This is a genomic window from Pseudodesulfovibrio karagichevae (genome assembly GCF_041414475.1).
GTDB lineage: Bacteria > Desulfobacterota > Desulfovibrionia > Desulfovibrionales > Desulfovibrionaceae > Pseudodesulfovibrio > Pseudodesulfovibrio karagichevae.
Genome location: NZ_JBGLYH010000032.1, coordinates 1 through 44,628, shown reverse-complemented (window position 1 = coordinate 44,628; position 44,628 = coordinate 1). Strand labels below are relative to the sequence as shown.

The 44,628-nt window shown below is 65.9% G+C and carries 41 protein-coding genes; 17 read left to right on the top strand and 24 right to left on the bottom strand.

Annotation, left to right across the window (positions count from 1 at the left end):
* Window positions 1-168: 168 nt before the first annotated feature.
* Window positions 169-1,266: a redox-regulated ATPase YchF gene (gene ychF / locus AB6M95_RS11860; RefSeq protein WP_371386966.1), complete on the top strand. Its 1,098-nt coding sequence runs from the start codon at window positions 169-171 to the stop codon at window positions 1,264-1,266.
* 504 nt (window positions 1,267-1,770) lie between these two features.
* Here the strand turns inward: ychF and AB6M95_RS11855 are convergent.
* From AB6M95_RS11855 to AB6M95_RS11805, 11 genes are all read right to left on the bottom strand, one after another.
* A complete protein-coding gene (locus AB6M95_RS11855) occupies window positions 1,771-3,036 on the bottom strand; it encodes a class II fructose-bisphosphate aldolase (protein WP_371386965.1) in 1,266 nt (421 codons plus the stop codon).
* A gap of 155 nt (window positions 3,037-3,191) precedes the next feature.
* Window positions 3,192-3,503: a phage regulatory CII family protein gene (locus AB6M95_RS11850; RefSeq protein WP_371386964.1), complete on the bottom strand. Its 312-nt coding sequence runs from the start codon at window positions 3,501-3,503 to the stop codon at window positions 3,192-3,194.
* Between the two features lie 205 nt (window positions 3,504-3,708).
* Window positions 3,709-5,643 carry a SpoIIE family protein phosphatase gene (locus AB6M95_RS11845; protein ID WP_371386963.1) on the bottom strand — a complete coding sequence of 645 codons (1,935 nt, stop codon included), beginning with the start codon at window positions 5,641-5,643 and terminating at the stop codon, window positions 3,709-3,711.
* Complete coding sequence (locus AB6M95_RS11840) at window positions 5,640-6,635, bottom strand: ABC transporter substrate-binding protein (RefSeq protein WP_371386962.1); 996 nt, start codon at window positions 6,633-6,635, stop codon at window positions 5,640-5,642. The genes AB6M95_RS11845 and AB6M95_RS11840 overlap by 4 nt, the downstream gene beginning before the upstream one ends.
* A 2-nt stretch (window positions 6,636-6,637) precedes the next feature.
* A complete protein-coding gene (locus AB6M95_RS11835; protein ID WP_371386961.1) occupies window positions 6,638-7,792 on the bottom strand; it encodes a rhodanese-like domain-containing protein in 1,155 nt (384 codons plus the stop codon).
* Window positions 7,789-8,313, bottom strand: a complete 525-nt coding sequence (locus tag AB6M95_RS11830) for a YqiA/YcfP family alpha/beta fold hydrolase (RefSeq protein ID WP_371386960.1) — start codon at window positions 8,311-8,313, stop codon at window positions 7,789-7,791. Before AB6M95_RS11830 ends, AB6M95_RS11835 begins: the two co-directional genes overlap by 4 nt.
* Window positions 8,306-10,327 (bottom strand): ATP-binding protein, encoded by a 2,022-nt coding sequence (locus tag AB6M95_RS11825; protein ID WP_371386959.1) that lies wholly within the window; start codon window positions 10,325-10,327, stop codon window positions 8,306-8,308. The genes AB6M95_RS11830 and AB6M95_RS11825 overlap by 8 nt, the downstream gene beginning before the upstream one ends.
* 156 nt (window positions 10,328-10,483) lie before the next feature.
* Window positions 10,484-10,732, bottom strand: coding sequence for a phage regulatory CII family protein (locus tag AB6M95_RS11820; protein ID WP_071544753.1), 249 nt, complete (start codon window positions 10,730-10,732; stop codon window positions 10,484-10,486).
* Window positions 10,733-11,091: 359 nt separating this feature from the next.
* Entirely contained in the window at window positions 11,092-11,220 is a 129-nt protein-coding gene (locus AB6M95_RS11815) for a hypothetical protein (RefSeq protein WP_371386958.1), read from the bottom strand.
* 36 nt (window positions 11,221-11,256) lie between these two features.
* The gene (locus AB6M95_RS11810) at window positions 11,257-11,880 is read right to left on the bottom strand and encodes a TetR/AcrR family transcriptional regulator (RefSeq protein ID WP_371386957.1); all 624 of its coding nucleotides are present in this window, start codon (window positions 11,878-11,880) and stop codon (window positions 11,257-11,259) included.
* Window positions 11,881-12,051: 171 nt separating this feature from the next.
* Window positions 12,052-13,824 (bottom strand): glutamine--tRNA ligase/YqeY domain fusion protein, encoded by a 1,773-nt coding sequence (locus AB6M95_RS11805; protein WP_371386956.1) that lies wholly within the window; start codon window positions 13,822-13,824, stop codon window positions 12,052-12,054.
* Between the two features lie 178 nt (window positions 13,825-14,002).
* On the opposite strand from AB6M95_RS11805, the gene AB6M95_RS11800 reads away from it, so the two are divergent.
* From AB6M95_RS11800 to AB6M95_RS11785, 4 genes are all read left to right on the top strand, one after another.
* A complete protein-coding gene (locus tag AB6M95_RS11800; RefSeq protein ID WP_371386955.1) occupies window positions 14,003-14,821 on the top strand; it encodes a nitroreductase family protein in 819 nt (272 codons plus the stop codon).
* A gap of 50 nt (window positions 14,822-14,871) precedes the next feature.
* A complete protein-coding gene (locus AB6M95_RS11795) occupies window positions 14,872-15,660 on the top strand; it encodes a substrate-binding periplasmic protein (RefSeq protein ID WP_371386954.1) in 789 nt (262 codons plus the stop codon).
* 43 nt (window positions 15,661-15,703) lie between these two features.
* Window positions 15,704-18,118: an acetate--CoA ligase family protein gene (locus AB6M95_RS11790; RefSeq protein WP_371386953.1), complete on the top strand. Its 2,415-nt coding sequence runs from the start codon at window positions 15,704-15,706 to the stop codon at window positions 18,116-18,118.
* A 122-nt stretch (window positions 18,119-18,240) separates the two neighbouring features.
* Complete coding sequence (locus AB6M95_RS11785) at window positions 18,241-20,283, top strand: methyl-accepting chemotaxis protein (protein ID WP_371386952.1); 2,043 nt, start codon at window positions 18,241-18,243, stop codon at window positions 20,281-20,283.
* Between the two features lie 79 nt (window positions 20,284-20,362).
* On the opposite strand, the gene AB6M95_RS11780 is transcribed toward AB6M95_RS11785, so the two are convergent.
* From AB6M95_RS11780 to AB6M95_RS11750, 7 genes are all read right to left on the bottom strand, one after another.
* Window positions 20,363-21,676 carry a TRAP transporter large permease gene (locus tag AB6M95_RS11780; RefSeq protein ID WP_371386951.1) on the bottom strand — a complete coding sequence of 438 codons (1,314 nt, stop codon included), beginning with the start codon at window positions 21,674-21,676 and terminating at the stop codon, window positions 20,363-20,365.
* 2 nt (window positions 21,677-21,678) lie between these two features.
* On the bottom strand, window positions 21,679-22,164 hold the full coding sequence (locus AB6M95_RS11775) for a TRAP transporter small permease (protein ID WP_371386950.1): 486 nt from the start codon (window positions 22,162-22,164) through the stop codon (window positions 21,679-21,681).
* 59 nt (window positions 22,165-22,223) lie between these two features.
* Window positions 22,224-23,222, bottom strand: a complete 999-nt coding sequence (locus tag AB6M95_RS11770; protein ID WP_371386949.1) for a TRAP transporter substrate-binding protein — start codon at window positions 23,220-23,222, stop codon at window positions 22,224-22,226.
* 175 nt (window positions 23,223-23,397) lie between these two features.
* A complete protein-coding gene (locus AB6M95_RS11765; RefSeq protein WP_371386948.1) occupies window positions 23,398-24,405 on the bottom strand; it encodes a TRAP transporter substrate-binding protein in 1,008 nt (335 codons plus the stop codon).
* Between the two features lie 42 nt (window positions 24,406-24,447).
* On the bottom strand, window positions 24,448-25,041 hold the full coding sequence (locus tag AB6M95_RS11760; RefSeq protein WP_371386947.1) for a TetR/AcrR family transcriptional regulator: 594 nt from the start codon (window positions 25,039-25,041) through the stop codon (window positions 24,448-24,450).
* Between the two features lie 321 nt (window positions 25,042-25,362).
* Window positions 25,363-26,349, bottom strand: coding sequence for an arsenic resistance protein (locus AB6M95_RS11755; protein WP_371386946.1), 987 nt, complete (start codon window positions 26,347-26,349; stop codon window positions 25,363-25,365).
* Window positions 26,350-26,367: 18 nt separating this feature from the next.
* Window positions 26,368-26,586 (bottom strand): hypothetical protein, encoded by a 219-nt coding sequence (locus AB6M95_RS11750; protein WP_371386945.1) that lies wholly within the window; start codon window positions 26,584-26,586, stop codon window positions 26,368-26,370.
* A gap of 102 nt (window positions 26,587-26,688) precedes the next feature.
* Between AB6M95_RS11750 and AB6M95_RS11745 the strand changes: the two genes are divergently transcribed.
* Together AB6M95_RS11745 and AB6M95_RS11740 are read left to right on the top strand one after the other, a co-directional pair.
* Entirely contained in the window at window positions 26,689-27,336 is a 648-nt protein-coding gene (locus AB6M95_RS11745; protein ID WP_371386944.1) for a Crp/Fnr family transcriptional regulator, read from the top strand.
* 681 nt (window positions 27,337-28,017) lie between these two features.
* The gene (locus tag AB6M95_RS11740; RefSeq protein WP_371386943.1) at window positions 28,018-29,751 is read left to right on the top strand and encodes a PAS domain S-box protein; all 1,734 of its coding nucleotides are present in this window, start codon (window positions 28,018-28,020) and stop codon (window positions 29,749-29,751) included.
* Between the two features lie 676 nt (window positions 29,752-30,427).
* Here AB6M95_RS11740 and AB6M95_RS11735 read toward each other — a convergent pair.
* The 6 genes from AB6M95_RS11735 to phnF form a co-directional block, all read right to left on the bottom strand.
* Window positions 30,428-31,537 carry a DEAD/DEAH box helicase gene (locus AB6M95_RS11735; RefSeq protein WP_371386942.1) on the bottom strand — a complete coding sequence of 370 codons (1,110 nt, stop codon included), beginning with the start codon at window positions 31,535-31,537 and terminating at the stop codon, window positions 30,428-30,430.
* 311 nt (window positions 31,538-31,848) lie between these two features.
* Window positions 31,849-32,028: a hypothetical protein gene (locus AB6M95_RS11730; protein ID WP_371386941.1), complete on the bottom strand. Its 180-nt coding sequence runs from the start codon at window positions 32,026-32,028 to the stop codon at window positions 31,849-31,851.
* A 711-nt stretch (window positions 32,029-32,739) separates the two neighbouring features.
* Window positions 32,740-33,309, bottom strand: a complete 570-nt coding sequence (gene phnN, locus AB6M95_RS11725) for a phosphonate metabolism protein/1,5-bisphosphokinase (PRPP-forming) PhnN (protein WP_371386940.1) — start codon at window positions 33,307-33,309, stop codon at window positions 32,740-32,742.
* Complete coding sequence (locus AB6M95_RS11720) at window positions 33,306-34,052, bottom strand: DUF1045 domain-containing protein (RefSeq protein ID WP_371386939.1); 747 nt, start codon at window positions 34,050-34,052, stop codon at window positions 33,306-33,308. Before AB6M95_RS11720 ends, phnN begins: the two co-directional genes overlap by 4 nt.
* Window positions 34,049-34,696 (bottom strand): DapH/DapD/GlmU-related protein, encoded by a 648-nt coding sequence (locus tag AB6M95_RS11715; protein WP_371386938.1) that lies wholly within the window; start codon window positions 34,694-34,696, stop codon window positions 34,049-34,051. The genes AB6M95_RS11720 and AB6M95_RS11715 overlap by 4 nt, the downstream gene beginning before the upstream one ends.
* Before the next feature lie 230 nt (window positions 34,697-34,926).
* The gene (gene phnF / locus AB6M95_RS11710) at window positions 34,927-35,646 is read right to left on the bottom strand and encodes a phosphonate metabolism transcriptional regulator PhnF (protein WP_371386937.1); all 720 of its coding nucleotides are present in this window, start codon (window positions 35,644-35,646) and stop codon (window positions 34,927-34,929) included.
* A gap of 81 nt (window positions 35,647-35,727) precedes the next feature.
* On the opposite strand from phnF, the gene phnG reads away from it, so the two are divergent.
* From phnG to phnE, 10 genes are all read left to right on the top strand, one after another.
* Entirely contained in the window at window positions 35,728-36,207 is a 480-nt protein-coding gene (phnG, locus tag AB6M95_RS11705) for a phosphonate C-P lyase system protein PhnG (protein WP_371386936.1), read from the top strand.
* A gap of 9 nt (window positions 36,208-36,216) precedes the next feature.
* A complete protein-coding gene (gene phnH, locus AB6M95_RS11700) occupies window positions 36,217-36,813 on the top strand; it encodes a phosphonate C-P lyase system protein PhnH (RefSeq protein ID WP_371386935.1) in 597 nt (198 codons plus the stop codon).
* A gap of 1 nt (window position 36,814) precedes the next feature.
* A complete protein-coding gene (locus AB6M95_RS11695; protein WP_371386934.1) occupies window positions 36,815-37,936 on the top strand; it encodes a carbon-phosphorus lyase complex subunit in 1,122 nt (373 codons plus the stop codon).
* Complete coding sequence (locus AB6M95_RS11690) at window positions 37,933-38,922, top strand: alpha-D-ribose 1-methylphosphonate 5-phosphate C-P-lyase PhnJ (RefSeq protein ID WP_371386933.1); 990 nt, start codon at window positions 37,933-37,935, stop codon at window positions 38,920-38,922. Before AB6M95_RS11695 ends, AB6M95_RS11690 begins: the two co-directional genes overlap by 4 nt.
* Window positions 38,919-39,701 (top strand): phosphonate C-P lyase system protein PhnK, encoded by a 783-nt coding sequence (gene phnK, locus AB6M95_RS11685; RefSeq protein ID WP_371386932.1) that lies wholly within the window; start codon window positions 38,919-38,921, stop codon window positions 39,699-39,701. The genes AB6M95_RS11690 and phnK overlap by 4 nt, the downstream gene beginning before the upstream one ends.
* Before the next feature lie 8 nt (window positions 39,702-39,709).
* A complete protein-coding gene (phnL, locus tag AB6M95_RS11680) occupies window positions 39,710-40,417 on the top strand; it encodes a phosphonate C-P lyase system protein PhnL (RefSeq protein WP_371386931.1) in 708 nt (235 codons plus the stop codon).
* Window positions 40,414-41,580 (top strand): alpha-D-ribose 1-methylphosphonate 5-triphosphate diphosphatase, encoded by a 1,167-nt coding sequence (locus AB6M95_RS11675; protein WP_371386930.1) that lies wholly within the window; start codon window positions 40,414-40,416, stop codon window positions 41,578-41,580. The genes phnL and AB6M95_RS11675 overlap by 4 nt, the downstream gene beginning before the upstream one ends.
* A gap of 156 nt (window positions 41,581-41,736) precedes the next feature.
* On the top strand, window positions 41,737-42,558 hold the full coding sequence (gene phnC, locus AB6M95_RS11670) for a phosphonate ABC transporter ATP-binding protein (protein ID WP_371386929.1): 822 nt from the start codon (window positions 41,737-41,739) through the stop codon (window positions 42,556-42,558).
* 74 nt (window positions 42,559-42,632) lie between these two features.
* On the top strand, window positions 42,633-43,517 hold the full coding sequence (gene phnD / locus AB6M95_RS11665; protein ID WP_371386928.1) for a phosphonate ABC transporter substrate-binding protein: 885 nt from the start codon (window positions 42,633-42,635) through the stop codon (window positions 43,515-43,517).
* 2 nt (window positions 43,518-43,519) lie between these two features.
* A complete protein-coding gene (gene phnE, locus AB6M95_RS11660) occupies window positions 43,520-44,623 on the top strand; it encodes a phosphonate ABC transporter, permease protein PhnE (protein ID WP_371386927.1) in 1,104 nt (367 codons plus the stop codon).
* Window positions 44,624-44,628 lie beyond the last annotated feature (5 nt).

The following is a 44,628-nucleotide window of genomic DNA, read 5'->3' as shown; positions in this document are numbered from 1 at the left end:
GGGTCCGGGGGAAGGGGAGAAGGAAAGCCCTTTTCAAAGGGTTTCCTTCTCCCCTTCCCCCGGCCGCCGGAGGCCCCTCCCCCATCCCTTGCCTCAAGGGCTGAAGACGGGTAAGGAGAGGGCCGCGCCGGAGGTTGTGTCCGGCAATCTTTTTTTTCGGGAGTTTCCATGTCGCTGAGTATAGGTATTGTCGGGCTGCCCAATGTGGGCAAGTCCACGTTGTTCAACGCGCTGACCAAGGCCCAGAACGCCGAGAGCGCGAACTATGCGTTTTGCACCATCGAGCCGAACAAGGCGGTGGTGCCGGTGCCGGACGTCCGGCTGGACGAGCTGGCCGTTCTGGTCAAGCCGCAGCGGGTGCTGAATTCCACCGTGGACTTCGTGGACATCGCGGGCCTGGTGGCGGGCGCGAGCAAGGGCGAAGGCTTGGGCAACAAGTTCCTGGCCAACATCCGCGAGACCCAGGCCATCCTGCACGTGGTCCGCTGCTTCGACGATGACGACGTCATCCACGTGGCCAACTCCGTGGATCCGCTGCGGGACATCGAGATCATCGAGACCGAGCTGATCCTGGCCGACGTGCAGGTGCTCGAAAACCGCATCGAGCGCATGGAAAAGATGCTCAAGGGCGACAAGACCCTGGCCCCGAAGATCGACGCCGCCAAGCAGCTCATGGCCCACCTGGACCAGGGACTGCCTGCGGCCACCTTCGAGAGCGATGCCAAGGCCCTGCCCGAACTGCTCAGGGAGCTGCGGCTGATCACCGCCAAGAACGTCATCTACTGCGCCAACGTGGACGAGGACGGGCTGACCGGGGACAACGACTACATCCGCTCCGTGCGCGGCCTGGCCGAGGAGCGCGGCGCGGAGTTCGTCAAGATTTCTGCTCGGATGGAAGAGGAGCTCGTGGGGCTGGAGGACGAGGACTACCGGGAATTCCTGGAATCCTACGGCATCACCGAGTCCGGCCTGGACCAGATCATCCGCACCGGGTTCCACACCCTCGGGCTGATCAGCTATTTCACCGCCGGTGAAAAGGAGGTCCGCGCCTGGACCATCCACAACGGCGACAAGGCCCCGCGTGCGGCGGGCGTCATCCACACCGACTTCGAACGCGGTTTCATCCGCGCCGAGGTCATCTCCTACGACAACTTCGTCAAGCATGGCTCCGAAGCCAAGTGCCGCAGCGAAGGCGTGCTCCGCGTCGAAGGCAAGGAGTACGTCATGAAGGACGGCGACGTGGTCCACTTCCTGTTCAACGTCTAGTTGGACGGGGAGGCGGAAAGGACGGAAAGGTGGGAGGGGAAGCCGCCAGCGGCGGCGATGTCGGGTGACTTCGCCCCCGGCGGCTAAAGGGGCAGGCCCCCCTTTGGAATCCCTGGGTCGCCTTCGGCGAAGGCCGGGTGCCCGGAGAGCTTGTCGGAGCACGGCTCGGCGGTGTCCCAAAGTGTTCGCGCCGGACATCTGCGGCGCGCGGTCAGCTGCCCGGCGCGACCCCTCCGGGACGGTTGCCCACGCCGCCTGAAAGGGCGAGGGTCAGGCCAGGCCGTCAGGGCGGCGTGCTGAAGCTCCAGTAAAAAACGATTTCCCGCGCTCCCTCCGCGAAGCGGCATAAAAAGTTTAGGGAGGAAGAGGGGATGGGGGTCCGGGAGAAGGGGAGAAGGAAACCCTTTTCAAAGGGTTTCCTTCTCCCCTTCCCCCGGCCGCCGGAGGCAAAAAAAAGCGGGCGCTCCGTCAGGAGCGCCCGCTTTTTCATTGTCGTTTGTTCGTCTAGTCGTCGAAGTTGCCGTGGGGGCCCTTGTCGGTGTTGATGGCGGCAGCCTGGGCCTTGATTTTTTCTTCGGTCCACTGGGCGGGGTCTTCGAACTGTTCGGCCTTGGGGCCGAGGTCGTAGGAGCCGGCTTCGAGGATGAGGTCGCAGGCGATGGGCGCGGTGTCCTTGGCGTTGAACACGTTGACCAGCAGGTCGTGGACGAAGTCCTGGACGGCCCCGGCCATGCGGTCGCGCACGGACTCGCTCTGCCCGAGCCAGCGGCGCTCGAAGACGAGGTTGAGTTTCTTGTAGTTGCCGCCCTTGATGCCGTTGGCGTCGGCGTAGGCGACCATCTCGTCCCAGAGGGCGTCTTCCACGCCCTGCCCCGGGACCTTGGCGAACTTGTCGCCGTCCATGATGGCGTTGCCGAAGTCATTGACCTTGACGCCCCAGGAGATCATCTGCAGGGCGGTGGCCACGTTGGCCTTGGTGGTAGCGGTCTTGGCGGCGATTTCGCGCAGGCGCGCGGAGTCGTTGCCCGAGGTGCCGTGCTGTGCGCCGGAGGTGCCGTAGGGCTTCAGCGCCTCGTGGATTTCGGCGGTCAGGTCCACCTGGATGCCTTCGCCCGAGGCCTCGATGCCGTGGGTGGTGCCGTTGTTCAGGGCGATCCAGTCCGGGCACAGGTTGTGGGCGTTGAGGCCCTGAATGAGGTACTTGGCCTCAACCGGGCTGGACAGGCCGAACTCGCCCTTGATCTCGCCGATCTCGGTCTCGTAGCCGGCCCAGGTCGGGATGGTCGAGGACACGGCCAGGTTGCCGAGCAGGTTGAGGTCGTCGGTCATGTGCGAGGCGTCGATGGCGATGGAGGTCACGCCCGAGTCGAACACGGACGGGATTTCGGCCTTGGCCACGGGCACGTCGTCCCATTTCTTCATGAAGTAATGGTCGGCGTGCACGGCGACCGGCACGGTGATGCCGAGCTTGTTGCACAGGTAGTCCACGCGGCGGGCCACGTTCCACAGGGTGGTCGGGCAGTAGGTGGACTCGGAGCGCGCGATCTCGATGATGATGGCGGCGTTGGCCTGTTGGGCGGCCTTGAGCGCGCCTTCGATGACGAAGATGTTCCGGCCGTTGGCCGCGATGGTCATGCAGTGGCCCTTGGCCCGCATGGCCCGGTCCACCACCTTGCCGCTGACGATGAGCGCCTGCGAGTGGGGGAAATTCTTGACGACGTTCGGCGGACGGCCAACGGCGAGTGCTTTTTTGAATGTATCCTGGGACATGCCCTTCCTCCTTGAAGCGTTTGATTGCTTGAGACAGTAAAAACCAATCGATGGGCAAAGTCAAAATGAAAGGGGTCGATGGACGGCCTGATCTTCAAGGATCACTGCCCGGGGCATGGCGTGCACGCTCCGGGCAGTGTGTCGGGCGCGGCCGCTCACATGGTCGCTTCCTGCTCATGGACGCGGTGCGGTTTGATGCCCTGCTTGGAGGCGGGCTGCTGCCCGTCGACCGGGCTGAGCGTGTAGCCCAGCTCACGGGCCATGAATTCGAGGACCGAGATGTTGTGGGTCGCCTTGACGATCTCGAACATGGTTTCGGCCCCCAGTTTGGCGTGGGCGTCAAAGGGATTGAGTTCCCGAAGCAGTGTCGAATACGGCTTCTTGATCACCCGGGACACCTCCTTAGCCGGGATGTGTCCTTCCAGAACGATGTCCTGCATTTTCTTGGTCAGATTCTTCTCGAACATGTTTACCCCCCACATGTTGGATATTCTGCCTAGTAAGGGAAGTTAGCGCGTTTTTTCCTTTTTCGTCAACGGAATTCAAAAGAAGAGCGCAAGAAAAGGACCGAACCCGTTTCCAGGGCGGCATCGGGTGGGAAAAAAGGGGTGTTTTCCCGAGTTCTTGGCAAGAATCATACCCGACGAGGGTGGATTCACTCCCGGGGTGGGATCACGGGGTGCACTTGCCCATGAACTGCATGGCCAGCATGGTGATGTCGTCGGACTGCTCCGCGCCGCGGGCGAAGACGCGGATGGCCTCGCCCACGTCCTTGACCAGCTTGGGGGCGAAGGGCTCGTTCTCGCCGGAGAGCATGGACATGAGGCGGTCCTCGCCGAACAGGGCGCCGTCCGGGTCCATGGCCTCGGTCACGCCGTCGGTGTAGAGGAACAGCAGGTCGCCCGGCTTCAGGGTCATGGTCTTGGTGGAGTACCGCATGTCCTCCATGATGCCCGCCACGGGCTCGCCGAAGGGCGGTATCCACTCGGGCCTGCCGCCGCAGGGCAGGAACACGGGCGGGTTGTGGCCCGCGTTGGCGTAGCGGGTTTCGCCGGTCTCGATGTCCATGATGGCCAGGAACAGGGTCACGAACATGCACGACTCGTTTTCCGAGGACAGGTCCGCGTTGACCCGGGTGAGGATGTCGCCGGGGTCCAGGTCGCGTTCGGACACGACCTTGAGCAGGGTCTTGGTTACGGCCATGAAGAAGGCGGCGGGCACGCCCTTGCCGGACACGTCGCCCACCAGGAAGCAGAAGTGGGTCTCGTCCACGAAGAAGAAGTCGTACAGGTCGCCGCCCACCTCCTTGGCGGGCTCGATGGAGGCGAAGACCTCGAACTCGCGGCGGTCCGGGAAGGCCGGGAAGAGCTTGGGCAGGATGCCCATCTGGATCTCGCGGGCGATGCGCAGTTCGGACTCGATGCGCTCCTTGGCCGCCGTGGTGGAGGTCAGGTCGCGGATGAACTCCTTGAGGGAGGTCTTCATGTACCTGAAGGATTCGGCCAGGTCGCCGACCTCGTCGTTGGCTCGGATTTCGGGCAGCGTCAGGTCCAGGTTGCCCGAGGCGATCTCGCGGGCGGACGCGGACAGTTCGCACAGGGGGCGGGTGATGCGCCGGGCGATGCCCACGGTGACCAGAACCAGGAGCACGAAGCCGACCGCGCCGATGATCAGCATGGACCGGGACAGGTGGTAGACGTCGGCCAGCATCTCGTCGCGGGGGAAGACCACGCCGAGCGTCCAGCCCCCGTACTTGAGCCCGTCGCTGAACATGTAGCTGTCCTTGGGCGAGAGGAGCGTGCCCACCAGCATGAAGGCGGCCTCGCCCGAGAGCATGCGCTGGCCCAGTTCGCGCAGTTCCCTGGAGCCGCGCTCCTCGGCCAGGGAGAAGATGGTCTGGTTCATGACCAGGTTCTTGTCCGGGTGGGTGATGAAGGTGCCGTGCCGGGACAGGAGGAAGGCGAAGCCCGAGTCGTACAGGCGGATGGAGTTGACCAGGTCCTGGAGCCAGCTGAGCGAGACGTCCGCCGTGACCACGCCCGCGAACACGGGCTTGCCGTCCACCGTGCGGTAAAAGGGCACGGAGTACGTGGCCATGGGCACGCCGCCGCCCCCTTCGTCGAAGTACGGCTCGGTCCATGTGCTGCGGCCCAGTTCCTTGGGAATCTGGTACCAGTCCATGTAGAAATAGCGGTACTTGGCGTCGCCGAGCATGGTGAAGCCGATGCGCCCGCCCGAGCGGAAGTAGTAGGGCGCGAAATAGAGCTTGTCGGGTTGCAGGAAGTACGGCTCGAAGGCGATGGCCATGCCGTAGATCTCCGGGTTGTTGGCCAGCACCCGCCGGTTCATGTCGAGGATTTCCCGCTTGGTCAGGGTGGCGTCTTCCAGGGAGAAGGCGACGTTCTCGGCCACCTTCTGCACCCCGGACAGGACCGAGTCGATGCGCCCGGCGGTTCCGGCCACGAGCAGGCGGGAGTTGTCCTCGGCCTGGCGCAGGATGATGTCGCGCGACGAGACGTAGTTGTAGGCCACGATGGCGGCCACGATGACGAAGGCGCAGGACAGGATCAGAAAGGTCAGCTTGAAGGCGATGGGGTAGCGTTTCATCGGGCCATCCCCTTGTAGAAGTCGTCGTAGCTCGGGGTGGATTCCATGAACCCGGTGTCGGTCAGGGCCCAGGCCACCCGTTCGAAGTCCTCCCGGCGGAGCACGCCCATGGCCCCGTCGTCGGCCATGGTCACGTCCTCCATGCGGTCGAGCATCCAGCGCTGGTGCGCCCGGCCGGCCGGGACCTTGGCCGCTTCCATGCGCTTGAGGACGATGTCCAGGGTCTCGTCCTTGTGCGCGAAGGCGTAGCGCCACCCCTTGAGGGTGGCCCGCATCAGCCTGGCGCACAGTTCGGGACGCTCCTGGGCGGTCTTGGCCAGGCAGTAGATGCCGTCCTCGGGGAAATTCAGGCCCGCGTCGTTGAAGAACAGGGGCTGGAGGTCGGATTCGTCCAGGCCGTAGGTCAGCAGGGTGTGGTACTCGTTGTACCACATGGCCGAGCATGCGGCCACGCCGCCGCGCATGAACAGGTCGAGCGACGAGGTCTGCGGGACCACGGTGACGGTGATCCCCTGGCGGCGGAACAGGGCCCGCGCCTGGATTTGGAATTCGTTGGCCCACAGCCCGACCTTCTTGCCGTCCAGGTCCTGGAAGGTCCGAATTCCCGAGGATTTCTTGGCGATGAGCATGAGCGCCGAGTGCTGGACGATCTGGCCGATGTTGACCAGGGGCACGGTCTCGCCGCGTTGCAGCCCGGTGGTCAGGAACAGGGTGGCGAAGTCCGCCCTGCCGTCCTCCAGGTATTCGCTGGCCAGGATGTCCGGGCCGCCGGGCAGGATGGCCAGGTCGATGCCTTCCTCCGCGTAGAAGCCCTTGTCCTTGGCCACGAAGTAGCCCGCGAACTGGGCCTGGGGCAGCCATTGCAGGACGAGGGACGCCTTTTCCAGGTCCTGCGCCAGGGCCCGGGCGGGCGCCAGGGCGAGCAGGCAGGCCGCGAGCAGGGCGAGAGGGAAGAGGAACGGGACGGGCGATGGGAGTGAGGTGGTGCGCATGGCTAGTTGCCCTTGGCGTTGTTGAATTCACGGAGCTTGTCCTTCCACAGGTCGGTGTCGGACCGGCCTTTCCAGGCCAGCTCCGGGTCCACCTGGACGATGAGCATGCCCTGCGTGAGCGCGTGCGTCATGTAGCCCAGGGCCGACAGCTTCCTTATGGAACCGAGCAGCATGGCCGGGGCGATGCCGGAGTCGTTGCCGAGCCGGGCCATGTCGAGGACCACGGAATTGTGGAGCCTGATGTTGGCCAGCAGGAAGCTGATCACGCGCCGGTCGACATTGTCCAGCCGCCGGTCGGCGGCAAGTCTGAGGAGCATGGCCTGGTCGCTGGCCACGGTTCGGTCGGCCTCGGCCGCCGGGCGGACCAGGGTGGTATCGTCGGCGATGGCTTTGATGCCGCCGGCCAGGAACCCGTAGTCGAAGTAGTCATAGGCCTTGAGGAAGTATTGCAGCCAGAGGACCTGCTTGCCCTCGGCGTCGAAGAAGAGCAGCCGCTTTTCGGTCCAGATGCGCGAGGTGACCAGGTCGAGCAGCGGGTCCAGGGGGATGGTCCGGACGGCGGCCAGGCGGGGGACCACGCCCCGTTGGAACGGGTCGCGGATGTCGATGACCAGGGTGTTCGGCTTCTTCGCCTCGCGCTCGAACTCCTCGAAGGACAGCAGCCTGCGGTCCAGGGCTTTTGGGGAGATGACCCGTTCCTTGCGGGCCGGGGTCTCGCCCATGAGAGTGGCCCGGTCCGGGGCCGCGGTGACCCAGTCGAAGATGCCGGCGTCATAGGCGTAGACGTGGGCGAACCCCAGGGATCGGGCGAGCTGCGCCGCCTGGTAGCTCTTGGCGCAGGCGCGGTCGTTGCAGTAGAAGACCAGCGGCTCCGGGGCGGACTTGGGGCGCAGGGCCTCGAGCCTGCGGGCGAAGTCGCTCTTGCCCGGCTGCACGAGCACGGCCTTGTTGATGTGGGCCACCTCGTATTCCAGGCGGGAGCGGATGTCCACGATCACGGCGGTGTCGTAGTCGGCCAGGAGCTGCGCGGTGGTGATGACCGGCACCTCCGGGTAGTAGGCCCGCAGGGGGAAGTCCCCGGCCCGAGCCGGGAGGGCCGGGAGCGCGAGGACGGCGCACAGGAGCGCCAGGCCGAGGACCGACGGTGCGCGCGTCATGCGCCTTTCTCGAGATCCGCCATGGCCCTGGCGAGGAAGCGGGCGAACAGGATGCCCAGGGTCTCGGTGGACGACTCCAGCCGGTGGCCGTCGTCGAGCACGTGCAGGGTGGCCTTGTGGGTCCGGGCGAAGCGGAGGGCGTTGTCTACCGGAACCACGTCGTCGTTCCAGCCGTGGACCACGGTGACGCGGCCGGGCAGGCCGGGGAAGATGTGCACCGCGTAGCCGGGGAGATAGAAGGCCGGGGCCAGGAGGAAGATGGCCGGGACCTTCGCCCGCATGGACGCGGCGGCGGCCACGTAGCCGCCCATGCTGGACCCGGCCAGGATGGCGGGCCGGTCGTCCTCGGCCAGGGTGGACAACAGGCGCTCCACCCGCTCGTCGGGGTCGGCGAGGTCGCTGAAATCAGGGCCTTCCATGGTCAGGCCGAACTCCCCGGCGACGTCGGCCAGGGCCAGACTCTTGGTCCCCCAGGGTTGGCTCAGGGAGCCGTGACACCACAACAGACGGCAATCAGGCATGATCGTTTCCTTTCGGCCGGGCCGAACGGCCTGCGGCCAGTTTGCGGAGGGTCTCGAACAGAGTGCTTTTCTTGACCGGCTTGGGCAGGTGGGAGTCCGCTCCCGCCCTGAGGCAGCGCCGGGCGTCCTCGTCCATGGCGAAGGCGGTCATGGCCACCACGGGCACCGGGTCGAGGCCGTGTTCCCGTTCCCATTCGCGGATGATCCGGGTGGCCTCGAAACCGTCCATGACCGGCATCTGGATGTCCATGAGTACCAGGTCCCAGCCGCCCTTTTTGAAGAGTTCCACGCCGGCCGCGCCGTCCTCGGCCACGGTCATGGTGCAGGGCGTGGACTGGAGGTAGGTCTGGGTCACGAAGGCGTTGTACCGGGAGTCCTCGAACATGAGGATGTTCAGGGGCGGCAGGGGGTCTTCGTCGGCGGGCGGATTGTCCGCGGGAGGCAGGGCGGTTTCGGACCCGGCGGCGGTGCCGAACCGGGCCGTGAAATGGAAGATGCTGCCCTTGCCCGGCGTGGATTCCGCCCAGATGCGCCCGCCCATCATGTGGACCAGCTCCTTGCTGATGGCCAGTCCCAGGCCGGTGCCGCCGAACTGGCGGGTGGTGGAGCTGTCCGCCTGGGTGAAGGCGTCGAAGATGGCCCCGAGCTTGTCGCCGGACACGCCCACGCCGGTGTCGGTGATGGAGAAGTGGAGCAGGGCGGTCTCGCCGTCGTCCGAGGCCAGGTCCACGTTCAGGGCCACCGAGCCCTTGTCCGTGAACTTGATGGCGTTGCCCAGCAGGTTGAAGAGAATCTGGCGCAGCCGGGTGGGGTCGCCGTTGATCCTGGGCGGGACCTCCGGGGCGGAGGCGCAGCTCAGGCCGAGGCCCTTTTTCGAGGCCTTGCCCTGGATCACGCCGCAGGTCCGGTCGAGGATGTCGGACAGCTGGAACCAGGTCTTTTCCAGGGTCAGGTGCCCGGCCTCGATCTTGGACAGGTCCAGGATGTCGTCGAGGATTTCGAGCAGGTTCTCGCCCGCAGTGCGGAAGACGTCCACGTAGCGCGCCTGGTCCCGGGACAGCTCGGTCTCCCAGAGGATGTCCGCCATGCCCAGGATGGCGTTCATGGGGGTGCGGATCTCGTGGCTCATGGAGGCCAGGAAGCTGCTCTTGGCCGCGTTGGCCCTCTCGGCGGCCTTCTTGGCCCGGCGGACCTGCTCCAGGGCGCCGTTCAGGGATTCGTTCTTGCGGTTGAGCTCCTCGGTGCGCTCCTTGACCTTGCTCTCCAGCTGGTTCTGGTGGTTCTGGAGCTTGGCGTTGGCCTCCTGCAGGTCGTGGATCAGGTGGCGCACGGACTGGCGCATGTCGTCGATGGCCCGGGCCAGACTGCCCAGCTCGTTGGAGGCCGAAGTGTCGATGGGCGCGTCCAGGTTGCCGTCGGCGATGGTCGTGGCCGACTCCTCCAGGTCCATGAGCGGGGCCAGGAAGTGCTTGCGCATGTAGCGGACCGCGGCCAGGGTCAGGGTCAGGATCAAGGCCAGGGCCATGGCCAGCGTCAGGCCCACGTACATGGCCATCTCCTGGACATATCCTTCGGTGGTCATGGCCAGGTTGAAGGAGCCGATCCAGTCGCCGTACTTGCGGATCTCCACGGACTTGGTGAAGAACCGCCGGTCCTTGGTGAAATAGTCGAAATCGTGGCCGGCGAAGCGCGGGCGGCTCTTGGCGGCCATGACCTCGCGGCCGGTGACCACCTGGGCGAAGGCCACGCTGTCGTCCTGGAGCACGGCGTCGATGAAGTCGCGGGCCGAGGCGTAGTCCACCTGCCAGACCGCGCTGGCCAGGCTGGTCCGGGCCAGGTGGGCGATGCTGTCGGCGCGTTCGGACAGCCGGACGTGCAGACGGTAGGCGTTGAACAGGATCAGGGCGCAGGAAAAGACGAGGACGATGGCCGAAATGAAGGCCAGCTGGGCCAGCTTGGCCCGGCGGCTGAGAGAGTCGGCCCTGGGCGGCCTGGCTCCGTTGTGTGTGGTCATGTGTCGCTCGTCGTCCCCGGGTTAATAAATACCTTGGTATTTCTAAGCCGAACGGGCGACATTGGCAAGGCATCCGGCGGGATTCCCCGGCGCTTTCACGAGGCGAAAAAAAAGGCCGGGCGCGAGGCCCGGCCGAAAATCGGTTCCTGGAATCGGCTAGGCGTTGCCGGTCTCCAGGCTGAAGCCCATCTCGGAGGCCATGAACTGGAGCGGGCGGATGTCGTGGGTGACCTTCATGATTTCGAGCAGGGTCTCCGCTCCCAGCTTGGCGCTGGCGTCAAAGGGGTTGATTTCGCGCATCAGGGTCGAATACGGCTTGTTGATCTTCTGTGCGACGACCTTGGCCTGAATGCCGCTGTCGAGAATGCAGTCCTGAACCACCTTGGTTACGTTCTTTTCAAACATCATGCCCTCCCGCAGAGTTTGTTGGTTACTGGCGAAACGCTATGGACGATAAAGCAACCGGCGTGCCAAAGTCGGATTATTTTCATTATAATATGCTATTTCTGCTGGTTATAAAAACTCTCAAAAAATAGGTTTGTGCGTATGCATGTCGCACTGCTGTCGCATGTGTCGCGTGTTGCGACAGTGTGCAACATGTATGTCGCACATGCGACATTTCGTACGACGCAAAAAAAGGGAGCCGCTTGCGCGGCTCCCTGATACCCGGCTAGGCCGGGGTGTCCGAAACGTATCTGTCAGGCTGTCAGGTGTGGGTTGCGGTCCATTTCTGTGCGCCTTAGGAGGTGGTGATCCGTTCGGGACTAAGGGTGCTGTGTTTTTGCCCAGTCTTGGGACCAGGACTTGTAGGAATCGATGTAGTTCAGCCAGGCACGGCTGCCCAGGATGATTTCCACTATTCTGGAGGCGGTAAGATTCTTGAACATGTTCATTACCTCTCTCGTTGAAAACTCGTTGCCGATTCCGTCTTATTGCGCCAGGGGCAGGCCGTTGTATTGTCTGCGTTCGCCCGCCTGGTCGGCGTCTATGGTGATGCTGCGTTCCACGTGGTTGATGGTCTCGGCAAACAGTCCGGTCGACTCGTAGGGCGACAGGAGGCTCGTACGGACGGAGCCGACGATGTTGCCGTAGATGATCAACGCGGTCTGTTCCAGGGGCAGGGAGCGGATGGTTCCGTCCTCGATGCCCAGGGCGACGCAGCGTTTCAGTTCGTCAATGAAGATGCTGAACTTCTCCATCACCTTGGCGCCGTCCACACCGGGCTCCATGTGGCTGAAGGGGGAACAGCGCAGCAGGACGGGGAAACCGGCCCGGTGCTCTTCGGTGAAGGCGAAATACGCGGTCATGTAGGCCCGGATGGACTCCATGCCGTTTCTGGCCTTGGCCGTCGCCTCGCTCAGGCGGAGGATCAGCCGGTCGGCCATGTCGAACCCGGCGGCCAGGAACAGCTCCTGCTTGCTGCCGAAGTAGTGGGAAACCAGACCGAAGGAGACGTCTGCGCGTCCGGCCACGTCCTTGACGGTGGCGGCGTGGAACCCCAGTTGCCCGAAGGCTTCCTGGGCTGCGCGGAGTATGGCTTCCTTCTTGGTCATCGCGTTGTTTCCCTTGTATCGATTGATTGTGCAATCAGCCGTTGAGGAAGGTATAGATTGATTGAGCAATCAGTGTCAAGCGGGAAATGTGTTATTTTTGAGAGCGAGGGGGGCGGGCAACAAAAAAGGCCGCGCAAGGCGGCCTTTTTATTGATGATTCGCGTAAGCGGGCTAGTCGGTCTTTTTCTGGATCTTGGCCCAGGTGTCGCGCAGGGTGGCGGTCCGGTTGAAGACCATGGCCTGCCCCGGCTTGTGGTCGCGCAGGTCCGCGCAGTAGTAGCCCGTGCGCTCGAACTGGAAGTTGGCGCCGGGAGCCATGTCGGCCATGGCCGGTTCCACCTTGCAGCCGGGCAGGACGGTCAGGGAGTCCGGGTCCACGTAGTCGGTGAAGGTCTTGCCCTCGTCCACGGCGTTGGGGTTTTCCCGGGTGAACAGGGAGCCGTAGTTGCGCACCTCGGCGTCGATGGCGTGCCTGGCCGAGACCCAGTGCAGGGTGCCCTTGACCTTGCGGCCGCCTTCCAGCCAGCCGCCCTTGGACTCGGGATCAAAGGTGGCGCGGATCAAGGTGACCTTGCCGTCCGCGTCCTTTTCGTAGCCGGTGCACTTGACGTAGTACGCGCCGCGCAGCCGCACCTCGCGGTCCGGGCCCAGGCGGAAGAACTTCTTGGGCGGCTCCTCCATGAAGTCGTCGCGCTCTATCCAGAGCTCACGGGTGAAGGGCACCTTGCGCGAGCCGTAGGATTCGTCCTCGGGGTTCAGCGCGATCTCGAAGACGTCCTCCCGGTCCTCGGGGTAGTTCTCGATGACCAGCTTGACCGGGTCCATGATGCCCATGTAGCGCGGGGCGCGTTTGTTCAGGTCCTCGCGCAGGCAGGCCTCGAGCAGGGCGTACTCGACCATGGAGTCCGCCTTGGCCACGCCGATCCGTTCGCAGAAGTCCCGGATGGACTCGGGCGTGAAGCCGCGCCGCCGGAAGCCGGAGATGGTCGGCATGCGCGGGTCGTCCCAGCCGTTCACGAACCCTTCCTTGACCAGCTGGATGAGCTTGCGCTTGGAGAGCACGGTGCCGGTGATGTTCAGCCGGGCGAACTCGTACTGCCGGGGGCGGTCGGTGAAGCCGGGGAGCGCGGCCAGTTCATTATATATGGGCGCGTTCTCGCCGAACAGCTCGGGCTGCTTCAGGCCCTCCATGAGGGTGTCCACGCACCAGTCGTACAGGGGGCGGTTGTTCTCGAACTCCAGGGTGCAGATGGAGTGCGTGACGCCCTCGATGGCGTCGGACAGCCCGTGGGTGAAGTCGTACATGGGGTAGATGCACCAGGCGCCGCCGGTCCGGTGGTGATCGGCGTGCTTGATGCGGTACAGGGCCGGGTCGCGGAGCATGACGTTGGGCGCGGCCATGTCGATCTTGCCGCGCAGGATGCACGCGCCGTCCGCAAGCTCGCCCGCGCGCATGGAACGGAACAGGGCCAGGTTCTCCTCCACGGTCCTGCCGCGGTACGGGGAGTCCTTGCCGGGCTCCTTGAGGGTGCCCCGGTTCTCGCGGATCTCGTCGGCGGACTGGTGGTCCACGTAGGCCTTGCCCATCTTGATGAACAGCTCGGCGATGAAATAGAGCTTCTCGAAGTAGTCCGAGGCGTAGAAGTTGTTGTCCCAGCCGAAGCCCAGCCAGCGGACGTCCTCGCGGATGGAGTCCACGTATTCCACGTCCTCCTTGACCGGGTTGGTGTCGTCGAAGCGCAGGTTGCACTTGCCCTGGTAGTCGCGGGCCAGCCCGAAGTTCAGGCAGATGGACTTGGCGTGGCCGATGTGCAGGTAGCCGTTGGGCTCGGGCGGGAACCGGGTGTGCACGCGGCCGTGGTATTTGCCGCTTTCCATGTCCCTGTCGATGATCTGGCGGATGAAGTCCTTGCCCTTTTCCGGGGCCTCGGGTTTGCTGCTCATGAAAAACCTCGTTGTATGAATTGACCGTTTTTCGGTCGAATCGTCGCAAAGAGGGCAAGATTCCCCATCCTGCCCGTGGCACTGGAAATACGGTAAAACCGCTTGCCGGTCAACGCAATGCTTGCCGGGGGCGGCGCGACGGGACACACTGTGCGGACCATCCCAAGGAGGAGAGAATATGCCGTTGTTCACCATCGACGCGACCCGCTGCAACCGGGACGGACTGTGCGCCGCCGACTGCCCGGCGGGCTGCATCGTCTTCGAGAAGGGCGGACTGCCCGAACCCCATCACAAGAAGCAGGCCTACTGCCTGAACTGCGGCCACTGCATGGCCGTCTGCCCGTCGGACGCCTTCCGGCTGGAGCGTTTCAGGAACGGGAGCCGTCCTGTGGACCGGGCCCTGGATATATCCCTCGACCAGGCCGAGCAGTTCCTCTCGGCCCGCCGGTCGGTGCGCGCCTTCCGCGACGAGCCCGTGGACCGCGACCTGCTCGCCCGGCTCCTGGCCGTGACCGAGTACTGTCCGTCGGGCCACAACGCCCGGCCCACCCGCTGGGTCGTGATCGAGGGGCGCGGCAAGGTGGCCGAAGCGGCCGGGGCCGTGGTCGCCTGGATGCGCGCCGAGGCCGAGGCCGAATCGAGCCTGGCCGGGGCCCTGCACCTGCCCGGCATCGTCCGCGCCTGGGACGCGGGCACGGACCTGATCTGCCGCCATGCCCCGGCCCTAGCCCTGGCCTGCGGGCCCAGGCTGGGGATCATGCCGCGCGAGGACGGGGTCATCGCCACCGCCTACCTGGAGCTGGCCGCCACGGCCGCCGGGCTCGGCGCATGCTGGTGCGGCTACATGATGGCCGCCGCCGCGCACGCCGCCGGAGTGCGGGAGTTCCTCGGCCTGGCCAACGGGGACGTGGTCTACGGGGCGCTTATGCTCGGCCGCCCCGCCCGGCGCTACGCGGCCATTCCCCCGCGCCCGGAGCCCTCGGTGCGCTGGCTGTGAGTCCCGCCTCCCGGCTGGACTCCCCGGTGGAGTCAATGTAGGGTCCCGGCATGATGCCGAGACTGCGCCCACTGTTTCTCGCGGCCGCGTTGGCCGCCGTCCTGCTGTCCGCGACGGCCGCCTGCGCGCGCGTGATCCGGGTCGGGGCGGGCTTCGCCATCGCCCCCTACGTGCTCCGGGAGCGGGACGCCGGGCTGGAGGTGGACCTCGTCCGGGCCGCCTTCCAGGCGGCCGGGCTGGACGCGGAGTTCGTCTATCTGCCCAACCTGCGGCTGCCCCTGGCCTTTTCCGAAAAGGAGGTGGACTGCCTGGCGCTGAGCGTGGGCTACGACCTGGCCGGGCGGACCGGGCGCAGGACGTTTGCGTCCGCCCAGACCATCACCTTCCGGAACTACGCCGTGAGCCTGGGGGACCGGCACCTGTCCATCGGCTCCATCGCCGACCTGGCGGACCTCAACGTCCTCGGGTTCCAGGACGCGGCCAACTACCTCGGTCCCGATTTCGCGGCCATGGCACGGGCCAACGGGCGCTACAGCGAGCTGTCCGACCAGTCCCTGCAAGTGCGCATGCTCTTTTCCCGGCGGGTGGACGTGGTCATCTCCGAGAAGCGCGTCTTCCTCTACTGGCGCAACCGGCTCAAGAACTCCCCGGCGGGCCGGGCCGTGGACCTGGACCAGTCCGTGCAGTTCAGCAGCATCTTCCCGGCCCAGGACCGGCAGGTGGTCTTCGGCGAGAAGGCCCTGCGCGACCGGTTCGACAAGGGGCTCGAGTCCATCCGCGAGAGCGGGCGGTACGATCGGATTGTCCGGGCCTACGACCGGGCGGAATACATCAAGTAACCAGCAGCCGGGCGGCAGCGCCCGATAGATATTGGAGAGCGGCATGGCGGATGCCCATTTTGCCTTTGGCTCGGTCCAGGTGGAGATCAATTTCGAGGCCATCGACGCCCTGTTCGCGCAGGCCCACGACCAGGGACGCGATTCCCTGTTCGAGTACGAGGTTTACGACCTGCTCAAGGCCTCGGGCGCGGAGACCCCGCCCCGGTGCGTGCTCCTGCCGCGCTCGGGCCGGTTCACGGACGAGCAGCTCTCGGTCCTGCCCGGCGACAAGGTGGTCCTCAAGATCGTCTCGCCCGCCATCGTGCACAAGACCGAGGCGGGCGGGGTGCGCGTGGTCGACAACCGCCCGGACGCCATCCGTTCGGCCGTGCGGCGCATGCTCTATGAGGTCCCGGAGAACTACGCCGCCGCCCTGGAGCGCGACCCCGGTTCCGCGCCCGGACCGTACCGCGGCCTTGCGGGCGAGCCCCTGGTCACGGCCGTGTCCCGCGACCTGCGCGGCGTGCTCATGGTCCAGTTCATGGAGCCGGACTCCACGGCCTTCGGCAACGAGCTGCTGGTCGGCATCCGCAAGACCCGCGAGTTCGGCATGGTCGTCACCGCCGGGCTGGGCGGCACCGACACCGAACTCTACGCCCAGCGCTTCCGCAAGGGCCAGGCCCTGACCATCGCCTCCACGGCCCTGACCGACGGGCTGCGCTTCTTCGAGCTCTTCCGCAAGACCATCTCCTACCGCAAGTTGGCCGGATTGACCCGGGGCCAGCGGCGCATCGTCTCCGACGAGCAGCTCATCGAGTGCTTCACCTCGTTCATCAACATGGCCAACCACTACTCCCCGGACAACCCGGACGCGCCCTTCCACATCGAGGAGCTGGAGATCAACCCGTTCGCCTACGCCGATTACCTGATGGTCCCCCTGGACGGGCTGTGCCGCTTCTCGAACCGGACCACCGTGCGCGCCCCACGGCCGGTGGAGCGCATCGCCAAGCTGCTCAAGCCGTCCTCCATCGGCATCGTCGGGGTCTCGGCCTCGCGCATGAATTTCGGGCGGATCATCCTCAAGAACGTGCTCGAAGCGGGCTTCCCGGCCGAGGACGTGCGCCTGGTCAAGCCGGGCGAGACCGAGATCGACGGGGTGGCCTGCGTGCCGGACTTGAAGTCCCTTGACCGGCGGCTCGACCTGCTCGTGGTCGCCGTGGGCGCGCCGCAGGTCCCGGCCCTGGTGGACGAGCTGGTGGCCCTGGACTGCGCCGAGTCGGTCATGCTCATCCCCGGCGGCCTGGGCGAGACCGAGGAGAGCCGCAGCCGCGCGGCAGGCGTCATCGCTCGCATCAACGAAGCCCACGAACGGGGCGCGGGCCCGGTTTTCCTGGGCGGCAACTGCATGGGCGTGGTCTCCCGGCCCGGCCGGTACGACACCTGGTTCATCCCCGAGGAGAAACTGCCGCCCCTGGCCCCCGGCGATCACCATCGGGCGGCCTTCATCTCCCAGTCGGGCGCGTTCATGCTCACCCGTCTCTCCCAATGCCCCTTCCTGAACCCGGCCTACATGGTCTCCATGGGCAATCAGACCGACCTGACGCTCGGCGACATGGTCTCGCACTTCGCCGAGGCCGACGACGTGGACGTCATCGCCGTGTACGCCGAGGGGTTCAACGACCTGGACGGGCTGAATTTCTGCCGGGCCGTGCGCAGGGCGGTGCGCGCGGGCAAGGACGTGATCTTTTACAAGGCGGGGCGGACCCCGGAGGGCAAGTGCGCCACCAGCGGCCACACCGCCTCCCTGGCCGGGGACTACGCCGTCTGCGAGTCCTGCGTGCGCCAGGCGGGAGCCATAGTGGCCCACTCCTTCACCCAGTTCGAGAACCTGTTCATGCTGGCCGAGCGCCTCAACGGCAAGACCATCGGGGGCAACCGGCTGGCCGCCATGTCGGGCGCGGGGTTCGAGGCCGTGGGCATGGCCGATTCCATCCAGACCGACGACTATTCCATGGTCCTGGCCCCGCTGTCGGACAAGACCCGCGAGGCCCTGCAAGGCCTGGTGGAGGACAACCGCCTGTCCGGGCTGGTCACGGTGACCAATCCCCTGGACGTCACGCCGGGGGCCGACGACCATGTGCATGCCGAGGCCATCCGGCTCCTGGCCACGGACCCCGGCGTGGACGCGGTGGTGGCCGGGCTCGTGCCCATGTCCCCGGTCATGCGCACCCTGGCCGATCCGGACACGCCCATGACCATGGATGACGAGCGCTCCATCGCCGCGCTCCTGGCCGACCTGCTGCCCACCCTGGACACCCCGGTCATCGGCGTGGTCGACGGCGGCCGTCAGTACGACCCCCTGGTGGACCGGCTCCAGGAGGCGGGGCTGTGCGCCTTCCGCACCTCGGACCAAGCCGTGGCCGCCCTGGCCCAGTACGTGGACGGGCGGCTCAACGCGGCCCGCATCCGCTCGCGCTGAGCCCGCGACGGACCGTAATCTCCGTTTTTATAATACAACCGACCGCCAAATTCTCCTAATCTTCTATAGACGTGGAGGAGTCTCCTCCCCTGTGGATGGAACAGACGCTTTTGGAGGATCGAATGAAGTTGTCGGACGTCCCCGTCGGGACGAAAATCATCGGCGGATTCCTGATTATCGTGGTGCTTTTTCTGGCTACCGGGGTCTACGTCAAGGTGGCGCAGGACGACATGGCCGCCTCGAGTCACATCGTGGACGCCGCCCTGGAGATGAAGTTCGCCGTGCGCTCGGACATGCAGATGGTCATGGAATTTATGGACGCCCCGGACGGGAAGGCGCTGGACGACAACTGGGCCGAGCATGGAAAGGTCGCGGGCGATTTCGAGTATTTCGCCGCCGGCGTCCTGCAGGGCGTGTCCAATGAACGGGCCAAGATCCGGGCCGCGCGGAATCCCGTCATCCGGGACCTGACCTCTGGGGTCCGGACCCGGCACAAGGACGGTTTCACCCCCGCCGTCCGCAGCGTCTACGACCTCAAGAAGGCCACTTTCGGGGCCTTGGAACGCCGGGCGGCGGCCATGAAGACTTTGGAGGCGGCTCACGAATCGGTGGGCCAGGCCCTGGATGAATTCGAGAAGGGCGTGGACGAGCTCATCGACCGGCGGATAATTGCCGGGGCCGACGCCTTCGACATCCTTTCGCGGGAGATATCCTGGGCGGACATGGCCATGGAGATGAGGATCAACATCGGCCGGTCCCGCATCGTCATGGAGGAGTATGTCCAGCCGGGGACCGTGGAGCGCGAGGCGGCTCTGGCGAAAGCCTACGAAGTTACGCTCAAGGATTTCGACCGGCAGGTCGGGCTCCTGCTCAAGGGCGGCAGCCTGGACGGTCTGATCGTGGTCCCCGTGGACGAACCGGAGCTGGTCGAGCGGCTCAGGAATCTGAGCCGGGTCCATGAGGAGGGCTTCCGCCGCGCGGCCGGCCTGGTGATGACCGCCCAGTCCGACTACGAGAAACTGCGGCGCGAGATCGACCTCGCGGACACCCGGGCCGACGAGGTGGGCCGGGCGTTGATGGCCACGTTGGAGACCATCGGGCACGACGCGGACAGGGACATGAGAGCCGATTCGGTCCATGCCGAGTTGGCCGTTCTCGGCGGCGTCGGCCTGTCCATGATCCTGGCCCTGCTGATCGGCTGGCGCCTGGCGCGGATGATCACCCGGCCGGTCTCCATGGCCCTCGATGTGGCCTCGGCCATGGCCGGAGGCGACCTGAGCCGGGACGTGCGGGCGTCGGGCAAGGACGAGATCGGGCGCATGCTCGGGGCCATGGGCGAGATGATCGTCCGGCTGCGCGACGTGGTATTCGGGGTCAACGGGGCCGTGCAGAACGTGGCCTCGGGCAGCGAGGAGCTCTCGGCCACGGCCGAGACCCTGTCCCAGGGGGCCACCGAGCAGGCGGCCAGCGCCGAGGAACTGGCCGCGTCCATCTCGGGGATCGCCCGTTCCATAGCCGAAAACGCGGGGCATAGTCGGGAGACCGCCGGGATCGCGGCCACGGTGGCGGGCAAGGCCTCCCGGAGCGGCGAGACAGTGGCCCAGGCCGTGGGGGCCATGAAGGAGATCGCCGAGCGGATTTCGATCATCGAGGAGATTGCCCGGCAGACCAACCTGCTGGCGCTGAACGCGGCCATCGAGGCGGCCCGCGCCGGGGAGCACGGCAAGGGGTTCGCCGTGGTCGCCGCCGAGGTGCGCAAGCTGGCCGAGCGCAGCGGCCTGGCGGCCGGCGAGATCAGCCAGCTCTCCGAATCCACGGTCACCGCCTCGGATGAGGCCGTGCACATGCTGGAGGAACTGGTCCCGGAGATCGAGAGGACCGCCGAGCTCATGTCCCGGATACAGTCCTCCTGCGAGGAGCAGGACCTGGTCATCAAGCAGATCGGCACGGCCGTGAACCAGGTCTCGGACGCCACCCAGAGCAACGCCTCGGCCGCCGAGGAGGTGTCCGCCACCTCGGAGGAGCTGGCCGGACAGGGCGAGAGCCTGCAACAGATGATGTCCTTCTTCGACTGCGGGGAGGGGGCCGCCCGCACAACGGCCGCCCAAACCCGGGCGCTGCCTGGAGCCGGAGACGGCGGGGGCGGCGGGCTCGACCGCTACTGAGCCGGGCGCCTGCCCCGCGCGTAAAAAAAGCCCCGGACTCGGTCCGGGGCTTTTTTTGCGTGTCGGATAGTCCGGTCCGTCAATACATCAGTCCCGGCAGGAACAGGATGATCTGCGGGAAGACGAAGAGCAGGGCGATGCCGATGATGATGGCGAGCATGAACGGCAGGATGCCCTTGAACACGTCCTCCAGGGTCACGTCCGGGGCGATCTTGCGGCACATGCCGTAGACCACGTAGACGTTGATGCCCACCGGCGGGGTGATGACGCCCATCTCGGTGACCAGGACGATGATGATGCCGAACCAGATGGGATCGAAGCCCATGCCCGTGACCACCGGGTAGAAGACCGGGATGGTCAGCATGATCAAGGCCAGGGAGTCCATGAAGCAGCCGCCGATGAAGTAGATCAGGATGATCGTGCCCATGATGGCGAACGGCGGCATGTCGAAGGCGGACACCCAGTTGGCGATGTCGAAGGGGATGCGGGTCACGGCCAGGAACTTGCCGAAGACCACCGCGCCCGCGATGAGCACCAGCACCATGCAGGAGGTGCGCAGGGTCTCGTAGAGCGAGTTGACGAAGGCCTGCCACGAGAGCTGGCGCTTGATCAAGGCCAGGGCGAGCACGCCGATGACGCCGATGCTGGCCGCCTCGGTGGGGGTGAACAGCCCCCAGAACAGGCCGCCGATGACCAGGGCGAAGATGAGCAGGGTGTCGATGAGGTTGGCCAGGGAGCGGAATTTCTCGGCCCAGGTGAAGGTGTCGCCCTTGGGGCCCAGCGCCGGGTTGATCCTGCACTGGATGTAGATGCCGACGATGAACAGGAAGGTCAGCAGGAAGGCCGGGAGGATGCCGGACACGAAGAGCGCCCCGATGGACTGCTCGGTGAGCACGCCGTAGATGATCAGGACCACCGAGGGCGGCATGATCATGCCCAGGCCGCCGCCCGAGGCCACCGATGCGGCCGCCAGGGAGTTGGCGTAGCCGTAGCGCTTCATCTCCGGGATGCCGACCGTGGACATGGTCGCGGCCGTGGCCGGGCTGGACCCGCAGACCGCGCCGAAGGCGGTGCAGGCCGAGACCGTGGCCATGGCCAGCCCGCCCCGGGTGTTGCCCAGGAAGCGGTAGGCGGTCTGGTAGAGCCGCCGCGAAATGCCGCAGTTGAAGGCGATCTGGCCCATGAGGATGAACAGCGGGATGGTCGACAGCTCGTAGGAGGCGAACGCGTCGTAGACGTTGCGGCTCATGAGGTTGAGGCCGCCCTTCCAGGAGGTCAGCAGCGAGAAGCCGACAAAGCCCACGAGCATCATGACGAAGGCCACGGGCATCCTGGTCATGAACAGGAAGACCATGATGCAGATGCCGATGATTCCGGCGGTGGTCGGATCCATGGCTAGGCCTCCCGTTTCCCGAAGAATTTGACGACGTCCGCCAGCAGGCAGAGGGCGTAGACGAAGAAACCGAAGGACAGGACGTAGACCACGTAGTACTCGGGCAGCTCCAGGTTCATGGAGACCTCGCCCGACTCGGCCAGGGTCCCGGCGTACAGGAACATACGCCAGGTGATGATGGACACCAGGGACAGGGTGGCCAGGTTGGTGACCAGGCCGATGATCTCGCGGACCCGCTTGGGCAGGCGGCGGACCAGGATTTCCACGCCGATGTGGCTCTTCTGGTAGTGGGCGTAGGGCAGAGCGAAGCCCACGGCGACCACGCCGAGGATGGCCACGATCTCCTCGCAGCCGAAGATGGGGGTGTTGAAGACCCCGCGCAGGAACACGTCCGCGCCGGTCATGGCCGCCATGCCCGCCAGGCAGATCGCCGCGATCACGCGCATGATCTTCTCCGTGATGTGGAGCGGCCGTTTTATCATTTCCATTGCGTATCCTTGAACACGATGCGGGGCGGGAACCAGATCCCGCCCCGTCTTGCAATCGGTTATTTCAGGGTGGATTGGGTGAATTCCAGGATGGCCTTGCCGTCGAGGCCCTTCTCGGCCACCTCGGCCACGTAGCCGTCCAGCACGGGCCGGGCCGCCTGGGCCCAGGCCGCCGATTCCTCGGGGCTCAGTTCGACGATCTCGCCGCCCTGGTCCAGGAAGAACTGCCGTCCGTTGGCGTCGGCCGCGTCCCAGGCGGCGGCGTGCTTGGCCGCCCATTCCCTGTTGATCTCACGGATGATCTTCTGGGATTCCGGGTCGATCTGGGCCCACTTGTCCTTGTTCATGACGATGAAGAACACGGTGGTGTAGGCCACGGAAAAGGAGTCCGTGCCGAACTTGCAGACCTCGCCGAGCTTGAAGGACTTGTTGGACTCGATGGGGTGCATGGAGCCGTCGACCACGCCCTTCTGCAGGAGCTGGTAGTTCTCGGGCATGGGCTTGGCCACCGGGGTGCCGCCCAGGGCCGCGACCAGCTTGGCCGAGTTGCCGGTGGCGCGGATCTTCTCGCCCTTGATGTCGTCGAGGGTCTGGACCGGCTTGTTCACGGTGAACAGCAGGCCGGGGCCGTGGCCGTTGAAATACATGGGCTCCACGTCGGCGAGCTCTTCGGGCTTGAAGTGCTCGTAGACCGCGTTGGCCGTGTTCGTGGCCTGGGCCGCGCTGGTGTAGCCGAGCGGCAGGTCCACGGCGGCCATGACCGGGAAGCGGCCGCGCGAATAGGCCAGGCAGGACAGGCCGATGTCGGAGATGCCCTCGACCACGCCGTCGTAGCACTGGGCGGCCTTGGACAGCGTGCCGCCGGGATAGTACTCGACGACCACCTTGCCGCCGGTGCGTTTCGCCACTTCCCGGCACCACGCCTCGGCCAGCTGGGACTGGTGGTTGGTGGGCGGGAAGAAATTGGAGTAGGTCAGCTTGACCTCGGCCCGCGCCTGGCCGGACAGCCCGGCGCAGAGCAGTCCGATGGCCAGGACCGTGGTTAAAAGTTTGTTCATTGTCTCCCTCCGGATGGTTGCATGGGGTCCGAGGAGGAGTCCGCAGTCTCCCCCCTTGTATATGGAATGCCCCCAGGCTGTGCGGGCGAAGCCGCTTCCGCGCCGCGCCCCGGTTCCGTATTGCCGCTCGGAACCGGGGCGCAGACTCGCGGGGAAGCCGTCTCGCCGCCTCGGCCTACGGGGTCTTGGCCATCTCGGCCTTGATGAAATCAACCACGGCCCTGCCGTCCACGGCCTTGCCCTCGCCCTCGGCGTAGCCGTCCAGCACGGGCTGGGCGGCCTGCACCCAGCGCTCGGCCTCGGCGGGCTCGAGCTTGATGAAGTCGCCGCCCTTGGAGGCCAGGAACTTCCTGCCCTCGGCGTCCGAGGCGTCCCAGGCCTGGCCGTGCTTGACCGACCATTCGCGGTTGATCTCCCGGATGATCTTCTGGTTCTCGGGCGAGATTTGGTTCCACTTGTCCTTGTTCATGACGATGAAGAAGGTGGTGGTGTAGCCCACGCATTCGGACTGGGTGCAGTGCTTGACCACTTCGCCGAGCTTCCAGCCCTTGTTGGACTCCATGGGGTGGACCGAGCCGTCGACCACGCCCTTTTGCAGGGACTGGTAGGCGGCAGGCATGGGCTGGGCCACGGGGGTGCCGCCCAGGGCCTCGATGAGCTTGGCGGAGTTGCCGGTGGAGCGGATCTTGAGGCCCTTCAGATCGGCCAGGGTGCGGACCGGCTTCTCCACGGTGAAGAGCAGGCCCGGGCCGTGGGCGTGGAAGTACATGGGCACCACGTCGTTGAATTCGGCGGGCGAGAACTTGTCATAGACCGCGTTGGCCACGGCTGTGGCCTGGACGCCGTTCTGGTAGCCCATGGGCAGGTCCACGGCGGCCATGACCGGAAAGCGCCCCCGCGAGTATGCCAGGGCGGATTGGCCGATGTCGGAGATGCCCTCGACCACGCCGTCGTAGCACTGTTTGGCCGGGCTCAGGGTGCCGCCGGGGTAGAAGTCGATGATGACCGCCTTGCCCGTGCGCATCTCCACCTCGTTGCACCACTGCTGGGCCAGTTTGGACTGGATGTGCGTGGGCGGGAAGAAGCTGGAATAGGTCAGGCGCACGGACTCGGCGCAGGCCGGGGAGGCCAGCCCGGCGGCGATCAGGGCCAGGGCCGTCAGGGTCAACAGGATCTTACGCATGGTGCATCTCGCTTGTAATGAAGTGATATGGTCGCAGCGGGATCAGTCCCGCCTGGTTCCGCTCTTCACGGCCAGGTCGATGGCCGCCTCGCGCACTTCCGCCAGGGAGAGGGTCTCTGTGCCGAGCGCGCGGTGGATGAGAAAGCCCTCGAACAGGGCGGTGTTCAGGGCTCCGATCTTTTCGGGGAGGAAGTCGCTGGTCACGTGGTCGCGTACCAGATCGGCGAAGACCCGGTCCGAGAGCCGGTAGTCGGACTGGTTCAGGAGGCGGCGCAGGGACTCGTTGGTGGCCGCGTGGATGGTGAACTCCAGGAAGATGGCCGACCAGTTGCGGTCCGCCACGATGGTCTCCAGGAAATCCCAGATGATGCCCATGGCCTCGCGCAGGTCGGCGGCCTTCTGCACCCGGTCGTGCCTCGTCGCCCGGTACTCCTTGAACTTCTGTTCCACGATCTGGAGGAACAGCTCGTCCTTGGAGTTCCAATGGCGGTAGAAGCTGCCCTTGGCGTAGCCCGCGTGGTCGGTGATCTCGGCCACCGAGGTGGAGGCGAATCCCTTGGTGCCGAACAGCTCGATGGCCGAACCCATGAGCTCCCGCATGGTCTGTTGGGATTTCTCCTGCTGTTTGGTCGCCATATCCTGTCCTCGTTCCCCGGAATCGCACGATTTTTATTGCGACCCACGGTCGTTTTGCGACTGTCGGTCAGAAAGTGACCGATGGTCACATCAGAGAATTCAGGGGTAGCAGGGGGCCCCTGTGGAGTCAAGCCCGTTTTGCCGAAACAAGGACAAAACCCTGTTCGAAAGCGTTCAGGCCCACCTCACGGCGCATCCCGCGAAGCGGCCCAAAAAGTTTAGGAAGGATGAGGGGATGGGGGTCCGGGGGAAGGGGAGAAGGAAAGCCCTTTTCAAAGGGTTTCCTTCTCCCCTTCCCCCGGCCGCCGGAGGCTTCTTCTCCTAAGCCGGTTGGCGGATCATCTCCTCGGGTACTCCGAAGACTCTGGGGGTGAAGCGGACGTACCAGGCGGCGGACTGGACCTGGATGATATAGGCCATGGCGATGACCAGGGCGGCGTCCGAGCCCTGTGCGCCGAAGGCGTTGATGGCGATGGCCAGGGCTATGGACAAATTGCGCATGACCGAGCCGTAGACCAGGGCGATGGCGTCGTCGCGCGGCAGCATGGATTTGCCGATGATTGTTGAGAGCAGGAAGTTGAAGCCGTAGAGCAGGAGCAGGGGCACGAGGATGTCCAGGAGCAGGCCGGGTGCGGCCGCGATGGTCCGGGCCTTGAGGGCCAGGGCCACGAACACGATGCCGAGCACGCCCACGGTGGACAGGCCCGGAAACTTCGGGCCGATGTCGCGCTGGAATGTCTGTTGGCCGTAGCGCTTTACCAGGAACCGCTGGGTCAGGTAGCCCAGCGCCATGGGCAGGAAGACGATGAACAGGATCTGCTTGAACACGGCGGCCAGCTGCATCGGGATGGCCGTGCCCATCAGGGCCTGGACGTAGAACGGGGTGGCCAGGGACCCGGCCACGAGCCCGATGACGGTCATCTTGATCGCGGCGGACATGTTGCCCTTGGCGAACCCGGTCCAGGAGATGGTCATGCCGCTGGTGGGCACCAGCCCGGCCAGGAGCAGACCCAGGGCCATGTACGGCTTGTCGCGGAAGAAGAGCAGGCCGACCCCGAAGGTCAGGAAGGGGATCAACCCGAAGTTGATGAGTTGCGTCAGGATTTGGGCCTTGGCGTCGCCCCCCTCGAAGACCTTGCGGATCTTGAGCGTGACCATCATGGGATAGACCATGAGGAAGGTGAACGGGATGATCGCGGCCTTGAGCCAGGCCGTGTCCGCCCACAATCCGTAGGCGAACCCGGCGAGCATCATGGCGGGGATGGCGTAGATCAGGTTCCTGGTCAGTTTTTGCAGTATGCCGAACATGGGAAACTCCTTGCGGTTTTATTCCTGGCCCGACCCGGCCATCTCGGTGGCTCGGCACTCGGGGTCGGAGCAGCAGGAGGCCTCGCCGTCACGGTAGACGACGACCCCGTGGCGCACCGGCTCGACGATGTACCGCCTGGAACATGCCTCGCAATTGACGTAGAAGGGGGCGTAGCTGTCGAATTCGCCCACCGCCTGGCCTGCGTTGCAATACGGACAGCGGATGGTTGCGCTCATGGGGAACCTCCTTGCTTTTTCTCGTTGTCGCCTCCAAACTAAGTGCGGGACGCCCCTTTCGCATTGATCTCGATCAACATCAGCACTTTTTCGGGGGTTTTCATGCCGCCAAGCGAACTCAAGAACGAAATCAGGGCACTGCCCATCTTCGACCGGCTCGACGACGACCAGCTCGAGCGGCTGGCCTCGCACGCCGAGGTCCTGCGTTTCCCCAGGAAGTCCCTGTTCTTCAGCGAGGACAATTCGGCCAAGGGGCTGCACGTGCTCCTGACCGGCCAGGTCAAGCTCTTTCGCCTGGCCGAAGACGGCAAGGAACAAACCATCTTCGTGTTCGGCCCCGGCGAGCCGTTCTGCCTGTGCTCCACCTTCTCGGACGGCAAACTGCCCGCCAACCTCGGCGCGCTCGAGGACAGCCGCGTCCTGTTCATCCGCCCCAAGGAATATGAACGCATGGTGCGCGAGGACCCGTCCATCCTCCTGACCATGATGCGGGTCATGTCCCGGCGCCTCAAGGAAGCCATGGACATGATCGACTCCCTGTCCCTCAAACAGGTCCCCTCCCGGCTCATGGCCTACTTCCAAAGCCGGCACCAGGGCGGCCGCGTCACCCTCGACCTCTCCCAACGCGAACTCGCCAAAATCATCGGCATCACCCCCGAAGCCCTGTCCCGCACCCTGCGCAAAATGGCCGATAACGGCGACATCCGCATGGACGGCAACGACATCTTTTTGCTCGATATGGCGGAGTAGGGGGCCGGCATAAGGGGGGAATGCCTCCGGCGGCCCCTTCGGGGAGTGCCCTCGCCGGGCGGGCGTCTCCGACGGGCAGGGCGCTGCCCTATCTCTGCTGTCGACGGCTCTAAGACCGAGCAAGCTCGGCCTAAGACCCGACGCGGCCCCGCCAGGGAGCAAGGCCCCCCTGGCCCCCCATGTTCGCTTCGCTCAGGGGCGTGCGGTGGCGGAAGGCCGCGATGAGAACGCCTTCCGCCCTGCCCGAAATCGCGGGTTTTGTTTTTGGGGAATAATATAGCCCGCTAAGAATCATTTTCTCCCGTTAAAAATTCCCCAAGTTCCGCCTGTCCCGTCAGCGGCGTTGGCTACCCTCCCGAAGGGTTCGCGCCGGACGGCCCTCCGAGGCCCGTGGACGCCCGGCGCGGACTATTCGGGCCACCGCACAGCCAAGCTACTCCATCCGGCCCGCGCAGCAATCCGCCATCCCGCGCCCACACGCCCTTGCCGAAGGCACACAAAAAGTTTGGGAGGGGATCCAGGGGGAACCCTTTTCAAAGGGTTCCCCCTGGCGGGGTCTGGGGCAGCGCCCCAGCCGCTGGAGGCATACTGCCGGGGCGGTCCATGAATGGTATTTGCAAAATCGATGGATTCGGGGCTAGACTGCAATGGCGGGATCCGTTGCAACGTACAGGGGGATGCATGGACCTGATCATCATCGCTTCCATAGGCATACAGCTGGCGGCAGCCGCGCTGGCTCTGTTCCTGATCCCGGAGACGGGCCGCCGCTGGTCGTGGATACTGATCGCGGCGGGGTTGATCGGCATGGTGCACCGCCGGGCACACACCCTGTACATGATCTGGGAGGGCAGGGCGCAGCCCGACCCCGCCTTCGAGCTCATCGGCCTGCTGGTTTCGGTCATCATCCTGCTCGGGGTCCTGCAGATCCGGCCCATTTTCCGGCAGCTCAAGGCGGCCAACGAGAAGCTGGCCCGGAGCGAGGAGCGGTTCCGGACCGTGGCGGACTTCACCTACGACTGGGAGTACTGGCGCGGCCCGGACGGCGAATTTCTGTACATGTCGCCGTCGTGCGAGCGGATCACCGGGTATCCCCCGTCCGCGTTCATGAAGGACCCGGACCTGATGTTCAGAATGGTGCATCCCGAGGACCGGCCCATGGTCAAGGCGCACCTGTTCAACGAGCACCGGACGCTGGAGACGGACACCCTGGATTTCCGCATCATCCGGCCCGACGGCACCCAGCACTGGCTGTCCCACCGCTGCGTGCCGGTGACCAACGAGCAGGGCACCTTCCTGGGCGCACGGGCCAGCAACCGGATCATCGACCAGCGGGTGGAGGCCGAGAACCGGCTGCGCGAGAGTCGCAGGCTGTATCGCGACCTGGTGGAGCAATCCCACTTCATTGTTCTGGAGGTGGACACCGAGGGCAAGGTCTTCTTCATCAACCGCTGGGGCCTGGATTTCTACGGGTTCCGCGAAGGGGAGCTGAACGGCCGCGACGCGGTGGGGCTGCTCCTGCCCGCCGCCGACGACCAGGACCGCGACCTGCGCGCCCATTTCCGCGACCTGCTCGAACACAATCCGGGCCACACCTTCACCGAGGTGGAGGTCATGCGCCGCAACGAGACCCGCGCCACCCTGTCGCTCGGCACCTCGGTCATCGTGGACGAGACAGGCAAGGCCACCGGCATCCTCTGCATCGGCATCGACATCACCGCGCGCAAGGCGGCGGAAAAGCTGAAGGAGGACGTGGAACGCATCGTCCGCCACGACCTCAAGTCGCCGCTCATGGGCATCATCGGCCTGCCGCGCATCATGCAGGAGGACGAGAACCTCACGGACCGCCAGAAGGAGATGCTCCAGGTGGTCGAAGAGGCGGGCATGCAGATGATGGACCTGATCAACCAGTCCCTGACCCTGTACAAGCTCGAATCCGGCACCTACGAACACCAGCCCCAGTCCGTGGACTGGCTGGCCGTGATCATGCGCGCCGTACGCGACACCTCCATGCACCGCGAACCATCCTGCACCGTGGAGGCCACCCTGGACGGCCAAAAGATCGAAAAGGGCATGCAGCTCGTCATTCAGGGCGACGGCACCCTGCTCTACGGCATGGCCGCCAACCTGCTCAAGAACGCGGTCGAGGCCTCGGGCGGACAGCCCGTGCGCGTGGATGTGACCAGCGGCGACCCGTGCGTGCTCGAAATCCGCAACCACCTGCCCGTGCCCGAGGAAGTGCGCCATTCCTTCTTCGACAAATACTCCACCCACGGCAAACACAACGGCACCGGCCTGGGCACCTACTCCGCCCGCCTCGCCGCCGAAGCCCACGGCGGCAACATCGCCATGGATACCTCCCCCGAAACCGGTACCGTGGTCCGCGTCACCCTGCCCCGAGGCGAAACCACCGCCTGATCGGGCGACGGACTGTACGCGCGGGGAGATGCCTCCGGCGGCCCCTTCGGGGAGACCAGGGCGCTGCCCTGGACCCGCCAGAGAACCCTTTGAAAAGGGTTCTCTGGACTCTCCTAAACTTTTTCTGTCGCTTCGCGAGATGCGTGCGGTAGCGGAAGGCTGCGACGGGACGCCTTCCGCTGTGCCGGTGTGCGATTTCGGGCGGGGAAAACGGGTGGAAGGACGTGCGGCTCCTCGAAACGAATTGCGCCGTTTCCCCCGCCCGAAATCGCGGGTTTTGTTTTTTGGGAATGAAATAGCCTGCTAAGAAACCACTTTCCTCGTCCCAAAACGCCGCAAAATCCATTTTCCGAGTTCCGCATGTCCCGCCTGCGGCGTTGGCAACCGTCCCGAAGGGTTCGCGCCGGGCGGCCCTCCGAGGCCCGTGGACATCCGGCGCGAACCCTTCGGGACACCGCACAGCCAAGCTCCCTCCAAAGCTGAAGCGAAACACGCCGCCACCCCGCTCCAGCCCCCGCGCAGCGGCACCAAAAAGTTTGGGAGAGTCCAGAGAACCTTTTTCAAAAGGTTCTCTGGCCGTCGGAGACGCCCGCCCGGCGAGGGCTTCCCCTGGCCGCATAAGAAAAGCCCCCGGGCGGATGCCTGGGGGCTTGGAAGGGGCTGTTGGCAGCGGCCCTTAGAGGGTCTGCTGTTTGAGTTTGACGCGCATGACGCGTTCGATATCGCGGATCTGGGTCTTGTCCTCGCTGGTGACGAGGCTGACGGCGTGTCCGGAGCGGCCCGCGCGGCCGGTGCGGCCGATGCGGTGGGTGTAGGTCTCCACGGTATCGGGCATGTCGAAGTTGATGACGTGGGAGATGCGGTCGCAGTCGATGCCTCGGGCGGCGATGTCGGTGGCGACCATGATGTCGAACCGGCCCTCGCGGAAGCCGTCCAGTGCGCGCTGGCGCTGGCTCTGGCTCATGTTGCCCTGGAGGAAGGTGGAGCTGTAGCCCTGGTTGGCCAGTTTGCGGGCCAGGTTCTTGGCCTTGTGCTTGGTCTTGGTGAAGACGAGCACGCTTTGCCGGTCCTTGCGGTCGAGGAGCTTGGTGAGCAGGTCGCCCTTGAGGTTGTTGGCGGTGGCGTAGAAGCAGTGCTCCACGGACTCCACGGGCTTGGTATTGGCCACCTGGACGGTCTTGGGGTTGTTCAGGATATTTTCGGCGAGCTTGCGGATGTCATTGGGCATGGTGGCCGAGAAGAGCAGGTTCTGCCGTTTGGCGGGCAGTTTGGCCAGGACGCGCTTGATGTCGGGCATGAAGCCCATGTCGAGCATGCGGTCGGCCTCGTCCAGGACCAGGGTGTCGATGTGGTTGAGGGACACGGCGCCCTTGTTCAGCAGCCGGACCAGTCGGCCGGGGCAGGCCACGATGATGCGGCAATGCCCGAAGGCCCTGATCTGCGGTTCCATGCCCACGCCGCCGATGACCACGCCGGAGCGGATGCCGGTGTGTTTGCCCAGGTCGTTGAAGTTCTCGTCGATCTGGAGGGCGAGTTCGCGGGTGGGGGCCAGGATCAGGACGCTGGGCAGCGCCCGGCCGGACTTGTTGCTGGTCAGCAGCCGTTGCAGGATGGGCAGGGCGAAGGCGGCAGTTTTGCCGGTGCCGGTCTGGGCCAGGCCCATGACGTCGTGCCCTTGGAGCACGAGGGGGATGGCCTGTTCTTGAATGGGGGTGGGGGTTGCGTAGCCGCAGCCCTTGACGCCGGCGAGAATGCGCCGGTCCAGGGAAAAATTGGAAAAAGTCATATAAACCTTTGGTAAAAAGGAGTTGATTTCGACGGCGCGCGACAGCGGTCGGGGTCCGGGCTTGCCCGGTATATCGGAAGTGCTCTGGTACGGGAGTAAATCTTGGTTCGACGGGGGTGTGGAACGTTGGGTGCCCAATGGGGGCTAAGAAGTATTCGTACGTCCAGTCACGCTGAGCTCGTCCCTTATCGGCCATTGTTCCGGTAAAGTAAAGGAGTATTTTTGGAGTGGCGGGGGAGGAAAAGGCAGACCCCCGTTCGGGAACGGGGGCCTTGCATTCGGGGCTTGTCCGGCCGGGAAGGCCGGGGAGGTCAGCTCCGTTGCGGCGGGCCGGGCACGACGCCGGGGCGCAAGTCGGACGAACTCTGGCCGTTCGCCTTCTTTTCCTCGCGCCGGGGCGTGACGCTCGACCGGCAGAGCGGGCAGAGGGTTTCGAGGATCAGGGCGTCCCAGGTTCCGGTCCATTGGCATTTGTCGCATTCGTAAAGCATACGTCCTCCTAGAGACTGTTGGGCCCCGGCCCGCAGACCGGGCCCCGAGGGGTGAGTGAGAGGGGGATCAGGCCGTGGCCGGACAGGCGACGCCGATCCGTTCGAATCGGTTCTCCGGCTTGGCGGTCCCTGCATGGAGCTGCACGGGACGCCCTTATCGAGCTTGGCGCTGATCTGGTCGCGGTCGAAGGCGCCGGGCGGGCCGGACGCTTTGTGCGTCGGCGGCCTTTTCCCGGACGTTTCCATGGACCCTCGGTGGACAGGACAAGGATTCCTGCCGATTGCAACGGATGAATGCTTCTCGTCAACGCCGAAGCGATCGGCCTGAACGATGTGTTCCTTGTCGGTGCCGTGGACGTCCGTCCCCTGGGGGTGATGCGGGCGTCCAGCATGCGGGATTGCGTGAAACCGGGGGTATTCTCGGTGGGCAAACTGCCCGGAACCGGAACCATGGATCGACCATGCGGTCGAATTCGGCATGGAACACGTATGGCGGTATGGCGGAGTTCGCCCTGTCCCGGCCCGCAGCGGCGGACCGGAATCTTTTGCTTGTGTTCCTACCCTCTTGAACCAAATCCAGGGGACGGCCCGGCAACGGCCTGGGGGTCCTTCCCGGAAAACTGTAAGGGGGTACCTTTCGACGGTCCCAACTATAGCGACTATCGCGAGATAGTCAAGGCGCGGCTCGCCCCCCCTTTGCCGAAGGCCGGTCTAGACCGCCCGGCGCATGCGGGGCGGCCTTTTCCGGGCCAGGTCGAGCAGGGCGCGCCCGGCTGCGGAAAGCTCGGCGCTGTTGTCGATGACGTGCAGGGCCGGGTGGCTGACGGCGTAGTCACCGGCGCGTTGCAGGCGGCCCTCGATCTCATCGGGTGTCTCGCGGCCGCGCAGGATGAGGCGCTGGCGCAGGATGTCCAGGTCCACGGTGACCAGCACCGGGACGAGGTCCGGGTAGCGGCGGGCTGCCTCGGGCAGGTAGGCGCGGGAGCCGTTGACCACCACGTTGAGGCCCGCCTCCATCCAGGCGTCGATTTCGACGCCCACGCCGTAGCGGTTGCCGTGGCTGTCCCAGGCGAGCGCGAACAGGCCCAGGTCCAGGCGGGCGCGGTACTCGTCGGGCAGCAGGGCCACGTGGTTCTCGCCCCCGGCGTCGGCCGGGCGGGTGATGTAGCGGTGGGCGAAAGCCGCTTCGTTTCCGGGGCAGTGCTTGCGGGCGTAGAGCATGATGGAGTCCTTGCCGCAGCCGGAAGGACCGATGACGTAGATCAGGTTGCCTCGGGTCATGAATTCTCCTTGGTATTGCCGAGCCGGGCCCGGTGGATCAGCCTGAACGGCGCGGACCGGTCGGGCTGGTGGAAGAGACAGAGTTCGCGGACCGGATGGGGGCGGCCGGTGACGGGCACGGCGAGCCCGGACAGAATGTCCGCGAGCCGCCTGCGCCGGGCCGGGTCCTTGATCCGTCCGGTCAGGGTGATGTGAAAGCGGAATTCCGCAAGCACGTAGGGGTAGCCCCACTCGTCGAGCAGACGGTCCTGGGCCGGGGTCAGGTCCGACGCGCGGCGGGCCTCGTTCTCCTCGGGGGAGGGCGGCCGACGCAGGGGCGTCATGGATCGCAGGCAGGCCTCGGCGGCCTCGGCCAGCCAGACCTGCTCCTCGGGGACCAGGGCCAGGAACGAACCGATCTCGCGCACGGACAGCGGGGCCAGGACAAAGGGGGCCAGGGAACCGGCCAGGGTCTCCAGCCGGTCGACGATCCCGGCCTCGTCCACGCCGGGCAAGGGCGCGAAGGGCGGCATGAGCGTGCCGTGAAAGCCGTAGTGACGCGGCGACTCGGTGGCCGCGCGCCATTCGTCGGGGGGCAGGGCCTCCGGGGAAAGGCCGTCCGGCGGCACCGGGGCGGCGGGCGGGACGGATTCGTTGTCCCGGCCGAGCCAGGCCGCGCCGAAACGCTCGAGCTCGCCGCCCCGCTCCGGAGCGAAGTAGACGCCGTATCTTCCGCCGGGTTGCCGATCCATGAAACTGATCATGCGGGCGCGCCCTCGTACTTGTCCAGGAACGCCCCGATCTCCAGCTCGCGGAAATCGGCCAACGCCTTGCCCAGGAAGTCGTGGGGCCAGTCCCACCAGGCCAGGCGCAGGAGGCGCTGGCGGGCCTCGGCCGGGAACCGCTCACGGATCATCCGGGCCGGGACCCCGCCGACGATGGCGTAGGGGGGCACGTCCTTGGAGACCACGGCCCCGGCCCCGATGACCGCGCCGTGGCCGATGGTCACGCCGGGCAGGATCACGGCCCCGTGGCCGATCCAGACGTCGCAGCCGATGCGGGTGCGCTGGGTGCGCCGCCACTCGAACACGGCCTCGTCGTCCGGGCCGAAGCCGTAGCGGGAGCTGCGGTAGGTGAAGTGGTGCTGGGACGGCCGCCACATGGGGTGGTTGGTCGGGCCGATGCGCACGTTCGACGCGATGGACGCGAACTTGCCGATGTCGGCGTAGGCCACGTCGCAGCCGGGGCTGAGGTAGGCGTAGTCGCCCAGGGTGGATTCGAGCATCAGGCAGCTCTCCAGGACCTCGGTGTAGGGGCCGAGGGAACTGTCGCGGACGTCCGCCGTGGGGTGGACCGTGGGGGCCGGGCCGAGCCGGATGTCCCCTTGTGGGTGCGGGTGCGTGTTCATGGCTCCTGACTGACAAATGCGCCGGGTTTGGAAAAGCACGGAAGCGCATCATTTCCGCGACGAATTTGACGGTTGGGTTACAACAAGTTGAAATCCCTGTCCAAAGCGGACAAGTGGGGGACTTGTCTAGTGTGCCCCGCCCGTCCTTGTCCTACCACGTTCCCGAACGCGGCCCGAACCCCGGGCCGGACAAACCCCGAACGCGGACCCGAGACACGGATATGGCCCCTTCACGACTCCACCAAAATCTGCACCCAGTCGCTGGCGAACAGGCAGACCCCGAACTCCACGGGCACGCCGGATTCGTCCACGTTGACGCTCTCGGTGACGAGCACCGGGCGGGTTTTGGGCTGGCGCAGCTCGCGGGCCTCCTCGCCGGTCGGCATGCGGGCGATGATCCGGGTGTGCTTGCGCGAGTAGTCGGTCACCCCGAAGTGCTCGAGCGTCCGGGTCACGGACTTGAGCTCGCGGTAGACGCGGACCATGCCCGGAAACAGGGTCTTGGGGAAAAACGCCGTGGAATAGCTGATGCGCCTGCCGTCCGCCTCGCCCGCGCTGGTGATCCGCGTGACCACCTCGCCCGGCCCGATGTCCAGGGCCTCGGCCACGCGCTGGTCGGCCTCGGCGTCCACGGCCGCGAGCAGGATGTTGCCCGGCGTGCGCCGCTGGCGGGACAGGTTCTCGCTAAAGCGCGTGCGGCGGCCGACCGGATAGTGGACCACCTGCTCGCGCACGAAGGAGCCGCGTCCCTGCTCCACGCGGATGAGCCCGTCCTCCTCAAGCACGGACAGGGCGCGCCGGATGGTGTGGCGGTTGACGCCGAACTCCACGGACAGGCCGTGTTCCGACGGCAGCCGGTCGCCCGGACCGAACCGTCCGGACGCGATGGCCGCCTCCAATTGCGCATGGATCTGCCGCCACAGGGCGACCCCGTTTCCGCGTTTAAGCATGGCTGCACCTCGACTCATTTTTCGCCCGGCAGACCACAGGCGCTGCCGGTTGTCTAGACAACGTATGAGGATTTCACAGAAATGAAACCCGATAGTGACATGAAGGCCCCCATGGACCGGCTCACCCGAGCCAGAAAGGAATGGATGGGAGTCCTCGCCCGGACCGGCACCGAAAGCCTTGAGGCGGCCTACGCCCGGCTCGATCCCGAACCCCGGTTCGACCATCTGCGCCCGCCCGAGGTGGGCATGGCCATGGTCCGTGCCAGGGCCGAGGCCAGGGGCGAGCGGTTCAACCTCGGCGAGATGACCATGTGCCGCTGCTCGGTCCGTCTCGAAGACGGCAGCGTGGGCCACGGCTTCGTGGCCGGACGCGACCGGCGGCACGCCGAACTGGCGGCGCTGTTCGACGCGCTGCTCCAGGACCCGGACTCGGGCCCCGCCCTGCGCCGGGCCGTCATTGAGCCGCTGTCGGCCTCCCTCGCGGAGGGGTGCCGGGAGCGGGCAGCCAAAACCGCAGCCACCAGGGTGAACTTCTTCACCATGGTTCGCGGCGAAGACTAGGGGGAACCCATGCAAGGACACGCCATAGACGCGGCCAGGGGGCCGCGCGAACCGGCCCTTGAAAACCAGCGCATATTCCGGGCCATACTGCTGACCATGTCCCGTCCGGGCACGGTCACCGTGCTCGGCAACTGGCCCCAGCCGCCCAAAGGGCTGCACCCGGCCGCAGCCGCGGTCTGCCTGGCCCTGGTGGACATGGACACCCCCCTGTGGATCGGGCCAAGCGGGCCGCTGGATATCCAGACCTACCTGCGCTTCCACTGCGGCTGCACCGTCTGCCGCTGGCCGGAGAGCGCGGCCTTCGGCCTGATCCTCGACGGACTGGAGCTCCCGGACCTCGGCCAGTTCCACCCCGGCGACCTGGAGTACCCGGACCGCTCGGCCACCCTGATCATTCAGGTGAAGGCCATGAACGTGGGCCGGGGGATTCCCCTGTCCGGCCCCGGCATCAAGGGCGAAACCCGGCTGCACGTGGACGGGCTCAACCCGGACTTCTGGCGGTCGCTGCAACGCAATGCGCGTCGCTTCCCGCTGGGCTTCGACGTGATTCTGGCAACACAAACGGAGATCGTCTCCCTGCCGAGGACGATCCAGGTGGGAATATAACGTGTACGTAGCCGTCAAGGGTGGCGAACAGGCCATCGAAAACGCCCATCGGCTCATGGCCGAGGAGCGGCGGGGCGCACAGAGCGTCCCCGAACTGACCGTGGAACAGATTCTTGAACAGATGCGCCTGGCCGTGGACCGGGTCATGAGCGAGGGCGCGCTGTACGACCCCTGGCTCGCGGCCCTGGCCGTCAAGCAGGCGCGCGGCGACCTGGTGGAGGCGACCTTCCTCCTGCGGGCCTACCGCACGACCCTGCCCAGGCTGTACGACTCCCTGCCCGTGGACACCACGGCCATGGAGGTCCGCCGGCGCGTCTCGGCCACCTTCAAGGACATCCCCGGAGGCCAGGTCCTCGGACCGACCTTCGACTACACCCACCGGCTCCTGGACTTCGGTCTGGCCGCCGGGGCCCGCCCCGAGCCCGCGGCCACGGTCCCGGACGAAACCATGGACGAGGCCAAGCCGCCCCTGTCCAGGGTCATGGACCTGTTGGCCGGGGAAGGGCTGGTGGAGACGCCCGGCGACAAAGGGGACGGGGAACGGCCCGTGGGCGACATCACCCGCGACCCGTTGACCTACCCGGCCGCCCGCGACGTGCGCCTGCAGAACCTGGCGCGCGGGGACGAGGGGTTCCTGCTGGCGCTGGGCTATTCCAGCCAGCGCGGCTTCGGCGACAACCACCCCTTTGCGGGCGAGATCCGCATGGGCGAGGTGGCCGTGTCCATCTGCCCGGACGAACTCGGCTTCGAGGTGGAGATCGGCGACATCACCGTGTCCGAGTGCGAGATGGTCACCAGCTTCAAGGGCTCCAAGGACGAGCTGCCCCGGTTCACGCGCGGCTACGGCCTGTCCTTCGGCTACAACGAACGCAAGGCCATGGCCATGTCCCTGGTGGACCGCTCCCTCCAGGCCCGCGAGCTCGGCGAGGACATCAACGCCCCGTCCCGGGACGAGGAGTTCGTCCTGTCCCACAGCGACAACGTGGAGGCCCAGGGCTTCGTCCAGCACCTCAAGCTCCCGCACTACGTGGACTTCCAGGCCGACCTGGTCATGGTCCGGGGGATGCGGGCCGAGATTCTCAAACGGGCCGACGACAAGGCCGAGACCGAGGAGGCCGCATGACCGCCGCCGCGCAGGTTCCCGCCAACCAGACACCTTCGGCCGTCGAGACGCCCGCCGCCCCCGAGGCGACCAACGTGGAAACGGGCTACAACTACGGCTACCTGAACGAGCAGACCAAGCGGATGATCCGCCGGGCCATCCTCAAGGCCGTGGCCATCCCCGGCTACCAGGTGCCCTTTGCCGGGCGCGAGATGCCCATGCCCTACGGCTGGGGCACGGGCGGCATCCAGCTGTCCGCCTCCATCCTCGGCCCGGACGACGTCTTCAAGGTCATCGACCAGGGCGCGGACGACACCACCAACGCGGTCTCCATCCGCAAGTTCTTCGCCAAGGTCACCGGGGTTACGACCACGGAGCGGACCACGGAGGCCACGGTCATCCAGACCCGCCACCGCATCCCCGAGACCCCGCTTTCGGAAGGCCAGATCATGGTCTACCAGGTGCCCATCCCCGAGCCCCTGCGCTGGGTGGAGCCGCGCGAGACCGAGACGCGGACCATGCACGCGCTCGAGGAGTACGGGGTCATGCACGTCCAGCTCTACGAGGACATCGCCCGGCACGGGCGTATCGCCACCAACTACATGTACCCGGTCAAGGTCAACGGGCGGTATATCATGAGCCCGTCGCCCATCCCCAAATTCGACAACCCCAAGCTCGACGACTCCCCGGCCCTGCACGTCTTCGGCGCGGGCCGCGAGAAGCGCATCTACGCCATCCCGCCCTACACCGAAGTAAAGAGCCTCGACTTCGAGGACTACCCCTTCGAGGTGGAAACCTGGGACGGCTGCTGCGCCCTGTGCGGGGCCACGGACAGCTACCTGGACGAGGTCATCCTGAACGACGCGGGCGAACGCATGTTCGTCTGCTCGGACACGGACTACTGCGCCACCCGGCGCTCCCGGGGCCACACCGGGCCCATGGCCGGACGCGAGGAGTTCTCGGAACTGACGGGCGCAAAGACGGACAAACAGGACGAAAACGAATGACGACCCTACCGCAACCCATGATCCGCGTGCGCAACGTCACCAAGAAATACGGCGAGATGATCGGCTGCCGGGACATCTCCTTCGACCTCTGGCCCGGCGAGGTCATGGGCATCGTGGGCGAGTCCGGCTCGGGCAAGTCCACCCTGCTTGGCTGCCTGTCCGGCAGGCTCGAACCCACCGCCGGATCGGTCGGCTACGCGTCCCGCGAGTTCGGCGACATCGACGTGCACGGCTGCGCCGAGCCCGTCCGCCGCAAACTGCTGCGCACCGAGCTCGGCGTGGTCCACCAGAACCCGCGCGACGGCCTCAGGCTGGGCGTCACCGCCGGGGCCAACCTCGGCGAGCGGCTCATGTCCGTGGGCGCGCGCCACTACGGCAACATCCGCGCCGAGGCCCTCAAGTGGCTGGCCGAGGTGGAGATCGAGGCCGGGCGCATCGACCACTTTCCCAAGACCTTTTCCGGCGGCATGCAGCAGCGGCTGCAGATCGCCTGCAACCTGATCACCCAGCCCCGGATCGTGTTCATGGACGAGCCCACCGGCGGCCTGGACGTGTCCGTGCAGGCCAAGCTCCTGGACCTGCTGCGCAACCTGGTCTCCCGGCTCGGGTTGTCGGTCATCATCGTCACCCACGACCTGGCCGTGGCCCGGCTCCTGGCCCACCGGCTGATGGTCATGCAGCGCGGCGAGGTGGTCGAGACCGGCCTGACCGATCAGGTCCTGGACGACCCCCAACACCCCTACACCCAGCTGCTGGTCTCCTCGATCCTGCAGGCCTAGGAACGACAATGCCCACAGACAACACCATGATTTCCGTCCGCAATCTGGACAAGACCTTCACCCTGCACACCCAGGGCGGCACGGTCATCCCGGTCTTCTCCGGCCTGACCCTGGACGTGTCCGCCGGCGAGTGCGTGGCCCTGGCCGGGGCCTCGGGCGCGGGCAAGTCCTCGCTGATCTGCTCGCTCTACGGCAACTACCGGCCGCAGGCCGGGTCGGTGGCCATCCGCCACGAGGGCGGGATGGTCGACATCGTCACGGCCACCCCCAGGCAGGTGCTCGACATCCGCAGGAAGACCATGGGCTACGTCAGCCAGTTCCTGCGCGTGGTGCCGCGCGTCCCGGCCCTGGACGTGGTGGCCGAGCCCCTGGTGACGCTGACCGGCGACCTGAAGGGGGCCCGCGACCGGGCCGCCTTCCTGCTGAAACGGCTGAACATCCCGTCCGCCCTGTGGTCCCTGCCCCCGGCCACCTTCTCGGGCGGCGAGCAGCAGCGGGTCAACATCGCGCGCGGCTTCAGCGTGGAATACCCGGTCCTGCTCCTGGACGAGCCCACGGCCTCCCTGGACGCCGAGAACCGGCGGGTGGTGGTCTCTCTCATCAACGAGGCCAAGGCGAGGGGCACGGCCGTGGTCGGCATCTTCCACGACGAGGAAGTGCGCGACCTGGTGGCCGACAGACTGTTCGAAATGCGCAGCTTCAAGGAGGCCGCATGACCAAGGACCGCATTCTCAAGAACGCCCGCATCGTCCTGCGCGACGAGGTCGTCACCGGCTCGGTCAGGGTAGCGGACGGGATCATCCAGTCCATCGACCACGGCCCGTGCAACGCGACGGGCGCGGAAGACCTGAACAACGATTATCTCCTGCCCGGCTTCGTGGAGCTGCACACCGACAACCTGGAGCAGGAGCTGGAGCCGAGGCCGGGCGTGTTCTGGCCCGACCCCATCGGCGCGGTCCTGGCCCACGACAACACCATGGCGGGCGCGGGCGTCACCACGGTGCTCGACGCGGTCTCGCTGGGCGAATACCACGACGGGCCCAACCGCTCGGAGATGATGGCCATGTCCCTGCGGGCGCTGGGCCGGGCGCGGGCCACCGGCGTGCTCAGGGCGGACCACCGGCTGCACCTGCGCTGCGAATTCTCCGACCCCAAGGTCCTGGACATGCTCCTGCCGCACATCGACGACCCGGAGCTCATGCTCGTCTCGCTCATGGACCACACGCCGGGCCAGCGCCAGTTCACGGACACGGACAAGTACCGCAAATATTACAAGAAGGGCTGGAGCGACGAAGAGTTCGCCGAGATCGCGAACCGGCTTCGCGCCACCCAGGAGGCGTGCGCGGCGGACAACCGGCTGTCCATCGTGGCCCTGTGCCGCGAGCGCCATCTGCCCATGGCCAGCCACGACGACACCCTGGCCGAGCACGTGGCCCAGGCCGTGGCCGAGGGCATCGCCATCTCCGAGTTTCCGACCACCGTCGAAGCCGCCCGCCTGGCCCGCGAAGCGGGCATCCGCATTGTCATGGGCGGCCCCAACCTGGTCCGGGGCGGGTCCCACTCGGGCAACGTCTCGGCCCGCCATCTGGCCGAAGCGGGCCTGCTCGACATCATCTCCTCGGACTACGTGCCCGGCAGCCTGGTTGCCGGGGCCTTCGCCCTGCACCGCCGCCTGGGTTTCTCCCTGCCCGAGGCCGTGGCCCGGATCAGCGCCAACCCGGCGCAGGCCGTGGGCCTTTCCGACCGGGGGAGCATCGCCTGCGGGCTGCGCGCGGACCTGGTCCGGGTGCGCGAGATCGAGGGCGTGCCCGCCGTGTTACGGACATGGGCGGTCGGATGCTCGGGAACGCTTGAAATCACAACCAAAAACGCGGCCTGATTGTTACAGCCGCAAGCGACGATTTCGTCAAACCGTCACCCGGTCACAATACCCCTGTTGCAGGGAATGTGTAGACCCTTCACGGTAAGGGAAGCTGCCGCCTTCGGGCCGGGCGCCTCCCCCGAACATATCCACAGAACGAGTCGGGAGGCTTTCATGAAATCCATCAATATCCGCAATCGTCAGCAACGCGAGGCAATCCAGGCCAAGGGGCTGAGCAAGGTCTACCCCAACGGCACCGTGGCCCTGAAAGACGTGTCCGTGACCGTCAACGCCAGCGACTTCTGCGTCATCATCGGCCTGTCCGGGGCGGGCAAGTCCACGCTCCTGCGCTGCATGAACCGGCTGATCCGCCCGACCCAGGGGTCCATCGCCCTGTTCGGCGAGGACGTCACCCGGGTCAACGGCGGCCAGCTCCGGCAGGTCCGCCGCCGCGTGGGCATGATCTTCCAGCAGTTCAACCTGGTCCGCCGCCTGACCGTGATCGAGAACGTCCTGGTCGGCCGCCTGCGCTTCAACGCCCATCCGGTCAAGCGCTGCCTGTCCATGTTCCGCCAGTTCTCCAAGGCCGAGCGCGAGTTCGCCTTCGAGTGTCTGCAGCAGGTGGGCATCGGTGACCTGGCCTTCCGCCGGGCCGATGCCCTGTCCGGCGGCCAGCAGCAGCGCGTGGCCATCGCCCGCGCCCTGGCCCAGGAGCCCGAGGTCTTCCTGGCCGACGAGCCCATCGCCAGCCTCGATCCGCGCAGTTCGGAGACGGTCATGCAGATCCTGGCCAAGATCCACGAGGACAAGGGCATCCCGGTGCTCGTGAACCTGCACCACATCGATTTCGCCCAGCGCTACGGCAAGCGCATCCTGGGCATGTCCAAGGGCGAACTGATCTTCGACGGCACGGCCCGCGACCTGAACGCCGAGACCGTGTCGTGCATCTACGGCGACAAGGCGGAAGAGGCCCTGGAAGAGCTCTCCGCCGCCTGATCCATACCCGGCAGCGAACCGGCCGCCGATCGGCAAGAACTGCGTCAACCTCAACAACCACAGGAGATTCCCCAATGTTCTCGAAACTGTCCAAAGTGCTCATGATGGCGGCCCTGGTCCTGACCGTGGCCCTGCCCGGCCTGGCCAACGCCGGCCCGTCCGAGTGGCCCACCACCCTGAAGCTCGGCTTCATCCCCACCGAAGGCGCGGCCGACTCCGCCAAGCGCGCCAAGCCCATCGCCGCCGAACTGGAAAAGGACCTCGGCGTCAAGGTCGAGGTCTTCACCGCCTCCGACTACAACGGCATCATCACCGCCATGGCCAACAAGCACATCGACCTGGCCTACTTCGGCCCCAAGAGCTATGTGGAGGCCGCTGAAAAGGCCAACGCCGAGGCCGTGGTCATGGAGCTGAACAAGGACGGCCAGCCCGGCTATACCGGCATCATCATCACCAAGAAGGGCTCCGGCATCACCGACATGGACAAGGCCAAGGGCAAGACCTTCGCCTTCACCGATCCCAACTCCACCTCCGGCTACCTCGTGCCCAACGTCATCTTCGCCCGCGACATGAAGATCGACCCCGAGAAGTACTTCTCCGAAGTGCGCTTCTCCGGCTCCCACGGCGCGTCCATCCTGGCCGTCAAGAACGGCTCCATCCAGGTGGCCGCCACCAACAACATCGACATGGATCGCATGATCGAGAAGGGCGCCGCCTCCCTCGAGGACTTCAACATCATCAAGCGCTCCGACATGATCCCCGGCGCGCCCATCGCCGTGCGCAAGGACCTGCCCGAAAGCCTGAAGGTGGCCATCGCCGGTTCCCTGCTCAAGATCAACGACGATCCCGAGGCCCTGCAGATCCTGCAGAACGGCGGCTACCGCCACACCTCGGACAAGGACTACGACATGGTCCGCTACCTCAAGCGGCTCAAGGCCGAACTGGCCAAGAAGAAGTAACGATGAATCATGATCTGACACTCGATCAGGTCACTCCCAGGAAGAGCTTCCCCCGGAAGCTCGCCCTGGGGGGCCTGGTGGCCATCGTCCTGGCCGTACTCGTGGCTTCCTACATCTCCACGGACATCGACCCGTTCAAGCTCTACACCAAGCGCCAGAACGCCTTCGAGTACCTGTTCGGCAGGCAGCTCAACGACGCGGACAAGCAGGCGGCCCTGGACCAGGCCAAGCGGCTGCCCGCCATCATCGCCTTCGAGGAGTCCTACCAAACCGTCAAGGCCGAGTACGCCGCCACCGGCAAGACGCTCGACCCGGTGGCCATGCAGCGCGAGGCCCAGAAACGGGCCGACGCCCGCATGAAGGCCATGACCCCGGCGGACCGCGACCGCATCGTCCAGAGCGAATACGACCGCATCGCGGATGAAAAATCCGGCGGCTATTTCCCACCCGAAACCGCCTGGCCGCACCTCCTGGAGTACTCCAAGGCGCTCATCGAGACCGTGGCCATCGCCATCTGGGGCACGCTCATCGCCTTTATCCTGGCCATCCCCATGGCCATGTTCGCAGCCAGCAACACCCTCGAGCTGATGGTCCAGGGCGACGGCGTCTGGCAACGCATGGTCCGCTGGTTCGGCCAGTTCGTCGCCCGGCGCATGCTCGACTTCTGCCGCGGGTTCAACGAGTTCGTCATGGCCCTGATCTTCGTGGCCGTCATCGGCCTGGGCCCGTACGCGGGCGTCCTGGCGCTGGCCATCCACACCTTCGGCATCCTGGGCAAGGTCTTTTCCGAGGCCATCGAACAGATCGAACCCGGCCAGGTGGAGGCCGTCACGGCCTCGGGCGCGGGCCCGGCCCAGATCATGGCCTTCTCGGTCATCCCGCAGGTCATGCCGCTCATCGTCAGCTATACCCTGCTGCGCTTCGAATCCAACGTCCGCTCGGCCACCATCCTCGGCTTCGTGGGCGCGGGCGGCATCGGCTTCCTCATGTTCGACAAGATCAACGGCTACCTCTACCGCGAAGTCTGCACCATGATGATCATGGTCATCGTCTCCGTGACCATCATCGACTACCTCTGCGGCATCCTGCGCCGGAAGTTCGTGTAGAAGAC

Excerpts from the sequence above, each read along its gene's own strand:
- AB6M95_RS11835 (WP_371386961.1), bottom strand. The coding sequence starts at position 7,792 with ATGACGCGCGCACCGTCGGTCCTCGGCCTGGCGCTCCTGTGCGCCGTC.
- AB6M95_RS11735 (WP_371386942.1), bottom strand. The coding sequence starts at position 31,537 with ATGACTTTTTCCAATTTTTCCCTGGACCGGCGCATTCTCGCCGGCGTC.
- phnH (WP_371386935.1), top strand. The coding sequence starts at position 36,217 with ATGCAAGGACACGCCATAGACGCGGCCAGGGGGCCGCGCGAACCGGCC.
- AB6M95_RS11825 (WP_371386959.1), bottom strand. The coding sequence starts at position 10,327 with ATGACCACACACAACGGAGCCAGGCCGCCCAGGGCCGACTCTCTCAGC.
- AB6M95_RS11765 (WP_371386948.1), bottom strand. The coding sequence starts at position 24,405 with ATGCGTAAGATCCTGTTGACCCTGACGGCCCTGGCCCTGATCGCCGCC.
- AB6M95_RS11740 (WP_371386943.1), top strand. The coding sequence starts at position 28,018 with ATGGACCTGATCATCATCGCTTCCATAGGCATACAGCTGGCGGCAGCC.
- AB6M95_RS11795 (WP_371386954.1), top strand. The coding sequence starts at position 14,872 with ATGATGCCGAGACTGCGCCCACTGTTTCTCGCGGCCGCGTTGGCCGCC.
- phnF (WP_371386937.1), bottom strand. The coding sequence starts at position 35,646 with ATGCTTAAACGCGGAAACGGGGTCGCCCTGTGGCGGCAGATCCATGCG.
- AB6M95_RS11745 (WP_371386944.1), top strand. The coding sequence starts at position 26,689 with ATGCCGCCAAGCGAACTCAAGAACGAAATCAGGGCACTGCCCATCTTC.
- AB6M95_RS11840 (WP_371386962.1), bottom strand. The coding sequence starts at position 6,635 with ATGCGCACCACCTCACTCCCATCGCCCGTCCCGTTCCTCTTCCCTCTC.
- phnC (WP_371386929.1), top strand. The coding sequence starts at position 41,737 with ATGAAATCCATCAATATCCGCAATCGTCAGCAACGCGAGGCAATCCAG.
- ychF (WP_371386966.1), top strand. The coding sequence starts at position 169 with ATGTCGCTGAGTATAGGTATTGTCGGGCTGCCCAATGTGGGCAAGTCC.
- AB6M95_RS11790 (WP_371386953.1), top strand. The coding sequence starts at position 15,704 with ATGGCGGATGCCCATTTTGCCTTTGGCTCGGTCCAGGTGGAGATCAAT.
- phnK (WP_371386932.1), top strand. The coding sequence starts at position 38,919 with ATGACGACCCTACCGCAACCCATGATCCGCGTGCGCAACGTCACCAAG.
- phnD (WP_371386928.1), top strand. The coding sequence starts at position 42,633 with ATGTTCTCGAAACTGTCCAAAGTGCTCATGATGGCGGCCCTGGTCCTG.
- AB6M95_RS11785 (WP_371386952.1), top strand. The coding sequence starts at position 18,241 with ATGAAGTTGTCGGACGTCCCCGTCGGGACGAAAATCATCGGCGGATTC.
- AB6M95_RS11845 (WP_371386963.1), bottom strand. The coding sequence starts at position 5,643 with ATGAAACGCTACCCCATCGCCTTCAAGCTGACCTTTCTGATCCTGTCC.
- AB6M95_RS11810 (WP_371386957.1), bottom strand. The coding sequence starts at position 11,880 with ATGACCAAGAAGGAAGCCATACTCCGCGCAGCCCAGGAAGCCTTCGGG.
- phnL (WP_371386931.1), top strand. The coding sequence starts at position 39,710 with ATGCCCACAGACAACACCATGATTTCCGTCCGCAATCTGGACAAGACC.
- AB6M95_RS11770 (WP_371386949.1), bottom strand. The coding sequence starts at position 23,222 with ATGAACAAACTTTTAACCACGGTCCTGGCCATCGGACTGCTCTGCGCC.
- AB6M95_RS11855 (WP_371386965.1), bottom strand. The coding sequence starts at position 3,036 with ATGTCCCAGGATACATTCAAAAAAGCACTCGCCGTTGGCCGTCCGCCG.
- AB6M95_RS11780 (WP_371386951.1), bottom strand. The coding sequence starts at position 21,676 with ATGGATCCGACCACCGCCGGAATCATCGGCATCTGCATCATGGTCTTC.
- AB6M95_RS11760 (WP_371386947.1), bottom strand. The coding sequence starts at position 25,041 with ATGGCGACCAAACAGCAGGAGAAATCCCAACAGACCATGCGGGAGCTC.
- AB6M95_RS11755 (WP_371386946.1), bottom strand. The coding sequence starts at position 26,349 with ATGTTCGGCATACTGCAAAAACTGACCAGGAACCTGATCTACGCCATC.
- AB6M95_RS11690 (WP_371386933.1), top strand. The coding sequence starts at position 37,933 with ATGACCGCCGCCGCGCAGGTTCCCGCCAACCAGACACCTTCGGCCGTC.
- phnG (WP_371386936.1), top strand. The coding sequence starts at position 35,728 with ATGAAACCCGATAGTGACATGAAGGCCCCCATGGACCGGCTCACCCGA.
- phnE (WP_371386927.1), top strand. The coding sequence starts at position 43,520 with ATGAATCATGATCTGACACTCGATCAGGTCACTCCCAGGAAGAGCTTC.
- AB6M95_RS11720 (WP_371386939.1), bottom strand. The coding sequence starts at position 34,052 with ATGATCAGTTTCATGGATCGGCAACCCGGCGGAAGATACGGCGTCTAC.
- AB6M95_RS11730 (WP_371386941.1), bottom strand. The coding sequence starts at position 32,028 with ATGCTTTACGAATGCGACAAATGCCAATGGACCGGAACCTGGGACGCC.
- AB6M95_RS11750 (WP_371386945.1), bottom strand. The coding sequence starts at position 26,586 with ATGAGCGCAACCATCCGCTGTCCGTATTGCAACGCAGGCCAGGCGGTG.
- phnN (WP_371386940.1), bottom strand. The coding sequence starts at position 33,309 with ATGACCCGAGGCAACCTGATCTACGTCATCGGTCCTTCCGGCTGCGGC.
- AB6M95_RS11850 (WP_371386964.1), bottom strand. The coding sequence starts at position 3,503 with ATGTTCGAGAAGAATCTGACCAAGAAAATGCAGGACATCGTTCTGGAA.
- AB6M95_RS11800 (WP_371386955.1), top strand. The coding sequence starts at position 14,003 with ATGCCGTTGTTCACCATCGACGCGACCCGCTGCAACCGGGACGGACTG.
- AB6M95_RS11815 (WP_371386958.1), bottom strand. The coding sequence starts at position 11,220 with ATGAACATGTTCAAGAATCTTACCGCCTCCAGAATAGTGGAAATCATC.
- AB6M95_RS11715 (WP_371386938.1), bottom strand. The coding sequence starts at position 34,696 with ATGAACACGCACCCGCACCCACAAGGGGACATCCGGCTCGGCCCGGCC.
- AB6M95_RS11820 (WP_071544753.1), bottom strand. The coding sequence starts at position 10,732 with ATGTTTGAAAAGAACGTAACCAAGGTGGTTCAGGACTGCATTCTCGAC.
- AB6M95_RS11830 (WP_371386960.1), bottom strand. The coding sequence starts at position 8,313 with ATGCCTGATTGCCGTCTGTTGTGGTGTCACGGCTCCCTGAGCCAACCC.
- AB6M95_RS11805 (WP_371386956.1), bottom strand. The coding sequence starts at position 13,824 with ATGAGCAGCAAACCCGAGGCCCCGGAAAAGGGCAAGGACTTCATCCGC.
- AB6M95_RS11675 (WP_371386930.1), top strand. The coding sequence starts at position 40,414 with ATGACCAAGGACCGCATTCTCAAGAACGCCCGCATCGTCCTGCGCGAC.
- AB6M95_RS11775 (WP_371386950.1), bottom strand. The coding sequence starts at position 22,164 with ATGGAAATGATAAAACGGCCGCTCCACATCACGGAGAAGATCATGCGC.